The sequence below is a fragment of the Kitasatospora sp. NPDC058032 genome (assembly GCF_042885845.1).
Classification (GTDB): Bacteria; Actinomycetota; Actinomycetes; order Streptomycetales; family Streptomycetaceae; genus Kitasatospora.
This window is the reverse complement of record NZ_JBHVRK010000020.1, coordinates 20,414-74,236: the sequence shown is the minus strand read 5'-3', so window position 1 is coordinate 74,236 and position 53,823 is coordinate 20,414. Positions and strand designations below refer to the sequence as shown.

At 73.8% G+C, this 53,823-nt stretch carries 61 protein-coding genes (1 of these 61 running past the window's edge); 33 read left to right on the top strand and 28 right to left on the bottom strand.

All coding sequences use genetic code 11. From position 1 onward, the window contains the following. The 4 genes from ACFVUH_RS27630 to ACFVUH_RS27615 form a co-directional block, all read left to right on the top strand. On the top strand, positions 1–490 hold the 3' portion of the coding sequence (locus ACFVUH_RS27630; protein ID WP_387915960.1) for a putative cobaltochelatase. The gene continues 1,637 nt to the left of window position 1, outside the view; only the last 490 of its 2,127 coding nucleotides appear in the window; its start codon lies off the left edge, out of view; it ends in the stop codon at positions 488–490. 6 nt (positions 491–496) lie between these two features. Then, complete coding sequence (gene cobO, locus ACFVUH_RS27625) at positions 497–1,102, top strand: cob(I)yrinic acid a,c-diamide adenosyltransferase (RefSeq protein ID WP_387915958.1); 606 nt, start codon at positions 497–499, stop codon at positions 1,100–1,102. A 10-nt stretch (positions 1,103–1,112) separates the two neighbouring features. After that, positions 1,113–2,558: a cobyrinate a,c-diamide synthase gene (locus ACFVUH_RS27620; protein WP_387916041.1), complete on the top strand. Its 1,446-nt coding sequence runs from the start codon at positions 1,113–1,115 to the stop codon at positions 2,556–2,558. A 242-nt stretch (positions 2,559–2,800) separates the two neighbouring features. After that, positions 2,801–3,424, top strand: coding sequence for a chloramphenicol phosphotransferase CPT family protein (locus ACFVUH_RS27615; protein ID WP_387915957.1), 624 nt, complete (start codon positions 2,801–2,803; stop codon positions 3,422–3,424). A 38-nt stretch (positions 3,425–3,462) separates the two neighbouring features. Here ACFVUH_RS27615 and ACFVUH_RS27610 read toward each other — a convergent pair whose 3' ends face one another. Next, positions 3,463–4,407, bottom strand: coding sequence for an oxidoreductase (locus tag ACFVUH_RS27610; RefSeq protein ID WP_387915956.1), 945 nt, complete (start codon positions 4,405–4,407; stop codon positions 3,463–3,465). An 80-nt stretch (positions 4,408–4,487) separates the two neighbouring features. Here ACFVUH_RS27610 and ACFVUH_RS27605 point away from each other — a divergent pair, with 80 nt between their 5' ends. Beyond that, positions 4,488–5,099 carry a TetR family transcriptional regulator gene (locus ACFVUH_RS27605; protein ID WP_387915955.1) on the top strand — a complete coding sequence of 204 codons (612 nt, stop codon included), beginning with the start codon at positions 4,488–4,490 and terminating at the stop codon, positions 5,097–5,099. A 24-nt stretch (positions 5,100–5,123) separates the two neighbouring features. On the opposite strand, the gene ACFVUH_RS27600 is transcribed toward ACFVUH_RS27605, so the two are convergent. Then, positions 5,124–5,723 (bottom strand): TetR/AcrR family transcriptional regulator, encoded by a 600-nt coding sequence (locus ACFVUH_RS27600; RefSeq protein ID WP_355373633.1) that lies wholly within the window; start codon positions 5,721–5,723, stop codon positions 5,124–5,126. Between the two features lie 114 nt (positions 5,724–5,837). On the opposite strand from ACFVUH_RS27600, the gene ACFVUH_RS27595 reads away from it, so the two are divergent. Further along, on the top strand, positions 5,838–7,079 hold the full coding sequence (locus tag ACFVUH_RS27595) for an FAD-dependent monooxygenase (RefSeq protein ID WP_387915953.1): 1,242 nt from the start codon (positions 5,838–5,840) through the stop codon (positions 7,077–7,079). Positions 7,080–7,163: 84 nt separating this feature from the next. Here ACFVUH_RS27595 and ACFVUH_RS27590 read toward each other — a convergent pair whose 3' ends face one another. The 8 genes from ACFVUH_RS27590 to ACFVUH_RS27555 all read right to left on the bottom strand — a co-directional run bounded on the left by ACFVUH_RS27590 (position 7,164) and on the right by ACFVUH_RS27555 (position 15,120). Then, the gene (locus tag ACFVUH_RS27590) at positions 7,164–8,243 is read right to left on the bottom strand and encodes a hypothetical protein (protein ID WP_387915951.1); all 1,080 of its coding nucleotides are present in this window, start codon (positions 8,241–8,243) and stop codon (positions 7,164–7,166) included. 117 nt (positions 8,244–8,360) lie between these two features. Beyond that, positions 8,361–9,716, bottom strand: coding sequence for an LAETG motif-containing sortase-dependent surface protein (locus tag ACFVUH_RS27585; protein ID WP_387915949.1), 1,356 nt, complete (start codon positions 9,714–9,716; stop codon positions 8,361–8,363). A 309-nt stretch (positions 9,717–10,025) separates the two neighbouring features. Further along, a complete protein-coding gene (locus tag ACFVUH_RS27580) occupies positions 10,026–11,270 on the bottom strand; it encodes a sensor histidine kinase (protein ID WP_387915947.1) in 1,245 nt (414 codons plus the stop codon). Next, positions 11,267–12,046 (bottom strand): two-component system response regulator CseB, encoded by a 780-nt coding sequence (gene cseB / locus ACFVUH_RS27575; RefSeq protein ID WP_387915945.1) that lies wholly within the window; start codon positions 12,044–12,046, stop codon positions 11,267–11,269. Before cseB ends, ACFVUH_RS27580 begins: the two co-directional genes overlap by 4 nt. Further along, a complete protein-coding gene (locus ACFVUH_RS27570) occupies positions 12,043–12,987 on the bottom strand; it encodes a hypothetical protein (RefSeq protein ID WP_387915943.1) in 945 nt (314 codons plus the stop codon). The genes cseB and ACFVUH_RS27570 overlap by 4 nt, the downstream gene beginning before the upstream one ends. A gap of 117 nt (positions 12,988–13,104) precedes the next feature. After that, positions 13,105–13,779 carry a class F sortase gene (locus ACFVUH_RS27565; RefSeq protein ID WP_387915941.1) on the bottom strand — a complete coding sequence of 225 codons (675 nt, stop codon included), beginning with the start codon at positions 13,777–13,779 and terminating at the stop codon, positions 13,105–13,107. 88 nt (positions 13,780–13,867) lie between these two features. Then, positions 13,868–14,428, bottom strand: coding sequence for a hypothetical protein (locus tag ACFVUH_RS27560; protein ID WP_387915939.1), 561 nt, complete (start codon positions 14,426–14,428; stop codon positions 13,868–13,870). 170 nt (positions 14,429–14,598) lie between these two features. After that, complete coding sequence (locus tag ACFVUH_RS27555; RefSeq protein ID WP_387915938.1) at positions 14,599–15,120, bottom strand: DUF1453 domain-containing protein; 522 nt, start codon at positions 15,118–15,120, stop codon at positions 14,599–14,601. A 93-nt stretch (positions 15,121–15,213) separates the two neighbouring features. Between ACFVUH_RS27555 and ACFVUH_RS27550 the strand changes: the two genes are divergently transcribed. The 3 genes from ACFVUH_RS27550 to ACFVUH_RS27540 all read left to right on the top strand — a co-directional run bounded on the left by ACFVUH_RS27550 (position 15,214) and on the right by ACFVUH_RS27540 (position 17,006). Next, positions 15,214–15,864, top strand: coding sequence for a TetR/AcrR family transcriptional regulator (locus tag ACFVUH_RS27550; protein WP_355373656.1), 651 nt, complete (start codon positions 15,214–15,216; stop codon positions 15,862–15,864). A 66-nt stretch (positions 15,865–15,930) separates the two neighbouring features. Beyond that, complete coding sequence (locus ACFVUH_RS27545) at positions 15,931–16,095, top strand: hypothetical protein (RefSeq protein ID WP_387915936.1); 165 nt, start codon at positions 15,931–15,933, stop codon at positions 16,093–16,095. 71 nt (positions 16,096–16,166) lie between these two features. Further along, entirely contained in the window at positions 16,167–17,006 is an 840-nt protein-coding gene (locus ACFVUH_RS27540) for an arylamine N-acetyltransferase (protein ID WP_387915934.1), read from the top strand. On the opposite strand, the gene ACFVUH_RS27535 is transcribed toward ACFVUH_RS27540, so the two are convergent. After that, positions 17,003–17,674, bottom strand: a complete 672-nt coding sequence (locus ACFVUH_RS27535; RefSeq protein ID WP_387915932.1) for a TetR/AcrR family transcriptional regulator — start codon at positions 17,672–17,674, stop codon at positions 17,003–17,005. The two genes, ACFVUH_RS27540 and ACFVUH_RS27535, sit on opposite strands and share 4 nt — an antisense overlap. Before the next feature lie 130 nt (positions 17,675–17,804). On the opposite strand from ACFVUH_RS27535, the gene ACFVUH_RS27530 reads away from it, so the two are divergent. Further along, positions 17,805–18,641 carry an SDR family oxidoreductase gene (locus ACFVUH_RS27530; protein ID WP_355373668.1) on the top strand — a complete coding sequence of 279 codons (837 nt, stop codon included), beginning with the start codon at positions 17,805–17,807 and terminating at the stop codon, positions 18,639–18,641. 56 nt (positions 18,642–18,697) lie between these two features. Here the strand turns inward: ACFVUH_RS27530 and ACFVUH_RS27525 are convergent, their stop codons facing one another. Beyond that, positions 18,698–19,093 carry a hypothetical protein gene (locus ACFVUH_RS27525; RefSeq protein ID WP_387915930.1) on the bottom strand — a complete coding sequence of 132 codons (396 nt, stop codon included), beginning with the start codon at positions 19,091–19,093 and terminating at the stop codon, positions 18,698–18,700. A 109-nt stretch (positions 19,094–19,202) separates the two neighbouring features. On the opposite strand from ACFVUH_RS27525, the gene sigJ reads away from it, so the two are divergent. The 5 genes from sigJ (at position 19,203) to ACFVUH_RS27500 (ending at position 23,210) form a co-directional block, all read left to right on the top strand. Next, positions 19,203–20,180 carry an RNA polymerase sigma factor SigJ gene (gene sigJ, locus ACFVUH_RS27520; RefSeq protein ID WP_387915929.1) on the top strand — a complete coding sequence of 326 codons (978 nt, stop codon included), beginning with the start codon at positions 19,203–19,205 and terminating at the stop codon, positions 20,178–20,180. 230 nt (positions 20,181–20,410) lie between these two features. Further along, positions 20,411–21,406, top strand: a complete 996-nt coding sequence (locus ACFVUH_RS27515; RefSeq protein ID WP_387915928.1) for a serine hydrolase domain-containing protein — start codon at positions 20,411–20,413, stop codon at positions 21,404–21,406. 254 nt (positions 21,407–21,660) lie between these two features. Further along, the gene (locus ACFVUH_RS27510) at positions 21,661–21,870 is read left to right on the top strand and encodes a hypothetical protein (RefSeq protein ID WP_387915927.1); all 210 of its coding nucleotides are present in this window, start codon (positions 21,661–21,663) and stop codon (positions 21,868–21,870) included. A 275-nt stretch (positions 21,871–22,145) separates the two neighbouring features. After that, positions 22,146–22,538: a hypothetical protein gene (locus ACFVUH_RS27505; protein WP_387915926.1), complete on the top strand. Its 393-nt coding sequence runs from the start codon at positions 22,146–22,148 to the stop codon at positions 22,536–22,538. 39 nt (positions 22,539–22,577) lie between these two features. Continuing rightward, positions 22,578–23,210 (top strand): TetR family transcriptional regulator, encoded by a 633-nt coding sequence (locus ACFVUH_RS27500; RefSeq protein ID WP_387915925.1) that lies wholly within the window; start codon positions 22,578–22,580, stop codon positions 23,208–23,210. Positions 23,211–23,590: 380 nt separating this feature from the next. Here the strand turns inward: ACFVUH_RS27500 and ACFVUH_RS27495 are convergent, their stop codons facing one another. After that, positions 23,591–24,079 carry an NUDIX domain-containing protein gene (locus ACFVUH_RS27495; protein WP_387915195.1) on the bottom strand — a complete coding sequence of 163 codons (489 nt, stop codon included), beginning with the start codon at positions 24,077–24,079 and terminating at the stop codon, positions 23,591–23,593. 184 nt (positions 24,080–24,263) lie between these two features. After that, positions 24,264–24,500 carry a hypothetical protein gene (locus ACFVUH_RS27490; protein WP_387915924.1) on the bottom strand — a complete coding sequence of 79 codons (237 nt, stop codon included), beginning with the start codon at positions 24,498–24,500 and terminating at the stop codon, positions 24,264–24,266. On the opposite strand from ACFVUH_RS27490, the gene ACFVUH_RS27485 reads away from it, so the two are divergent. The 3 genes from ACFVUH_RS27485 (at position 24,493) to ACFVUH_RS27475 (ending at position 26,425) form a co-directional block, all read left to right on the top strand. Further along, a complete protein-coding gene (locus ACFVUH_RS27485; RefSeq protein ID WP_387915923.1) occupies positions 24,493–25,473 on the top strand; it encodes a helix-turn-helix domain-containing protein in 981 nt (326 codons plus the stop codon). The two genes, ACFVUH_RS27490 and ACFVUH_RS27485, sit on opposite strands and share 8 nt — an antisense overlap. After that, positions 25,463–25,669 (top strand): DUF397 domain-containing protein, encoded by a 207-nt coding sequence (locus tag ACFVUH_RS27480; RefSeq protein WP_387915921.1) that lies wholly within the window; start codon positions 25,463–25,465, stop codon positions 25,667–25,669. The genes ACFVUH_RS27485 and ACFVUH_RS27480 overlap by 11 nt, the downstream gene beginning before the upstream one ends. A gap of 312 nt (positions 25,670–25,981) precedes the next feature. Then, positions 25,982–26,425 (top strand): hypothetical protein, encoded by a 444-nt coding sequence (locus ACFVUH_RS27475; RefSeq protein ID WP_387915920.1) that lies wholly within the window; start codon positions 25,982–25,984, stop codon positions 26,423–26,425. A 123-nt stretch (positions 26,426–26,548) separates the two neighbouring features. Here ACFVUH_RS27475 and ACFVUH_RS27470 read toward each other — a convergent pair whose 3' ends face one another. After that, positions 26,549–27,061, bottom strand: coding sequence for a DinB family protein (locus ACFVUH_RS27470; RefSeq protein WP_387915918.1), 513 nt, complete (start codon positions 27,059–27,061; stop codon positions 26,549–26,551). Between the two features lie 189 nt (positions 27,062–27,250). Here ACFVUH_RS27470 and ACFVUH_RS27465 point away from each other — a divergent pair, with 189 nt between their 5' ends. Beyond that, complete coding sequence (locus tag ACFVUH_RS27465; RefSeq protein ID WP_387916039.1) at positions 27,251–28,495, top strand: sensor histidine kinase; 1,245 nt, start codon at positions 27,251–27,253, stop codon at positions 28,493–28,495. Then, a complete protein-coding gene (locus ACFVUH_RS27460) occupies positions 28,483–29,133 on the top strand; it encodes a response regulator (RefSeq protein WP_387915916.1) in 651 nt (216 codons plus the stop codon). The genes ACFVUH_RS27465 and ACFVUH_RS27460 overlap by 13 nt, the downstream gene beginning before the upstream one ends. A 49-nt stretch (positions 29,134–29,182) precedes the next feature. Here ACFVUH_RS27460 and ACFVUH_RS27455 read toward each other — a convergent pair whose 3' ends face one another. Then, a complete protein-coding gene (locus tag ACFVUH_RS27455; RefSeq protein ID WP_387915914.1) occupies positions 29,183–29,857 on the bottom strand; it encodes a hypothetical protein in 675 nt (224 codons plus the stop codon). A gap of 135 nt (positions 29,858–29,992) precedes the next feature. Here ACFVUH_RS27455 and ACFVUH_RS27450 point away from each other — a divergent pair, with 135 nt between their 5' ends. The 3 genes from ACFVUH_RS27450 to ACFVUH_RS27440 all read left to right on the top strand — a co-directional run bounded on the left by ACFVUH_RS27450 (position 29,993) and on the right by ACFVUH_RS27440 (position 32,758). After that, positions 29,993–30,577 carry a hypothetical protein gene (locus tag ACFVUH_RS27450; protein ID WP_387915912.1) on the top strand — a complete coding sequence of 195 codons (585 nt, stop codon included), beginning with the start codon at positions 29,993–29,995 and terminating at the stop codon, positions 30,575–30,577. 31 nt (positions 30,578–30,608) lie between these two features. Next, a complete protein-coding gene (locus ACFVUH_RS27445; RefSeq protein ID WP_387915910.1) occupies positions 30,609–31,352 on the top strand; it encodes an NUDIX hydrolase in 744 nt (247 codons plus the stop codon). A gap of 323 nt (positions 31,353–31,675) precedes the next feature. After that, on the top strand, positions 31,676–32,758 hold the full coding sequence (locus tag ACFVUH_RS27440; protein WP_387915908.1) for a trypsin-like serine peptidase: 1,083 nt from the start codon (positions 31,676–31,678) through the stop codon (positions 32,756–32,758). 53 nt (positions 32,759–32,811) lie between these two features. Here the strand turns inward: ACFVUH_RS27440 and ACFVUH_RS27435 are convergent, their stop codons facing one another. After that, positions 32,812–33,045: a hypothetical protein gene (locus tag ACFVUH_RS27435; protein ID WP_355370494.1), complete on the bottom strand. Its 234-nt coding sequence runs from the start codon at positions 33,043–33,045 to the stop codon at positions 32,812–32,814. A gap of 261 nt (positions 33,046–33,306) precedes the next feature. Here ACFVUH_RS27435 and ACFVUH_RS27430 point away from each other — a divergent pair, with 261 nt between their 5' ends. After that, positions 33,307–34,353, top strand: a complete 1,047-nt coding sequence (locus tag ACFVUH_RS27430) for a protein kinase family protein (RefSeq protein WP_387915905.1) — start codon at positions 33,307–33,309, stop codon at positions 34,351–34,353. A gap of 31 nt (positions 34,354–34,384) precedes the next feature. Further along, positions 34,385–35,425 (top strand): hypothetical protein, encoded by a 1,041-nt coding sequence (locus ACFVUH_RS27425; protein ID WP_387915904.1) that lies wholly within the window; start codon positions 34,385–34,387, stop codon positions 35,423–35,425. A 48-nt stretch (positions 35,426–35,473) separates the two neighbouring features. On the opposite strand, the gene ACFVUH_RS27420 is transcribed toward ACFVUH_RS27425, so the two are convergent. Continuing rightward, positions 35,474–36,652, bottom strand: coding sequence for a serine hydrolase domain-containing protein (locus ACFVUH_RS27420; RefSeq protein ID WP_387915902.1), 1,179 nt, complete (start codon positions 36,650–36,652; stop codon positions 35,474–35,476). Positions 36,653–36,831: 179 nt separating this feature from the next. Here ACFVUH_RS27420 and ACFVUH_RS27415 point away from each other — a divergent pair, with 179 nt between their 5' ends. Genes ACFVUH_RS27415 through ACFVUH_RS27400 form a run of 4 tightly spaced genes read left to right on the top strand, consistent with a single transcriptional unit; the run spans position 36,832 to position 39,740 of the window. After that, the gene (locus ACFVUH_RS27415) at positions 36,832–37,989 is read left to right on the top strand and encodes a sensor histidine kinase (RefSeq protein ID WP_387915900.1); all 1,158 of its coding nucleotides are present in this window, start codon (positions 36,832–36,834) and stop codon (positions 37,987–37,989) included. Continuing rightward, positions 37,977–38,621, top strand: a complete 645-nt coding sequence (locus ACFVUH_RS27410) for a response regulator (RefSeq protein ID WP_380686153.1) — start codon at positions 37,977–37,979, stop codon at positions 38,619–38,621. The genes ACFVUH_RS27415 and ACFVUH_RS27410 overlap by 13 nt, the downstream gene beginning before the upstream one ends. A gap of 20 nt (positions 38,622–38,641) precedes the next feature. Continuing rightward, entirely contained in the window at positions 38,642–39,067 is a 426-nt protein-coding gene (locus ACFVUH_RS27405; RefSeq protein WP_387915898.1) for a hypothetical protein, read from the top strand. A 55-nt stretch (positions 39,068–39,122) separates the two neighbouring features. Beyond that, positions 39,123–39,740, top strand: coding sequence for a TOPRIM nucleotidyl transferase/hydrolase domain-containing protein (locus ACFVUH_RS27400; RefSeq protein WP_387915897.1), 618 nt, complete (start codon positions 39,123–39,125; stop codon positions 39,738–39,740). A gap of 7 nt (positions 39,741–39,747) precedes the next feature. On the opposite strand, the gene ACFVUH_RS27395 is transcribed toward ACFVUH_RS27400, so the two are convergent. The 5 genes from ACFVUH_RS27395 to ACFVUH_RS27375 all read right to left on the bottom strand — a co-directional run bounded on the left by ACFVUH_RS27395 (position 39,748) and on the right by ACFVUH_RS27375 (position 44,941). After that, positions 39,748–40,266 (bottom strand): hypothetical protein, encoded by a 519-nt coding sequence (locus ACFVUH_RS27395; protein ID WP_387915895.1) that lies wholly within the window; start codon positions 40,264–40,266, stop codon positions 39,748–39,750. 285 nt (positions 40,267–40,551) lie between these two features. Continuing rightward, positions 40,552–41,382: a hypothetical protein gene (locus tag ACFVUH_RS27390; RefSeq protein ID WP_387915893.1), complete on the bottom strand. Its 831-nt coding sequence runs from the start codon at positions 41,380–41,382 to the stop codon at positions 40,552–40,554. A gap of 180 nt (positions 41,383–41,562) precedes the next feature. Next, positions 41,563–42,600, bottom strand: a complete 1,038-nt coding sequence (locus ACFVUH_RS27385) for a TolB family protein (protein WP_387915891.1) — start codon at positions 42,598–42,600, stop codon at positions 41,563–41,565. Then, entirely contained in the window at positions 42,597–44,024 is a 1,428-nt protein-coding gene (locus ACFVUH_RS27380; protein WP_387915889.1) for an MFS transporter, read from the bottom strand. The genes ACFVUH_RS27385 and ACFVUH_RS27380 overlap by 4 nt, the downstream gene beginning before the upstream one ends. A 5-nt stretch (positions 44,025–44,029) precedes the next feature. Then, complete coding sequence (locus tag ACFVUH_RS27375; protein WP_387915887.1) at positions 44,030–44,941, bottom strand: alkaline phosphatase family protein; 912 nt, start codon at positions 44,939–44,941, stop codon at positions 44,030–44,032. A gap of 571 nt (positions 44,942–45,512) precedes the next feature. Here ACFVUH_RS27375 and ACFVUH_RS27370 point away from each other — a divergent pair. Both ACFVUH_RS27370 and cobC read left to right on the top strand, forming a co-directional pair. Further along, entirely contained in the window at positions 45,513–45,929 is a 417-nt protein-coding gene (locus ACFVUH_RS27370; RefSeq protein ID WP_387915885.1) for a cobalamin biosynthesis protein, read from the top strand. Continuing rightward, the gene (cobC, locus tag ACFVUH_RS27365) at positions 45,926–47,014 is read left to right on the top strand and encodes an Rv2231c family pyridoxal phosphate-dependent protein CobC (RefSeq protein WP_387915883.1); all 1,089 of its coding nucleotides are present in this window, start codon (positions 45,926–45,928) and stop codon (positions 47,012–47,014) included. The genes ACFVUH_RS27370 and cobC overlap by 4 nt, the downstream gene beginning before the upstream one ends. A gap of 16 nt (positions 47,015–47,030) precedes the next feature. Here cobC and ACFVUH_RS27360 read toward each other — a convergent pair whose 3' ends face one another. Both ACFVUH_RS27360 and ACFVUH_RS27355 read right to left on the bottom strand, forming a co-directional pair. Then, positions 47,031–47,840, bottom strand: a complete 810-nt coding sequence (locus ACFVUH_RS27360) for an MOSC domain-containing protein (RefSeq protein WP_355370458.1) — start codon at positions 47,838–47,840, stop codon at positions 47,031–47,033. Continuing rightward, positions 47,837–48,385: a hypothetical protein gene (locus ACFVUH_RS27355; RefSeq protein WP_387915881.1), complete on the bottom strand. Its 549-nt coding sequence runs from the start codon at positions 48,383–48,385 to the stop codon at positions 47,837–47,839. The genes ACFVUH_RS27360 and ACFVUH_RS27355 overlap by 4 nt, the downstream gene beginning before the upstream one ends. Before the next feature lie 164 nt (positions 48,386–48,549). Here ACFVUH_RS27355 and ACFVUH_RS27350 point away from each other — a divergent pair, with 164 nt between their 5' ends. Both ACFVUH_RS27350 and ACFVUH_RS27345 read left to right on the top strand, forming a co-directional pair. Continuing rightward, the gene (locus ACFVUH_RS27350) at positions 48,550–49,209 is read left to right on the top strand and encodes a hypothetical protein (RefSeq protein ID WP_387915879.1); all 660 of its coding nucleotides are present in this window, start codon (positions 48,550–48,552) and stop codon (positions 49,207–49,209) included. Between the two features lie 44 nt (positions 49,210–49,253). Then, the gene (locus tag ACFVUH_RS27345; RefSeq protein ID WP_387915878.1) at positions 49,254–49,691 is read left to right on the top strand and encodes a GNAT family N-acetyltransferase; all 438 of its coding nucleotides are present in this window, start codon (positions 49,254–49,256) and stop codon (positions 49,689–49,691) included. A gap of 18 nt (positions 49,692–49,709) precedes the next feature. Here ACFVUH_RS27345 and ACFVUH_RS27340 read toward each other — a convergent pair whose 3' ends face one another. From ACFVUH_RS27340 to ACFVUH_RS27330, 3 genes are all read right to left on the bottom strand, one after another. Further along, positions 49,710–50,813: an LLM class flavin-dependent oxidoreductase gene (locus tag ACFVUH_RS27340; protein ID WP_355370446.1), complete on the bottom strand. Its 1,104-nt coding sequence runs from the start codon at positions 50,811–50,813 to the stop codon at positions 49,710–49,712. A 411-nt stretch (positions 50,814–51,224) separates the two neighbouring features. Next, positions 51,225–52,247: a glutamine synthetase GlnII gene (gene glnII / locus ACFVUH_RS27335; protein WP_355370443.1), complete on the bottom strand. Its 1,023-nt coding sequence runs from the start codon at positions 52,245–52,247 to the stop codon at positions 51,225–51,227. 195 nt (positions 52,248–52,442) lie between these two features. After that, positions 52,443–53,528, bottom strand: coding sequence for an LAETG motif-containing sortase-dependent surface protein (locus ACFVUH_RS27330; protein WP_387915876.1), 1,086 nt, complete (start codon positions 53,526–53,528; stop codon positions 52,443–52,445). Positions 53,529–53,823: the final 295 nt, after the last annotated feature.

Below are 53,823 nucleotides of genomic sequence, written 5' to 3'. Positions count from 1 at the left end.
GCTGATGGACGCCTACCAGCGCCGCGACAAGATCGGCATGATCACCTTCCGGGGCGCCTCGGCCGAGCTGGCGCTGCCGCCCACCTCCTCGGTGGAGGTCGGCGCGGCCCGGCTGGAGTCGCTGCCCACCGGCGGGCGCACCCCGCTGGCGGCCGGCCTGCTGCGGGCCCACGAGGTGCTGCGGGTCGAGCGGCTGCGCGACCCGGACCGCCGCCCGCTGCTGGTCGTGGTGACCGACGGCCGGGCCACCGGTGGCGGCCGGGACGCCGTCAAGCAGTCCCACCGGGCGGCCGGGCTGCTGGCCGCGCAGGGCGTGGCGAGCGTGGTGCTGGACTGCGAGTCCGGCCCGGTCCGGCTCGGCCTGGCCGGCGTCCTGGCGGCCCGGCTGCGCGCCACCTCCGTGACCCTGGACGAGCTGCGCGCCGACGGCGTCGCCTCGCTCGTCCGCGAGAACCGTCCGACCACCACCGCAGCGCGAAAGGCGGCCTGAGCCGACATGCCCAAGGGTGTCCCCGAGAGTGTCCCCGACGACGGCCTGACGACCCGTCAGCGCCGTACCCTGCCGATCACCGCCGTGCACACCGGCCCCGGCAAGGGCAAGTCCACCGCCGCGTTCGGCATGGCGCTGCGCGCCTGGAACCAGGGCTGGCCGGTCGGGGTGTTCCAGTTCGTGAAGTCCGCCAAGTGGAAGGTCGGCGAGGAGAACGCGCTGCGGGTGCTCGGCGCCTCCGGCGAGGGCGGCACCGTCGACTGGCACAAGATGGGCTCCGGCTGGTCCTGGATCCAGCGTTCCGGCGCGATGGAGCTGGACAGCGAGGCGGCGGCCAAGGAGGGCTGGGAGCAGGTCAAGCGCGACCTGGCCGCCGAGACCTACCGGTTCTACGTGCTGGACGAGTTCACCTACCCGATGCACTGGGGCTGGGTCGACCCGGAGGAGGTGGTGGCCGTGCTGAAGGACCGTCCGGGCAGCCAGCACGTCGTCATCACCGGCCGGTACGCGCCGCAGGCCCTGACCGAATTCGCCGACCTGGTCACCGAGATGACCAAGGTCAAGCACCCGATGGACGCCGGCCGCAAGGGCCAGCGCGGCATCGAGTGGTAGCCGGGAAGATCTGAGCACCGTGAACATCCCCCGTCTCGTCGTCGCGGCGCCCTCCTCGGGCGCCGGGAAGACCACCGTCGCCACCGGCCTGATCGCCGCGCTCGCCGCGCGCGGGCTGGCCGTCTCGCCGCACAAGGTCGGCCCGGACTACATCGACCCCGGCTACCACGGGCTGGCCGCCGGGCGGCCGGGCCGCAACCTGGACGCGTTCATGTGCGGGCCGGAGCGGATCGCCCCGCTCTTCCTGCACGGCGCGGCCGGGGCGGACGTGGCGGTGGTCGAGGGCGTGATGGGCCTGTTCGACGGCGCCTCCGGGCGCGGCGAGCTGGCGTCCACCGCGCACGTGGCCAAGCTGCTGCGGGCGCCGGTGGTGCTGGTGGTGGACGCCTCCTCGCAGTCCCGGTCGGTGGCGGCGCTGGTGCACGGCTTCGCCTCCTGGGACCCGGAGGTGCGGCTGGCCGGGGTGATCCTCAACCGGGTCGCCTCCGACCGGCACGAGCTGCTGCTGCGGGAGGCCCTGGAGGAGGGGTCGGGGGTGCCGGTGCTGGGCGCGGTACGGCGCTCGGCGGCGGTCGCCACGCCCTCCCGGCACCTGGGGCTGATCCCGGCCGTGGAACGCTCGGCGGAGGCGCTGCGGGCGGTGGCCGACATGGGCGAACTGGTCGCCGCCTCGGTGGACCTGGACGCGGTGCTGGCGCTGGCCCGGACGGCGCCGCCGCTGGCCGGCGCCGAGCCGTGGGACCCGGCGGTGGAGGTGGGCGCGTCCGGTGCGCTGCTCGACGGTGTGCCGCTCGGGGACGCGCCGGTCGGCGGTGTGCCGCTCGGCGACGCGCCGCGGATCGCGGTGGCCGGGGGTGCGGCGTTCTCCTTCTCGTACGCCGAGAACGCCGAGCTGCTGACCGCCGCCGGCGCCGAGGTGGTGCCGTTCGACCCGCTGCACGCCGACGCCCTGCCGGAGGGCACGGCGGGCCTGGTGATCGGCGGCGGGTTCCCCGAGCTGTACGTCCGGGAACTCAGCGCGAACGGTCAACTGCGGTCCGCGATCGCCGCGTTCGCGGCCTCCGGCGGCCCGGTCGCGGCCGAGTGCGCCGGACTGCTGTACCTCGGGCGCGCGTTGGACGGTCTGCCGATGTGCGGCGTGCTGGACGCCTCGGCCCGGATGACCGAGCGGCTGACCCTCGGCTACCGGGAGGCGGTCGCGCTGCACGACTCGCCGCTGGCCCCGGCCGGCGCCAGGCTGCGCGGGCACGAGTTCCACCGGACGGTCTGCGAGCCGGGGTCCGGCGAACGGCCCGCCTGGGGCTGGCGGTTGCCGACCGGCCCGTACACCGAGGGATTCGCGGGCGCGGCCGGCGCGGAGAATGTTCACGCTTCGTATCTGCATCTGCACTGGGCGGGATACCCGCAGCTCGCCGCCTCCTTCGCGGCGGCGGCCGCGGCGTACCGGGCGGGCTGAGGCGTCCTCGGCGGAAACCGGCGGGGTCCTGGGTCTGGCGCCGGGACCGCACCGGGCGTCAAAATAGGACATACACCTCACATCGCCCCGTTTGCCGTCGATACCGGTACCGGACGAGCCCGACAGCATCTGGAGCGGCGTCACCACCGACGCCGCCGGCACACCGGGGGCGGACCGGACGGAGGTGGGTGTGACCGTCGAGTGACCCGGCCGCTCCTGGGCCGCCGCTTTAGAGTGGTCGGATGACCGATTGTCAGGTGATCGTCCTCAACGGGGGCTCCAGTTCAGGGAAGTCCAGCATCGCCCGCCGACTGCAGGAGGTGCTGCCGGATCCCTGGCTGACCCTCGGGGTGGACACGCTGATCGCCGCCCTGCCCGCCGCGCTGCGCGGCTCCGGCGGTGGCTCCGCCGCAGCCGCGCCCGGCGCGGCTGGTGAGGCCGGACCGGGCAGTGGCGGCGGTCCCGGCGGGCCGCCCGGCATCGGCGGCCTGGAGGACGGCGACGGCACGGTGAGCGTCGGACCGGCGTTCGCCGCCCTGGACGCCGCGTGGACGCTGGGCGTCGCGGCGATGGCCCGGGCCGGCGCGCGGATCGTCGTCGACGAGGTGTTCCTCGGCACCACCGCCTCCCAGCGGCGCTGGGACGAGGCGCTGGACGGCCTGGACGTGCTCTGGGTCGGCGTGCGCTGCGCCCCCGAGGTGGCCGCCGCCCGCGAACGGGCCCGCGGCGACCGCGTCGTCGGCATGGCCGCGGCCCAGGCCGAGGCGGTGCACCGGGGCGTGCGCTACGACCTGGAGGTGGACACCGCCGTGCAGGATGCGGCGGCCTGCGCCCGGCTGATCGCCGAGCGGGTGCTCGGGCGCTGAGGGCCGGGTCGGCTCGCGTCCCGGGTCGGCGGCCCGCGTCAGCTCCGGGCCTCCGCCAGGCCGAACCGCACACCGGTCAGCTCCTCCGACAGCTCCCAGAGCCGGCGGGCGGCCTCGGCGTCCTCGGCCGAGGGCGCGAGCCGGACCCGGGTCGGCGCGCCGCGCAGTTCGCCGCGGCCGTCCGGGCCGATGAACTCCCCGCCGCGCACGGACGGATCGGTCGCGGCGTGGAGCTGGGGCAGCGCTCCCTCCTCCGGGCGCTGGGCGAGCGGGCGCAGCAGCCGCCCGAAGAGCAGCCGGGTGAGGCCGGTCGGCCCACTGGTCTGCAGATTGGTGGCGGTGTAGCCGGGGTGGGCGAGCACGCTGCGCACCGGGCTGCCCGACGCGGCCAGCCGGCGGTGGAGTTCACGGCCGAAGAGCGCGTTGGCGAGCTTCGACTGGTCGTAGAACCCCATCGGCGTGTAGCCGTGCGCCCCGGTGAGGTCGTCGAAGCGGATCCGCCCCTTGCGGTGGTTGAGCGAGCTGACGGTCACCACGCGCGGGTCGCGGCCGACGGCGAGGGCGTCCAGCAGCCGACCGGTGAGGGCGAAGTGGCCGAGGTGGTTGACGGCGAACTGCAGCTCGTGGCCCTGCGGGCTGAGCGCGCGGGGCGGGGCGAACACGCCCGCGTTGTTGACCAGGACGTCCAGCCGGGGGCGGTCGGCGCGCAGCCGCTCGGCGAAGGTCCGGACGCTGTCGAGATCGGCCAGGTCGAGACGGCGGACCTCGAGGCGGTCGGGCACACCGGGGTCGGGCAGGGAGGCGGCGATCCGGGCGGCGGCGGCACGCCCCCGCTCCTCGTCGCGGACCGCGAGGACCACCTGCCCGCCCCGCTCGGCCAGCGTCCGGGCGGTGGCCAGTCCCAGCCCGCTGCTCGCACCGGTGACGACGAACACCCGCCCGTGCCGGCCCGCACTGCCGCCTGTTGGCTCCAAAGGCTTCATACGGCAGATGCTGCCGTTCGTGTCACTTGGTGTCAAGGCGCTACTGGGTGACATGTGCGCCATGGCGTTACCATCGTCGGGTGACCTCCCGACCCGCCGTCAGCCTGGCCGAGCGCAAGCGTCAACTCGTCGTGGACGAGCTGACCGAAGCCGCCTTCGGGCTGCTCACCACCCAGGGGTTCGACGCCGTCACCGTGGACGAGATCGCGGCCGGCGCCGGCGTGTCCAAGCGGACGTTCTTCCGCTACTTCGCGTCCAAGGAGGACGTGATCGTCCGGTTCCTGGCCGAACTGGGCGCCGGCATCCGCGCCGAACTGGCCGCCCGCCCCGCCTCCGAGCCGCCCTCGGCCGCCCTGCGGCACGCCGTCTCGGTGCCGCTGGCCGCCTGCGGCGAGCACGGCGACCGCGCGCTGCGCGCCGTCCAGTTGATCCTGCGCACCCCGGCGCTGCACGCCCGCTTCCTGGAGCGGCAGGCCGAGTGGCACGAGGAGCTGACCGCCGAGCTGGCCCACCGGCTGGACCGCGACCCCGCCGCCGACCTCTACCCCCGGCTCGCCGCCGGGATGGCGCTCACCGCCTTCGGCACCGTCCTGGAGCGGTGGAGCGACAGCGACGGCGCCGCCGACCCGACCGCGCTCACCGCCCGGGCCTTCGCCGTCCTCGCCCCGGCCCTGGACGCGCCCGCGGCCTGACCGCCGGGTACCAGCCGCCGGGTCCTAGCCGTCGAGCAGCGCCGCGAGGTAGCGGGCGACCTCGGCGCCGAGTTCGGCCGGATCGGGGACGCGGCCGGCGCCGCTGCCGGCGGTGACGTTGAAGAGCACGCCGTCCACCCAGCGCACCAGCCGGCGGGCGTCCGCCTCGGGCGCGCGGGAGCCGCACTGGATCAGCAGGGTGACCGCGAGGCCGAGGAGGCCCGCGCCCAGGCGGTCGTAGACGGCGCGCAGTTCGGGGCGCCGAGTGGCTTCGAGCGCCAGCTCGAAACGGGCCACGGTGAGCGCGCGGCCGACGGTGAGCGCCTGGTGGACGGCGTCGGCGGCGAGCTGGGCGAGCAGTTCCCGGGCGTGCTCCACCGTGGGTGGCCGCAGGTCCATCGCATAGGCCGGTGACTCCAGCTCCGCGATCCGGGTGATCGCCAGCTCCAGCAGCGCCGCCCGGGTGCGGGCGAGGTTGGAGGTGGAGCCGGTGGGCAGGCCGGCCGCCTCGTCGACGGCGCGGTGGGTGAGCCCGCGCAGGCCGCGCTCGGCGATCAGCGCGACGGCGGTGTCGGCGATCAGGGTCTGGCGCTGAGGTCCGGCGGGCGCGGCGCTGCTGGTCATGGGTCCGATCATCGCCCTTCCCGGGACCGGCGCCCAACTCACACTACAGCTGTAGTACGGTCGACCCATGCGATCGGAACTACAGGTGTAGTTCCGCGTCCGAGAGGAGTCCCCATGGACCACCGCGACCTGGGCCACCGTGACCCGGACCACCGCGACCTGCCGGAGCCGGCACCGGGCGCCGTCGTCATCGGCGGCGGGATCGGCGGCCTCACCGCCGCGCTCGCGCTCCACCGCCAGGGCGTCCCGGTCACCGTCCACGAACGCGCCGCCTCACTGGAACCCGTCGGCGCCGGCCTCGTGCTCGCCCCGAACGCCCTGCGTGCCCTCGACCTGCTCGGCGTCGGCGACCGGCTGCGCGCCCTCGCCGCCCCGCACCCCGCCATCGGCGTCCGCCACCCCTCCGGCCGCTGGCTCGCCCGCACCGGCACCGGGGCCGTCGAGGCCCACTTCGGCGAGAAGCTGGTCGCCGTCGCCCGCGCCGACGTCATCGACGCCCTGGTCGACGCGCTGCCCGCCGGCACCGTCCGCACCGGCTCGCGGGCCGAACTCGTCGAACCCGGCGACGACCGCGCCCCCGCCCTCGTCCGCACCGCCGACGGCGAGCGGCCCGCCGAACTGGTCGTCGCCGCCGACGGCATCCGCTCCGCGACCCGGAGCCTGCTCTTCCCGCACCACCCCGGCCCCCGCTACTCCGGCTTCACCACCTGGCGCTCGGTGATCGCCCGCCCGCCCCGCCCGCCGTTCGCCGCCGGCGAGGTCTGGGGCCGCGGCCGGCTCGCCGGCGTCGTCCCGCTCGCCGACGGCCGGGTGTACGTCTACGGCGCCGCCCTCGCCCCGGCCGGTGCCCGCGCCGCCGACGGCGACGAACGCGCCGAACTCCTGCGCCGCTACGGCAACTGGTGCGCGCCCGTCCCCGAACTGTTCGCCTCCACCGACCCGGCGGGGGTGCTGCGCCACGACGTCTGGGAGATCGCCGACCCGCTGCCCGCCTACCACCGCGGCCGGGTCGCCCTGCTCGGCGACGCCGCCCACGCGATGTGCCCCTTCCAGGGCCAGGGCGCCTGCCAGGCCGTCGAGGACGCGGTCGTACTGGCCGCCGGCGTCCGGCCCGGCGAGGACCCGGCCGCCGCCCTGCCCGGCTACACCGCCGCCCGGCTCCCCCGCGCCACCGCGATCGTCAACGGCTCCCGCGCCGTCGGCGCCCTGGTCGCCCGCCGCTCCCCCCTCACCGCCCTCGCCCGCGACCTCGCCCTCACCGCGGCCGGCCTCCTCCCCGACCGCGTCCTCCTCAACCGCGCCGCCCCCGTCTACGACTGGCACCCGCCGGTGCTCGACGGCCCCCGGGCCGCCTGACCGGGCGGGACGGCATGCCGCGGGGGCGGCCCCGGCGAGTGCCGGAACCGCCCCCTGAGGACCGCCGTCAGGCCCGGTCGCCGCTCACTTGCCGGCCGAGGTGCCCTTGGTGGTGCCCTTGGTGCTGGGCGCCGGCTTCACCGGCGACTGGCCCTTGGCGCCCTTGGTGCCCGGCGCGACGATCTGCACGGTGGCGCCCTGAACGCAGGTCGTCGTCCCCCGGAACGGCAGGGTCGGCCTCTCGTTGACGTAGACGCACCGCCCGATGTCGGTCGGGCCGAGCGGGGTGCCGGCGTCGTACGACACCCGGACCCGGATGGTGGTGGTCGAGTTGGCGCGGATGCTGGAGTCACGCCCCTGCAGGTACACGCCCGGGCCGTCGTCGGCGCTGTTGTAGACCTTCTTCAGGGTGGTCCAGGTGCCGTTCGGCTTGCGGACCTGGACGGTGGCGTGCGGGTCGACGCCCAGGACGTTGGCGACGTTGATGTAGTTCGAGGGCGTGGGGTTCCTGAGGACGGCGTCGAACTCGATGGGCGCGCCGCCCGCGACCGCGGTGGCCGGGACGCGGCCGAGCGAGGGCGAGATGTTCTGGACCTTGATCGTCTTGGTCGCGATGTCCGCCGCGGCCCCGCGGGCGCCGATACCCAAGCGAGACTCGAGGGCCACCGACCGGAGCCAGCCGTTGCTGGCGCCGTCGTGCGGCAGGCCCATCGGGACGCCGATCCGCAGACGGAGCGTCACACTGCTGTGCGCCGGGATCTCGAAGGCGCGGGGCACCTCCCCGTCGTAGGCGAGGCTCCCCGTGCGGTCGACGTTCAGCGGAACGGACTTCCACGTGCCCTTGGCCGGGTCGCGGTAGTCGATGACGATGGCGTGCTCGCCCGGCACCTGTCCGTCGCCGGTGACCCTCAGGTGAAGGTGGTAGTCGGCCTTCTGGGAACCGGTGTTGGTGATGGTCTCGGTGAACTCGACCGGCTGCCCGGCGCCTCCGACCGAGGCCGGGGCGTTCACCTTGAGCTTCCCGGTCGGCATGGGGCTCGCGGAGGCGGTGGGCGCCGCGAGCAGGACGGTCCCGCCCGCCAGCGCGGTCGCCAGCACGGTGGCGGCGGCCCGCCCGACCGAGCGGCGCGAGCGGCCCTGGCGGCCGAAAACAGTGGTACGCATGGGAAGTTCCCCCCAGTTTCCGCTGCCGGCCCTTGCCGGCAGCAAACGGTGATTTCGCAATGGACGTACTGCACGCCGGGGGGCTCCGGCGGCACCGGAGCCCCCCGGCCGCTGCCGTCAGGCGCGGCGGCGGCGGGCGACCCAGTAGGCGGCGCCACCGCCGACGGCGAGCAGGGCAACGCCGGCCGCCGCGTACGACGGGGTCTGCTCGGACGAGCCGGTCGAGGCCAGCTCGACCGTGGCCGGGGCCGCCCCCACCGGCGCGGGGGCCGCGGCCGCCACGGTCGCCTCAGCGGTCGCGGCGGGGGCGGCGGGTGCTGCGGCCGGGGCGGGCGCGTCGGCCTTCCCGGCCGGCGCCTCCTTGCCCGTGGACGCGCCCTTCACGGCGGGGACGGCCTGCACGGCGGGCGCGCCCTTGCCGGTGGACGCCTCCTTCACGGGCGCCTCCTTCACGGGCAGCTGCTCCTTGGGCGCCGGCGCGTCCGGCGCGACGATCTTCACGGTCGCCCGCTGGGCGCACATCGTCGTCCCCGAGAACGGTTGCTCCGGGTTCTCGTTGACGAAGACGCACGGGTTCACCGTCACCGGCCCGAGCGGAGTCGCCGCGTCGAACGACATCCGAACCCGCAGGGTGGTCGTCGAGTTGGCGCCGATGGAGGAGTCGCGGCCCTCCAGGTAGACCCCGGGACCGTCGTCGACACCGCCGCCCTGGACCGGCTTCAGCGCGGTCCAGGCGCCGTTCCCCTTGCGGACCTGGACAGTGGCGTGCGGGTCGATGCCCAGGACGTTGGCGACGTTGACGTAGTTCGAGGCCGTGGGGTTCTTCAGGACGGCGTCGAACTCGATGGGCGCGCCGCCCGCGACCGCGGTGGCCGGGACGCGGGACAGCCCGGTCGTGAGGCCGTCGACCTTGATCGTGTCGGTCACCTTGTCCGCCGGCGCCCCGTGGGCACCGATGGCCACGGACGACTCCAGGGCCAGCGACTGGATCCCCCCGTTGCCGGCGCCGTGGTGCGGCCGGCCCATCGGCAGCCCGATCCGCAGCTGCACCTTCGCACTGCGGTGCGCCGGGATCTCCAGGGTGTAGGGCAGCGCGCCATGGAAAGCGGTCCCCTCGACGCCGGTCAGCGGAAGGGACTTCCAGGCGCCGTCGGCCGGGTCGCGGTAGTCGATGGCGATGCCGTCCGTCGGCGGCAGGCCGGCGCCGGTGATGGCGTTCAGGAAGAGGTGGAACCCGGAATCCATGGCGCTGGTGTTGGTGACGGTCTCGGTGAACTCGACCGGCCGGCCGGCGAGTCCGATCACGGCCGGGGCGTCGGCCTTGATCTTCACCGTCGGCACGTCCGGCACGGCGTCCTCCGCGAGGGCGGCGGGTGCCGCGAGCAGGACGGTCCCGCCCGCGAGCACGGTCGCGAGGACGGTGGCGGCGGCGCGACGCGTGCGGTTCCGACGGCCGTAAGCAGTAGTGCGCATAAGAACTTCCCCCCCATTCTGCTGCGGGCAGGAGCCATCAGCAGACGGTCGATCGAATGAATTTCCCACGGGCGGACGGACATCGTTCCGACCGGCCCGGGAGTGATGGTGCGCCGGACCGTGAACCCCTCCTCGGCCCCTGCGCTCAAGGCGTGTTCGCACCTTGTGGTCTGTCAGACATCATGCGGGCCGGAACGGTTGCACACCGACGGAAAGAATTTTTCCCGGGCCTCGAAAGAACCCCGAACCGTCCCGAACGGCCGTGCCGAACCGGGTGATTCGCCGTCGAACTCCGTGCAGAGGGAAGGGTCAGAGCGCGGACGCCGGGTCGTCGGCGTCCTCGTCGGCAGGCGGGAGGACGAGGGTGGCGAGGGCGCCGCCGTCGGGGTGGTTGGTGAAGGTGAGGGTGGCGCCGATGACGCGGGTGTGGCCCTGGGCGATGGTGAGGCCGAGGCCGTGGCCCTTGCCGCGTTCGCGGACGCTGGTGCGGAAGCGCTGGGGGCCGTCGCGCAGGAGTTCGTCGGGGAAGCCGGGGCCGTGGTCGCGGACGGTGATGCGGTGGCCGTCGACGCAGAGGTGGATGGTGCCGCCGCCGTGGCGGTCGGCGTTCAGGAGGAGGTTGCCGAGGATGCGGTCGAGCCGGCGCAGGTCGGTGCGCACCGACGCGTCGGCCGCCACCTCGACCGTCACGTCCAGGCCGGTCAGCGCGACCGTGCGGCGCACCGCGCGTTCCAGCGGCACCGCCGAGAGGTCGGGCAGTTCGGCGTCGGCGTCCAGCCGGGAGACCTCCAGGAGGTCCTCGACCAGCCCGCGCAGCGCCTGCACCCGGTTCTGCACCAGCTGGGTGGGGCGCCCCGGGGGCAGCAGTTCGGCGGCGGTGACCAACCCGGTCAGCGGGGTGCGCAGTTCGTGGGCGACGTCGGCGGTGAACCGCTGCTCGTCCTCCAGCCGCCGGTGCAGCTCCCGGGACATGAGGTCGACGGCCGCCGCGAGGTCGGCGACCTCGTCCCGGCCGTCGACGAGTTCGCCGATCCGGGTGTCGGTGCGCCCGGCGGCGATGCCCCGGGCCGCCGTCGCCGCCGTCCGCAGCCGCCGGCTGATCCGGTCCGCGACCAGCACTCCGACCAGCACGGTGGTGAAGACGGAGGCGGTGACGGTGATCAGGATGATCCGGTCCAGGTCGGCGATCGACTGGCGGTCCTGGGTGAAGTCGAGCCGGACGGAGAGCACGCCGTCGCGGGTGGCGCCCGCCGCCCACATCGACTCGCCCTCCGGCCCCTGCGCGAGCAGCGACCCGCGCCGCCCCTCGGCCGCGAGGGTGCGCAGCCTGGTCGGCAGCACCGGGTCGTCCAGTGCGGCGTGCCGGCCGCCGCCCATCACCTCCTCGCCGCGGCCGTAGGCGCCGAGCGCCGCGTCCAGCGCGGTGAGCGCGGATCCGCGCGCCTGGTCGACGTGCTGACGGACCATCGCCTGGTGGACGAGCAGCCCGACCGCCACCGCGACCAGGACGGAGATGGCGGCGACGGCGGTGGCGATCTGGCGGCGCAGCGTCATTCGGAGCGCCGGAGCTTGTAGCCGAAGCCGCGGACGGTCTCGATCCGTCCGCCGCCGATCTTGGCGCGCAGCCGCTGCACGTGGACGTCGACCACACGGGTGTCGGCGCCCCACTCGTAGTCCCAGACCCGCTCCAGCAGGACGGCGCGCTCCAGCACGATGCCGGGCGCGGCGGTGAACTCCAGGAGCAGGCGCAGTTCGGTGGGGGTGAGCGGGACGAGCCGGCCGTGCACCCGGACCTCCATGGAGTCGGTGTCCACCTCCAGGCCGTCGAAGCTGCGTACGGGCGTACGGGGTTCGGGGGCGGTGGGTTCGGGGGCGGTGGGTTCCGGCGCGGCCGGTTCCGGCGCGGCCGGTTCCGGCGCGGGTGAAGGCGCGGGCGCGGCCGGGACGACGCGGATGCGGCGCAGCACGGTGCGGATCCGGGCGACCAGCACCGCGCTCTCGAAGGGCTTGACGACGTAGTCGTCCGCGCCCGCCTCCAGGCCGGACACCACGTCGACCGGATCGGTGCGCGCCGACATCATCAGGATCGGCAGCTGGCTCTCCTCGCGGATCCGCCGGCAGAGGCCGACCCCGTCGAGTAGCGGCAGCATCACGTCGAGCAGCACCAGGTCGGGCCGCTCGGCGTGGAACATCTCCAGCCCCTCCAGCCCGTCGGCGGCCGTGGAGACCGGGAAGCCGTAGCGTTCCAGGGCCATCCGGGTGGCCTCCCGGATCACCTCGTCGTCCTCGACGATGAGGATGCGGGGGTGGCTGGGCGCCGTGGGGTTCATGGCGTGGTCTCCGAGCGGGCGGGCGGCTGCGCGGCGGGCGGCTGCGGGGCGGGCGGCTGCGGGGCGGGCGGCTGCGGGGTGGGCCCAACCGTGGGCACGATCGGACGGGGCTGGCCGGGCTGCGGCACCTTGGGCACGGGCACGGGCGTGGCCGTCGGGACACCCGCGCCCGATCCCGGGTCGGAGCCGTCGGGCCGGCGGACGACGGGCAGGCTCGGCATGGGCGCGGGCGAGGCGCCTCCGCCCGGGCGGAGGCTGCTCGGCCGCTCCCCGGGGCCGGCGGTCGGCGTCGGCTCGGGCTCGGCGGTCGGCCCGGTGCCCTCGACCTTCTGATCGGTCAGGACCAGCCGCGCGCCGTCCCAGCCGTAGCGACGGATGGTCCGGGACCGGATGGTGGTGGGCTCGTAGAGCCAGAGCTCGGTGCCGAGCGTCTCGGCGCCGAACCGTTTCAGCAGCTGCACCCGCAGGACGGGCAGCAGCCGGTCGGCGGACGCGGTGTAGACGTGCAGCACGTCCGTGTCGGCGAGACCGACGACGACCAGCAGCTCGGGCCGTCCGTCGCCGGTCAGGTCGCGGTACTCGGCGTTGCGGACCTCGCAGCCGGCGCAGGGGTCCAGGGCCCGCCGCTCGTCCTGGCTCACTCCGGGGTCCTTGGTCAGCAGCGTGCGGACGTCCACCGCGGTGACGTCCTGGCCGGGGACGGTCACGTCCGGGACCGGCTGCGGGGCCGGCTCCGGGGTGCGGCCCGCCGCGAGGTCCGGCGGCGGGGCGGTGGCCTGGCCCGGCCAGAGCGGGATCCGGGCGGGCGGGCGGGCGACGGCGTCGGCGGCGCCGTGGTCGCGCAGCTCGCCGGGGGCGCCGCAGCCGACCGTCAGGGCGAGCGGCGCGGCGGCGAGCAGGGCGAGGAGGAGGGCGGGTGAACGACGGACGGCGGTGCTCATCCTCCGGTGCCCTCCTGGTCTGCGGTGATGTCGGTTCGTGTCCGGTCGGCAGATCACCCGGACGGCACCCGCCGGTTTCCCGGCGGGTGCCGTCCGGGCAGCGTAGCCCGGGCCCGATCAGCCGGCGGAGGCGGCCGGGTCGCCCGGACCGACCAGGTCGGCCAGGACGATGATGTTGTCCGTCCAGTGGCCGTCGGACCCGATCCGACCTCCACAGGTGATCAGGCGCAGCTCGGGCGCCGTCGTGTTCCCGTACACCGTGTCGGTGGGGAACGCGTCCTTGGCGGCCTGGACCAGCTGACGGACCCGGAAGTCCACCGTGCCGCCGTCCTCGCGCCGCACCTGGATCCGGTCCCCCGCCCGCAGCTTCGGCAGTCCCCGGAAGACCGCCGGGCCGTGCGCGGTGTCGTAGTGCCCGATCAGGACGGCGGGCCCGGTCTCGCCCGGGGTCGGACCGTTGCGGTACCAGCCGGCCTCATCGGCCCGCTCGGCGGACGGCACCTCGACGGTGCCGTCGGCGTTCAGGCCGAGGCCGGTCACCGGGGCGTCGACCCCGGCCGCCGGGACGAGCAGACGGGTCGGCGGCGAGGCCGCGAACGGGCGCGGCGCGGTGGTTCCGGTGCCCGTCCCCGTGGCGGCCGGGGCGGCGGCCGGGGCGGCGGTCCCAGTGCCCGTCGACGGCGTGTCCCCCGCGCCCTGCCGGGCCGAGGTCTCCACCCGGACCACCGGGGGCTCCCGGTGGTCCGAGAGCGCCACGGTCGCGCCGAGCGCCAGGCAGAGCAGCCCGGCCACCCCGAAGACGCTCCGGTTCAGCCCGCCCGGCCGCGGCCCGCCGTGCCGGGCTCGCGCCCCGCGGCGACGCCCGCCCCGGTGGCCGTCGTCAGCCGCGCGCACCGGAGCGGCGGCGCAGCACGGCGAAGCCGAGCGCCCCGGCGCCGATGGCGGCGACCGCGCCGCCACCGACCAGCTTCAGGCCGGAGGAGTCACCGGCGGTGGACCCGTCACCGGCCTGGGCGGCGCCCTTGGGCACCTCACGGACCTGCGGCTGGCCGGAGGCCGGGGCGGGGGCGGGCACGGGCGCGCCGTTGGCGTCGCGGGTGAGCGACGGCAGCGGGACGGCCGGGCGCGTGGCGTCCTTCGGCGCCGGGGAGACCGTCGGCACCGCGGAGACGAACGGCGACGGGACGGCGGTCGGCGGCGCAGCGGTCGGCGGCGCCGGGGCAACGGTCGGCGGCGCCGGGGCCGGCTGGGCGCCGCCGCCGGTGCTGCCCGCCGCGGCCGGGGCCTTGACGGACGGGGTGGCGGTCGGGGTGGCGGCACCGGCGCCGCCGTCGGCCCAGGCCTGCCCGCCCGTGACGACGGTCAGCAGCGCGGCGCCGGTCAGGGCGCAGACGGCCGACATCCGCAGAACGGCGCGGTTCCTGGTCGTACGCGTGGCCATGCGAACTCTCCATTCATCCTCGGTGACGCGGGTCCCGGCCGGGTGTGGCCGGTGCGTCGAGAGCGACGGTAGAAAGCCCGTGTCGCGGTCCCCGGCCGGTCGTGTCACAGCGGCTCATCGGCTGCGTAACGACGTCGGGACGACGTCGGGACGACGTCGGGATGGCACGCTCAGCGGCGGGTGAGCCGGTCGATCCGCTCGCCGTACCGGTCCAGGAGGCCCGGCTTCTCCGGGGCGAACGGCGTCCCGGCGCGCAGCCCGCGGTAGCCGATGACGAGCGCCTCACCGAGGAAGCCGACGCCGATGGAGAGGTTGAGCGGGCGGGCGTCCCCGTGCATGCCGAGCTCGCGGGCGAGCAGTCCGTAGAGCGCCGAGGCCAGGAAGGCGACGACGATCACGAGGAAGGTCCTCCCGGTGTAGCGCTGGTGGAGGACGCCGTTCCGGGTGGACAGCGCGACCGTCCTGCCGCGCAGCGCGCCGAGGCCCAGGCCGATCAGGCAGCCGCCGACCACCCAGCCGACGTCGGCGCCGTTCAGGTCCTCGGCCTCCAGCAGCGACCAGACGCCGAGGGCGGTGAGCACCACCGGCGGGCCGAACAGATCGCGGACGTTGACCGGTTCGCCGATCAACCGCTTGACGACGACGGCCACGGCGGCCACGGCGATGATCGTCACGAGCAGCCAGGTGTTCACGGCCCGCACCCCCCTTGTGCTTCCGGGCAGCCTGCCGCCCGGTCTCCGAATCTACGGCGGCTCAATTTAGCTCGACCGTGCTATAACAACAACATGCCCAAGATCGTCATCCCCGAGACCCGCCGCCAGGACGTGGCGCGGGCCGTCCTGCGCATCGTGGCCAGGGACGGACTCGAACACGCCTCGCTGCGCACCATCGCCGACGAGGCGGGCCTGGCGATCGGCTCGGTGCGCCACTACTTCGACGGCCAGGCCGAGGTGGTGATCTTCGCCATGGAGGAGCTGTGCCGGCGCATCGGCGACCGCGTGCGCGGCCACGCCGAGCGGCTGCTCGACCCGACCGCCGCGGCCGACCCGACCGCGCCGCTCGACCGGCGCGCCGCCGTCGAGGCCCTGCTGGCCGAGCTGCTCCCGCTGGACGGGCCCCGCCACGAGGAGGCGGTGCTCTGGCTGGCCTTCACCACCGCCGCCCGCACCCGCCCCGAACTGCGGCCCGGCGCGGCCCTGTTGCACGAGTCGACCCGCCGCCTCGTCGCCCGCGTCCTGGACGAGGCCCGCCGCTCCGGCGGAGTCCCCGCCGACCTCGACCTCCCCCTGGAAACCGAACGACTGGCGGCCCTCCTGGACGGCCTCGCCCTCGGCATGGTCCTCCACCCGGACGGCGTCGACGCCGGCACCGCCCTGCTGATCCTCCGCCGCCACCTCCACGACCTGGCCGAACGGCGAGGTGACGACGCGCGATGAAGGGCTCGCTCCACAGAGCCGGATTTGCCGTCGCTCTGTACGGACACCCGTAGTACGGTTGGGGCCATGGACGCCGCCTTCAGTCATTCACACGAGACCGCGGGGCGCCGAGTCAAAGATCAGAGATTCGAGATGCGCCTGTCGAAGGAGGACGACGCCCTGATCACCGAGGCTGCGGCCCTCGCAGGTGTCAGCCGGTCCGAACTGGGGACGGCTGCGGACACGCCCTAGGTCGCAGGGTCCACGGCGGAACCGAACCGCAGCCCGAGGCCGGGGCGCTGCCGGGTCCGTACGGTGGTGGTATGAGCGTCGACCTCGACAAGTACTTCGCGCGGGTCGGGTGGGACGGCGGGCGGGCGCCCACCCTGGCCACGCTGCGGGCGCTGCAGTACGCGCACGTGCTGGCCGTCCCGTTCGAGAACATCGACGTGGTGATGGGCACCGTGCCGTCGCTGGACGTCGCCGACCTGGAGGCCAAGATCGTCACGGGCTCGCGCGGCGGCTACTGCTTCGAACAGAACACGCTGTTCGCCGCCGTGCTGGAGCAGCTGGGCTACGGCGTCGCCCGGCACACCGGCCGAGTGCGGGTGAACGCGCGGCCCGGGGAGATACGGCCGCGCACCCACCTGGTGCTGGTCGTCCGGGTGCCCGGGGCGGACGGCACGGACGGCACGGGCGGGGTGCCCGGGGCGGACTACCTCGCGGACGTCGGCTTCGGGTCGGCGGACGGGCTGCTGGAGCCGCTGCCGATGATCCCCGGCCTGGTCCGGGAGGGCCGGGGCCGTCGGCACCGGCTGGTGCTGGAGGAGGCGGACGCCCCCGTGCCGGTCTGGGTGCTGGAGGCCCGGCACGGCGACGAGTGGCGGGAGCTGGTGTCGTTCACCCTCGACCCGGCGCCGGCGCCCGACATCAACATCGCCAACTGGTACGTCGCCACCCACCCGCGCTCGCCGTTCCGCCGCCTCTTCGCACAGCGGACGCTTCCCGCCGGACACCTGTCGCTGGACGGCACCAGGCTCACCCGCACCGCGAACGACGGCACCGTGACGGTGGAGGAGCTCGACGGCGCGGAGGGGGTCCGGGCGGCCCTGGAGTCCGAGTTCGGCATCACCCCTCCCCCCGGCCTCCACCTCGGCCACTAGCCCGCCGCTCTCCCCTCCGCCCCGGGCGCGGTCAGACCGGCGGTCAGGAACGCGACCACGGTGGAGAGTTCGGGGAACGACGGCTCGGCGGTGGAGTCCACCTCGGCGGCGAGCGGGCGCCCGTAGGCCTCCAGGAGGGTGGTGAACGCGAGCCGCCAGCGGTCGGTGATCTCGCGGACGGTCAGGTCGGGCAGGGCCCGGCCGAGGACGACCTCGAACGGGGCGGTGCCCGCCCAGGGCGAGCCGCTGAGCGGCCGGTCGGCGGTGAGCATGGTCTGGGCCAGCAGGCGGCACAGCATCCGGCCGCGCTCGGTCTGCACCAGTTCGTCGAACGGTGCGGCGACGGCCGCCACGAGGGTCCGCACCTGCGCGGGCCCCGTCGCCCCGGGGTTCAGGGTGGCCGTCTCCAGCCGCCCCTGCCAGAGCGGCATCAGCTCGCGTCCGAGCAGCGCCGCGACCAGGCCCTCGCGGGAGCCGAAGTGGTAGTGCACCGCGCCCGGGTTGAGGCCGGCCTCCGCGTTGATCGCGCGGACCGAGACCTGGCCCACACCGCGCCGGAGGAAGAGCCGCTCGGCAGCCGCGAGCAGCCGGCCCCGGGTCGAGGCGGCGTCCGGGGCCGGGGCGGCGTCCGGGGTCGGGTTCTGATCCTGAGCTGTTCCATCCGGCATGCCGCCATTGCACCACAGGAACCCGAGTTACTATCCAATCAGTGATTGAATCCTGATTGGCAGGAGCCCGGAAGGGCGCACCGCCAGTCCCGTGCGCCCCCACGCGCACAGTGATCGAGAGGCTCGCACCATGGGTATCCACGCCGTCACCGGCTCCGCTTCGGGAATGGGCGCCGCCAGCGCCGCCGTCCTCCGGGAGGCCGGCCACACCGTCATCGGCGTCGACCTCCGCGACGCCGACATCACCGCCGACCTCGGCACCGTCGAGGGCCGCCGCGCCGCCGTCCAGGGGATCCTGGAGGCCTCCGGCGGAGTGCTCGACGGCGTGGCGGCGGTGGCCGGCGTCGGCCCCGCGATGAAGGACCCCGCCGCCGTGGCCTCCATCAACTACTTCGGCCCGGTCGACCTGCTGGAGGGGCTGCGCCCGGCGCTCGCCCGCTCCTCGGCGGGGCGCGCCGTGGTGATCGGCTCCAACTCCTCGACCACCGTCCCGATGATCGACGAGAAGCTCGTCGATCTGCTGCTCTCGGGCGACGAGGACGCGGCCCGCGAGCACGCCCGCGCGGCCCTGGCGGCGCTCCCCGCCGAGGCGGCGCGGGCGACCCGGGGTGCGCCGAGCATCTCCGCGTACGCGACCTCCAAGTTCGCCCTGGCCCGCTGGGCGCGCCGGACGGCCGTCACCCCGGCGTGGGCCCGCGAGGGCGTGCTGCTCAACGTCATCGCGCCCGGCGCGGTGATCACCCCGCTGATGCTCGGGTCCACCGGCGCGGGCGAGGAGCCGGACGCCGACGACTTCCCCACCCCCATGCCGCTGGGCCTCTTCGGCCGGCCCGAGGACATCGCCTTCTGGGTGCACCAGTTCCTGCGGCCCGAGGCCCGCTTCACCACCGGGGCCACCCTGTTCGTGGACGGCGGCACCGACGCCGCGATGCGCCCCGACGCCCAGCCCACCGCGCTGACCTTCTGAGAAGCCCCGACCGGTGGCCGGGCCGGGAGCGCTCCCGGCCCGGCCACCGGTCACCGTCACCGGCCGTGGCGCGTGCCGGCGGACAGGCTCCGGCCCAGGTCGAGCAGGCTCAGGCCGAACATCAGCACGCCCAGCGGCACGTGCGGCCCAGGCTCGTGGGCGACGCCGAGCACCACCTGGGCCGAGGCGAGCACGAGGAACCCGGTGGCGTACAGGACCGGCCGGGCCGGACCGCCGCCGGGCCGCCACGCCAGGACCGCGGCCAGCAGGTAGAGCATCGAGGCGCCGTACATCACCCGCGCCCCGACGCTGTGCAGCGTCTCGCCGTAGGAGGTGGAGAGCAGCAGCCCGGCGGTGGTCGCCTGGAAGAGGATCGCCAGGGTCTGCAGGGCGAGCGCGACCTGCGGGAAGGTGAAGCTGCGGCGCTCGACGGCGTTGCTCGGGATGGCCATGGTGCGGTCCCTCTTCCTGCCTCGCGGCGGTGGATCGATAGTGTCCCGGTGATTCGACGAAACGGGCCCGCGAAGTGTGAGGCGGGCGGGCACGAGCAGGGGGACCGGCATGGACACCGGGGACGGACGGCCCACGGACACGGTCCTCGGTGAACGGCGCCACCTGATCAACCTCGCCTACCGGCTGCTCGGCTCACCGGCCGAGGCCGAGGACGCCGTGCAGGAGGCCTACGCCCGCTGGTACGCGATGGCGCCGGAGCGGCGGCAGGCGGTCGAGGTGCCCGGCGCCTGGCTGACGACCGTGGTCAGCCGGATCTGCCTGGACGTGCTCGGCTCGGCGCGGGTCCGGCGCGAGCGGTACGTCGGCGAGTGGCTGCCCGAGCCGCTGCCCGACCGCGCCGAGTGGCCCGGCGCCGCCGGGGGCGCGTCCGCCGACCCGGCCGACCGGATCACCCTGGACGAGTCGGTGGGCATGGCCTTCCTCGTCGTCCTGGAGTCGATGACGCCGGCCGAGCGCGTGGTGTTCGTCCTGCACGACGTCTTCCGGTACCCGTTCCCCGAGATCGCCGTGATCCTCGACCGGACGGCCGCGGCCTGCCGCCAGCTGGCCTCCTCGGCCCGCCGACGGGTCCGCGCCGCACGGGCCCCGTCTCCCGGGCAGGCCCCGTCCGCCGGGCAGGCCCCGACTGCCGCACAGGCTCCGGCCTCCGGGCAGGACCGGCAGGCGGAGGTGGTGCGGAAGTTCCGCAAGGCCTGGGAGTCCCAGGACATCGAGGCGCTGGTCGGCCTCCTGGACCCCGCCGCCACCCTGGTCGCCGACGGCGGCGGCCTGGTCAGCGCCGTGGTCCGGCCGGTCGAGGGCGGCCCGCGCATCGCGCAGTACCTGGTCCTGATGGCCGGGATGGTGCCGGGGCTGACCCTCCTGGAGCGCACCGTCAACGGCCTGCCCGGCCTGGTCGCCCAGCGCGACGGCGTCACCGCGACGGTGGCCGCCCTCGATGTCGTCGACGGCCGGATCACCCGCATCTGGGCGGTCCGCAACCCGGCGAAGCTGACCCGCTGGACGGCGGCCGGCGACGTGGCGTGATGCGACGCCAGTCGGGAACCACCGTGGGGCGAACGGGCGTTGATCCCATCACGGGGGACGGGCGATTCGGACCTATGGAGGTCGGTATGGCTCGGCAGGGGGCGCTTCGGCGCGGCTTCGGCGCGGTGGCGGTGGCCGCCGCGATGACAGCGGGAACGGTGACGGCGGCCAGTGCGGCCGGCGCCGACGGAGGACACGGTGACGGCCCACACGCCGCGACGCGGGCGGCGATGGCGGAGCTCATACGGACCGAGGGCCTGCCCGGCACGATAGCCGGTGTCCGGGAGGGCGACCGCAGCTGGTCGGCGGCCGTCGGAGTGGCCGACACCGCGACCGGGCAGCCCCGGTCGCCCCGGGAGCGGTTCAGGATCGGCAGCGTGACGAAGACGTTCACCGCCACCGTGGTGCTCCAACTCCGGGCCGAAGGGCGGCTCTCCCTGGACGACACGGTGGAGAAGTGGCTGCCGGGCGTGGTGCGGGGCAACGGGAACGACGGGTCGAGGATCACGGTCCGGCAGCTCCTGGCGCACACCAGCGGGCTGTTCTCCTACGACGAGGATCCGACGATGATCCAGCGGCTGGCCGGTCCGGACTTCCTGGTCCACCGCTTCGACACCTACCGGCCCGAGGACCTGGTCCGCACGGCGGTCTCCCACCCCCCGCTGTTCGCACCGGGAACGTCCCGCTCGTACTCCAACACCAACTTCGTCCTGGCCGGGATGATCATCGGCAAAGTGACCGGCCGCCCGTACGCCGAGGAGATCGAGAAGCGGATCATCCGGCCGCTGGGCCTCTCCGCGACGACCCTGCCCGGCACCGCCGTCGGGCTTCCGAAGCCGCACGCGCTCGGCTACTCCAAGCTGTTCGGCGGCTCGCCGACGCCGCTGGAGGCCACCGAGCTCAACCCGTCGTGGGGCGGATCGGCCGGGGAGATGATCTCCACGACCGCCGACCTGACGCGCTTCTACTCCGCCCTGATGCGCGGACAGTTGCTGCCGCAGGCCGAGCTGGACGAGATGGTCCCGGCCGCCGGCGGTCCCGGACTGGGCATCGGCAGCGTCAAGCTCTCCTGCGGGGTGACCGTCTGGGGCCACACGGGCGGCATCCACGGCTCCTCGACCGTCGCGCTCACGACGCGCGACGGGCGCCATGCGGCGGTGTTCAACACCAACGCCGACTGGGTCGAGAACGAACGCAGCCTTGGCGAGGCCGAGTTCTGCCGCTGAGCGGCACCGGCCCGAACAACCTCCCGGCCCCTCGCGCCCATCCGCGCGAGGGGCCGCACCCTGTCCCGGCACTGGAGTTCGACGGGGGCGACTTCCTGCTCCCGGCGCGCGCAACGGCATAGGGGCGTACACCTAGGGGCGCGCGGGCAGGAGCAACGCGCCGGTGCGGGGAACTCCGGGCGGCGCGGTCCGACGGCGGCGAATCCGCTGGTCGCGCGGGGCCTCGGAGGCGTCAGCGCCACCCCCGGGGCGCTGTGGTCCGGTACACCTCCAACGGCCTCCTCGACACCTCCTGGGGGGCGTCGGGCATCGTCACCACCTCGTTCGGCACCGGCGGCGCCTCCGCTCGCGGCACCGCCCTCGACTCCAGCAACCGCCTGGTCACCGCCAGCACCGCCACCGTGACCAAGCCCGACCTGACCCCGGGCTTCGACTTCACCGTCGCGCGCTACCAGACCAACTGACCCCGCGGAGTCAGAAGCGAAAGGCGGCGGCCTGCACCCCGTGGTGCAGGCCGCCGCCCCCGCGCACAACTACCCGAACCACGGCTCAGCGATCGCCCGGATGGCAACCCCGGCCCCTCGCGCGGATCGGATGGTGCAGGACACCTCGCCCGCGATCACGCCGTGGGCCAGGAGATGGTGATCCGACTGTTGCGCTTGTTCACGACCCGCTCGCCGATCGCACATCACAACCAGTCCAGATTGACATTGACCGTTCGGTCAATAATATTGGCCGCATGGTCAATAGTGATGGGACTCACGCACCTCATCAGCTCGGTGCCGTCAGCGTGCTGGTCGGGGTCTACGCCGCCGCCATGGTCGGAACGGTCGTGGCACTGGCGGTCATGGCGTCCACGGCCCCGGAACAGGCGACCGATGAAGCGTGGGGGCACGCCCTGCTCGTCACGTTCTTCGCAATCCTCCTTCTGATGCGACTCCGGTCCGCCCGGTCGGGCAGCACGAGGGCAGTCCGGGCACTCGGCATCGTTACCACGGCGATGCTCGTCGTGAACCTGGTGGAAGCCGCCCTGCCGGGTGTCTTCCCGGGGTGGATGCGGGTCGAGATGGTGGCGATAGCCCTGTGGATGTCGGTACTGCTCATCCTGGTCCGTCGTTCGGCAAGCCGCTGACCGGTGTCTCTCACAAACCCGCCCGCTAGGAATGATGGTGTGAACACGCCCCGCCAAGAGCCTCGCCCACGTCCGAGCAATCGTCAGCGCCTCAGCGAGGAGGTACGTCGGACACAGATCATCAAGGCCACTGTCGCGGTGGTTGCCAAACTCGGCTACGAGGGTGCCTCCCTGGCCCGGATCGCCGAGCAGGCGGATGTGTCCAAAGGCCTGCTCTCGCACTACTTCACAGACAAGGATCGCCTCATGGAAACAGTCGCCAGGACGACTCTGGCGACCCTCAGGCAGACCATTGCCGACTCTCTCGTCCTGACCGACCCGGTTCCCGAGGTCATCCGCGCGGCGATTCGCCGTGTGGCCCGCCTGAGCGCGACGCACCAAGCCGAGCTGACCGCGATGCGACAGATCAGCGCCAACCTGCGCGAGGCCGACGGGACCCTACGTCTCGGCCTCACCGACTACGAAGAGACCTACCAAGGCCAGGAAGCCCTGTTCCGTCGCGGCCAGGAGGAGGGCAGCCTCCGCGACTTCGACACCCGGGTCATGTCGATCACCTACCAGGGCGCCATCGACACGATGGTCACCTACCTCCATGAGCATCCCGAGGCCGATGCCCACCACTACGCGGACGCCCTCGCCGACCTCATCGTCGCCGCCATCAGGCGCCACTGACGAGATGCCACGGAACTGAGACACGGGCGCCTGGACACGGGCTGAGACAACTCCGAAACCCGCTGATCAGGGCGGTGTCCTAACAGCGTGTCCCGTGTGGTGATCGGGGCGTTGGATCGGTCATGGGGAGGGTGGACCAGCCTACGGGCTCCACCCTCCGCGCCGTGCCCGACTCCAGCAACCGCTCGGCGACCGACGAGGACCGCCGGCGTCCCTTGCCCGCGGACCAGTGGCGGCCTGCACCGCGCAGTACAGGCCGCCGCCCGTACTCGCAACTGCCCCGCAGATCAGGTGAACCCACTGCTCGGACATCGCGCGGATGGTGACCCCGGGCCGCTCGCGCGGGTGGGCGCGAGGGGCCCGGGGTTTCGGTGGGTCGGCTATTCGGCGGGGGTGCCGCGGAGGAGGAAGGGGAGGTGGGTGCCGTTGGTGAGGGCGGTGAGGGCTTGGGTGGTGCGGCGGTGCTGGTCGGGGGCCATGGCGTCGGGGAGTTGGTGGGGGTGGAGCCAGTGGACGGCGGTGATGGTGGCGGGGGGCCGGTGGCGGGCGACGATCGTTTCCTGGGCACCGGTGAGGCGTCCGCCCCAGTAGACGAAGTTGATGCCCTCGGGGAGGAGTTGGGCGTCGACGTAGTCGGTGGCGAGGATGTGGCGCAGGGGGAGGACGAGGCCGGTTTCGGTTTCGGTGTGGCGGCGGGCGGCGAGGTGGGGGAGTTCGTTGGCCTCGGCGCTGCCGCCGGGGAGCATGAGGCCGGACTTGTAGGCGGTTCCGATCAGGAGGACGGCGCCGTCGCGGTTGAGGATGAGGGCCTGGTGGCCGAGGCGTCGGCGGGGCGGGTTGGTGAGGATGGCGGGGAGGTGGTGCAGCATGGGGTGCTCCTGTTGGGCGAGAGCCAGGTGAAGCAGGCGGGCAGTCCGGCGCAGATGCCGGCGGTGAGGATCAGCCCGAATATCAGCAACTGCGGTGCGAGCGGCCCGTTGCGGATGGGCCAGCAGACGGCCGCGGCGGTGAGGGTGGAGAGGGTGGCGACGCCGAGGACGGTGGCGAGCAGCTTCACGCCACGTCGGCGACGCGGGGCCGGCTGGGGTGCTGGACGCTGATGAAGCGGGGCTCGGCGAGGGCCTGGACGTGTTCGGGCTTGGTGGTCCACTCGCAGCCCCCGGCTTCGGGGCGGAGGTAGACGAGCCCGGCGAGGGTGTCCATGTACACGGCCTCGATGGGCTTGCCGGAGAAGTCCCGGTGCCCGAGGTCCTGGACGACCTCGCCGACGGTGGGGGTGTAAATGGGCATGCGGGGGCGACTGGGCATGGGGGCTCCTGGTTGCGCTGTGCATAGGGATCACTACGACCCGTATCCATGGTGGGGCTGGAGAGGCTACGATCGAAAGGTCTTCAACTCTCTAGTTCGCATTGCTTTAAGTGGAGCGACCTTGAAGCGCATCGCACTTGACCCCACGTCATCTCCTCTTGCGGCTTTCGCCGTTCAACTTCGCAGGTTGAGGGAGGCGCGCGGCATGACTCAGGTCGAACTCGGCACGCAGGTTCGATATTCCAGTGTCTACATCTCGAACGTGGAGACGGCGAAGCAGGCTCCGAGCTTAAAGTTCGTACAGCGGGCCGACGAGGTGCTGGAAGCCGGTGGCGCGCTGGAACTGCTGTGGTGGAGCTGGAAGAACGGGGCACTGATCCCGGGTTTCCCCGAGTACGCCACCAAGGAACGAGAGGCGATCGGCATACGGCTCTTCGAGACGGGCATGGTGCCGGGCGTCCTGCAGCATCATGACTACTCGGCTGCCTACGAAGCCGCCATCGTGCACCGAGGGGAGGCCACTCGCGCCCAGGCGGACGAGCGACTCCGTGTTCTCGCTGTACGACAGAAGCTGCTGGACCGGACTCTGACGATCCATGCCGCACTTGATGAAGGTGTACTGCGACGGCCGATCGGAGGTACCGATGTCATGGCACAGCAGCTGACCCACTTGGCGGACCTGTCCGCCCGGCCGAACGTCGTCCTTCAGGTCGCGCCCTACCGCATGGGTGAGGAACGCCCCCTCTCCCATGCGGTCACCCTGCTCACTCTGCCCAACCGGACGATGGTCGGGTACACCGAGACGCTTCAGCGAGGCTACCTGGAGCAGGATGCGGAAACTGTCTCGGGCTGGGCGAGAAAGTACGATCGGCTACAGGTGGACGCACTCTCCCGGGCGGACAGCCTGGCCATGATTCATCAGGTACGGAAGGAACTTGAACACCATGCTCGTTGATCTGTCGGGCGCCAAGTGGCGCAAGAGCACACACAGCAACGGTGGCGGCGGGTGCATCGAGGTTGCCGACGGCTACACCGGTGTCATGCCCGTCCGCGACTCCAAGGACCCCCAGGGTCCTGCCCTCGTCTTCCCCTCCGACGCCTGGCGATCCTTCGTCACCGCCGTCCAGGCCGGCGAGTTCGGCACCATCTGATCACCACCGCCCAAGGGCCCTGGCCGCCACGCCGGTCAGGGCCCTCGTTGGCTGCACCCCGTGCGGCTCGACCCGGTCCTGAGAACCGCGAGGAGTCCTGGCAGGCGGCAGCACTGAGGCGCTGCCGTTCCGCTGAACGGCAGCGCCATCGCCAGCCCTCCGCGGCCCCCGACCGGGCTCTCCGGTCGGGGGCCACGGAACTCCTCGCGACTGCCGTGGAGATGCGCCGGAGGTCGGGAACGGCCGCGACGTACAATCGCAAGGCGAAGCGCCAGGCCGAGATTCCGGCACCGCCGTGAGGGAGGGGACAGGATGTTCGGCTCGCAGAAGAAGCTCAACGATCTGATGGCGCAGCTCAGGCCCGACCTGAGTCGGGAATCGCTCGGCGTCGGGCCCGACTTCCCGGGCATCGCCCCGAACCCCTTCCTGAGCAGTGATGCACGGAAGCGCAATGCGGAACTGCGTACGGGGGCGCTTGCGCTCGGCGTTCTCGTCGACTGGCGGGAGGTCAGCAGCGACGGCAGTCCACGCGTGGTCCTGATGTTCGACGTGGAGACCGCCGGCGGCGTCTCGTTCCGCGGTATCGCAGACGAAGACCTCACGATCACCGAGCTCACCCGACTCGCCCCAGGACAGACGTTGCCCGTGCGCTACCGGCCGGCCGTCATGGACCACTACGTCGCCCTTGCCCGGGACGCGGACCCCGCCCACGTGCGGCAGCTCTCCGACGAGATCGCGAGCCGCAAGCGGACCTGACCCGAAGCCATTGGCCGGATCTGCACATGTTCAGCCACCGAGCACTCTGACACGACGCGCCGCCCGGACCGGAGTCCGGCGGCGCGTCACCTCACGATAGGCCGGACCCCAACTGATCCGGTGTCATACACCAGTGGTGCCGTCGATGCGCTCCCGGAGCAGGTCGGCGTGGCCGTTGTGGCGGGCGTACTCCTCGATCATGTGGACGTAGATCCAGCGGAGGCTGACGTCCTGCTCCATGAAGCGGCCTGTGTCGGTCAGGGCACGGACGGCGCAGAGCTCGCGGCTGCGGGCGATCTCCGCGTGCCAGGTGGCCAGAGCGTCGTGCAGTGTGGCGCCCTCGGCCAGTTCGAAGCCGCCGTCGGGGGCAGACGGGTCGGCCTGCGGGTCGTAGATGGGCGGGGCCTGCTCTCCGGCGAACACTCGGCGGAACCAGTTCCGCTCCACCTCCGCCATGTGCTGGACGAGGCCGGTCAAGGTGAAGCCGGACGGTTGCACGGACGCGACGGCGGCCTGCCCATCGTCCAGGCCCTCGCACTTCCTGGCGAGGGTGACGCGGTGAAAGTCAAGCCAGCTTTCGAGCGTGGTGCGCTCGTCGGCGTTCAGGGGCGGCAAAGGCCGTTCGATCGAGCTCATCGGTCGATTATGTCGGCAACGGCCGAAGCCCTCCACCGGCAGGACCTCCGACAGGGCGAACGTTGCCTGCTGCGGCACCAGGACCTGACGTGACGGTGAGTCAGCCCCTTGGTGGTACTGGTTTCACCATCGGACCGGGTCCTGGGCGCATGGCACGCACCGGTCGTGGTGATCTAGGTTCGAGCCGTGATGATTCCTCCCGGGCTGCGGCGCTCGGTCCTTCGGGCGCGGCGGGACGCCGGTTTCCTGGCTGCCGGCGTCCTGCCGCACCTGGCGCTGGTGCCGGTGTGGAGCTGGGGCGTGGCGACCTCCGTCGAGGCCGGGAACTGGCCGCTCGGGCTGCCCGCCTCGGTCGCCGTGATCCTGCTCGGCGTGCCGGTGCTGACGGCTGTCCAGCGGGCCCGGCACCGGGCGCTGCTCGGCGTGTTCCTCCCCCGGCCGACGCCCGCGCCGGAGCGGCGGTGGCCGGGGGCGGCGGCCGCCCGTTGGCTCCGCGCGCCGCGCACCTGGGGGCAGCTCGGCTACCACCTCCTGCTGGGCCCGGTCCTGGCGGTGTCGGAACTGCTGGTGCTCATGGCGCTGCCCGTGGGCCTGGCGGGCGCCGGCTGCTCCGCCTGGGCGTGGGAGCTGCCGGTGGAGGTGCGCGAGAAGTGGTTCGGCGCCACGACGCAACTTCCGTGCTACACGCTGGGCGGACTCGTCCTGCTCTGCGCCGTACCGTGGGCGGCGGGGGCGGCGGCCCGCGGCGAGACGCGTGCGGCGATGGCTCTGCTCGGGCCCAGCCCGGCCCAGCAACTCCGCGAGCGGGTGGACGCGTTGGACCAGAGCCGCACCGGCCTGATCGAAGCCGTCGACGCCGAGCGCCGCCGCATCGAGCGCGATCTGCACGACGGCACCCAGCAGCGGTTGGTCTCGCTCGCGGTCAACCTGGGCCTGGCGATGGCCACCCAGCCCGACCTGCCGGCCGGAGCCCGCGAAGCGCTCGCCGGGGCACACCTGGAGGCCAAGCAGGCGATCGAGGAACTCAACGACCTGGTCCGGGGCCTGCATCCGGCCGTGCTCGAAGACCGGGGCCTGGACGCGGCGCTGTCCGGACTGGCTGCCCGGGCGCCCCTGCCGGTGCGCCTGCGGGTCGACCTGGCGGAGCGGGCGGCGCCCGCCGTGGAGTCGGTGGCGTACTTCGTGGTCTCGGAGGCGTTGAGCAACGTGACCAAGCACGCCCGCGCGACGCGTGCCGAAGTGACCGTCCGGCAGGTCGGTAAGGTGCTGCGGGTGAACATCACCGACGACGGGCTGGGCGGGGCCGACGCCCGCGCCGGCACGGGACTGAGCGGGCTGGCCAAGCGGGTCGGCTCCCTCGACGGCACCCTGCAGGTCAGCAGTCCCATCGGCGGACCGACCACGGTGACGGCGGAGTTGCCGTGCGAGCGGTGATCGCCGAGGACTCGGTGCTGTTGCGGGTCGGCCTGGTCAAGGTGCTGGAGATGGGCGGGTTCCAGGTCGCCACCGAAGCCGGGGACGGCGAGGCACTGTTGGCGGCGGTGGCGGAGCACCGGCCCGAACTCGCGCTGGTCGACGTCCGGATGCCGCCGGGCTTCACCGACGAGGGGGTGCGCGCCGCGGTGGAGATCCGTCGGCGCTGGCCGGGGACGGCGGTGGTGCTGCTGTCGCAGTACGTGGAGGAGCGGTACGCGGCCGAACTGCTCTCCACCAACACCGGCGGCGTCGGCTACCTGCTCAAGCAGCGCGTCGCCGATGTAGCGGAGTTCGTGGCGGCGGTGCGGCGGGTGGCGGAAGGCGGCACGGCACTGGATCCGCAGGTCGTCTCACAACTCCTGCTGCGCCGCGACCTGGACCCGCTGAAGCGGCTCACCCCGCGCGAACGCGACGTCCTCGGCGTCATGGCCGAGGGCCGCTCCAACGCCGGCATCGCGCAGGCACTGGTGGTCAGCGAGAGCGCGGTGGCCAAGCACATCAACAACATCTTCGCCAAACTCGACCTCCCCACCGCCGACGCGGACCACCGCCGCGTCCTCGCGGTGCTGAGGTTCCTGGCGGCGTCAGGAACCTGACCGGCCGGAACCCGGCCGATGCCGCAGGCGCGCGACCGCCGCCGGGCTCTCACGCCACCTTCCAGCCGTGGGCGTACTCGATGTGCATCATGCCCGGGCCGTGGCGCAGGGGGCGTCCGTGCCGGGCGCCGTCGTGCTCCAGGGTCACGCACTCGTGGGTCCCGGGGTAGTCCAGGGCGCGGGCCGGGCCGTCGGTCACCAGTGCGTGCACCAGTGCGCCGGTCGAGCGGAACGCCGTGGCGGTGCCGGTGAGGAACAGCGTCCCGGCGGCGTGGCCGAAGCGCAGCTCGTCGCGCCGATTGCCACGGCGCGCGGGCCGGTCGTCGTCCTCGCCGCCCCTCGGGAAGTCGGTTGCGGGGATCTCCATCGTGTGCGGCCTCCCGGCGCCCAGCCGGCCCCGCACCGCCTTCCAGCGCGAGGGCGGGAACCCCAACGCGGGCTGCACCAGCACCAGGTCCAGCACCACCGACGACCGCTGCCACTCGCCGATCCCCGCCGGCCCCTCGCGCCCCGCCTTCAGCGGCACGTACACCAGCGACCGCCGCGACCGTGCGGCCAGCCCCCACGCCACCGCCAGGCTCTCCGCCGCCTGCCGGTCCACGTACATGTCCAGCGACCAGCCGTTGTCGTACAGCACGGCCCGACCCGACCTCGGGCCGGCCTTCACCACCCGGTACTCCTCGCCGCCGTGCCGGACCTGGTGGACCGTGGTGCTCCACTTCACCGGACAATTCGTATCCCATCCGGACGCACCCTGTCCCCCGGGTTTCCGCCCCGCCGACCGGTCCACCCGCGTGTCGGTCTTCTGTGCTGTACTTCGCGCACCAACTCCCGCCGCTGCCCCAGGAGCCGACCGCTCGTGAGCGCCACCTGCCCGCAGTGCTCCGCCTCGGACCAGTCCGTCGCCGTCCCGCACGCCCTCGAACCCACCGCCGAGCCACCGCTCGACGAGCCGACCCGGGCCCTGCTCGCCCCGCCGCCCCCACCGCAGCCGGGCCGGCACCGGAGCGTCGTGGCGACCACCTTCTACGCCCTCGCGGGCGTGTTCGCCGTGTTCGGTCTCCTGGGCCTCGCCAAGGCCTTCAGGGAGGACCACGAAGGCGCCGAAACGGTCGCGCTGATCGCCTACTTCGTCGGCGCGCTCACCGTCCCCGGGCTCCTGCTCGCCGTCGGCCTGATCACCCACGTCGTCTCGCGCCGCCGCCACGAACGCGGCTTCGTCGAGAACTACGGCCCGCTGCACGCCGTCTGGCAGCGCAACCAGCACGTCTGGCAGGCCGCCCGGTTCTGCCACCGCTGCCGGGTCGTCTTCTTCCCCGACGCCGCGCTGCGCCCCGACTTCCCCGCCTCGCCGCCGATCCGGCCGGAGCAGTTCCCGCTCTGGGTGGTGACCGCCGCCGACCGCGCCTACGGCTTCCCGAACGCACCCGTCGCGCCGAGCTGACCGCGCGGCCCGTTCCTGCTTCCATGGGCGGATGCCCGAGACACCCTCGCCGTTCCTCCCGCCGCCCGCCGAGGTGCTCGGCGCCCGCCGCATCCGGCTCGTCGAAGTGCCCGCCGCCCGCCTGACCGCCGAGGAGCGGCGGGCCCGGGACCGCGTCTGGGCGGAGATGGTCCTGGCCAATCCCACACTCTTCGACGGCCCGGTGGTGGCGTGCGCGGGCACCTCGTGGCCCCGGCCGGGCGAACTCCACGTCTTCTGGACGCGCGTGACGTACCGGCACTACGCGCTCCGCCATGTCACCGCGTCCGCCGCCCCCACCGCCTCCCTCTCCGTGAGCGTCCTGCAGCCCACCGACGACGGCCGTCTGCTCGTCGGCCGGATGTCCCCGACCACCGCCGCCCCCGGACGCTGGCAACCGCCCGGCGGCGCCGTCGAACCCCCGCCCGACGGCGAGCGCCTGGACCTCGCCGCGCTGCGCCGCAACGCCGCCCGGGAACTGACCGAGGAGACCGGAGTGACCGCCGGGCCGGGCGAGTTGGCAATGTGGGCGGTCACCCGGGGCCGGTACGGCAGCGTCGGCGTGCTCTTCCTCGCCCCGCCGCAACCCGAAGCGGCACTGCGCGAGCGGTTCGGCGCCCTCGCGCCGCCCGAACGGGAGCTGGTCGAGCTGGCCTTCGTCCGCTCCCCCGCCGACCTGCCGGGCCTCCCCGGCCCGCACGCCGACTACCTCGCCCCGGTCGTCCGCCGCTTCGCCCGCCTCCGGCCGCCGGGCTAGAGATCGTCTTCGAAGATCAGGTCCAGAGCAGGGACGAGGCGTGGTGGCGGCGACTTGTGGGACTCACGGGTCTTGTGTGGCGCTCGGGCTGCCCGTCGATGACAGCTTCAGCCGGCAACCGACGTCGTCACATCCCGCCAATCATCCCGAGAAGGTGACATTCCCGCCATCGATACCGACGGCTTCCGGACGGTCCTGCACAGATTTCAGCCAGTGCTACCGTATTCAAATTTCGATCACCATCCGATCGTTACGGTTATCCAGCAAGCCGTGCACGCACGACGAATCAACCAGAAGGGCAACTGGACTTGATAGTTCGCCGCATGCTGGCAGTGGCCGCAGTTCTCGCTACCTCGACAGCTGGGGCTGGAATGGCGCAGGCCGCCCCCGAGTCCACCCAACTCTCCGCCGACGGTGTCACGACAATCGAGTTCCGCCAGTCGGCCGAATCCTTGCGTGAATTCTGGACACCCGAGCGTCTGCAGCGCGCAGCAGAGAACGAGCTGCCCGCTCCGGTCGTCACGTTCGAGTCCGCCAAGAGGGCTCACGAGAAGGCACAGAAGAATCAGAGGAAAGTGCGGGAGCATGGCCCCGTGGCGGCGAACGCCGCAGCCCCTACGGGCAGGGCCGCAGTCACGGCCTCGCCGCTCACCACCAACAGCGCAATCGCCGACCTCTCGCGCTCGGACCTGGCGTCGCCGCTCGGATGGCAGGTCAACATCGCGGGCAGGCTCTTCTTCTCGACGGGCGACGGCGGGTACAGTTCATGCACCGCCTCCGCCATCGTGTCAAACAACAAGAACTCGATCTGGACTGCAGGCCACTGCATCCACGGAGGAAAGAATGGGGGATTCTACTCGAACTTCGTTTTTGCCCCCGGATACGATGAAACCGCTCCGTGGGGATACTGGCCCCTTCAGAAAGGCATCGTCTCATCCGCCTGGGCGAACGACAGTGACTTCCACTGGGGCGATGTCGGCGGCGGGATCGTCGCCGCGCCGGAGGCTGGGTACGGAAATCTTCAAGATTGGACCGGAGCCTACGGCTACCGATTCAACAGTGACTCCGATATCGACGACGTCACTTCGCTCGGCTACCCCGTCGACGGGTACAACCGCACGAGCGCAGAGCTCTACAACGGAACCAAGCCGATGTACTGCCACGGCAACGCCGTAGACGCCGGCAACTGGAATCCGCTCGACAACCGCCTCAAGCTTGCCTGCGACATGGGTGGCGGAGCCAGCGGCGGCCCCATGATCATCAACTTCGGTGTCAACAGCCAGATCGTGGGAACGAACAGCCACCGCATCGCCGACGACCATAACCAGTGGGTCGAGAACTACCTCTACTCGTCCAACCACGGAGGAAACGCCGCCGGCGTGATCAACTGGCTCAACGCCAACTGATCAACCCGCAGGACCGTGGGTCCGTGACAGACGTCGCGGACCCACGTCCGCCTCTACTTCCCAGACGGGTGCACTCGTTCCATCAGCGGCGTGGGGGGACTCGTGCGCAGGAGTTCCTCGAATGCGGCCGGATCCTTCACGTATCGCTGCATCTCGGGCGAGAGCGGAAGATCCTCCTGTACGACCACGCCCGCAGAATCGCCGGCCACGGCCACTGCGGTGGCCGTGCCCGCTACGACCAGAACCCCGGCCGTGGCCGCCAGCACCAGGCGAGTCCGCTTCATCATCGCCGCTCCCTCTCCAGGACTCGGGCCAGCTCCGCCGGCCGGGGCGGCCTACGCGGCAACTTCGTTTCCCAACAGGAGAGTAGGCGCCATCAGGTACCTCCGTCGACCCGGTTCGCAGCGACACGCTGTGCCAGTCGACCAGTTGGCAACGGGAACGAGGCATCGCAGAACACCTACGAGTACGCCGCCCACCCGGAAGACGGTCGCCCCGGGCCGGCAGCGTCACCTATGTTGGCGTGATCACCGAGCGAGGAGCGGCAGTTGCGTCACGTCGAAGCCCCGGAGCCGGCCCGGCTCGCCGCCTACGGTTCCATCGCGACCCGCCTGTCGCTGCTCGGCGACCGGCGGCTCGGTGAGGTCGTGGCCGACGCCCGGCCCCTCGGGACCGGCGTCGGCGGCACCTCGGCGGCTCTGGAGGTCGACGGGACGCGGGTGTTCGTCAAGAAGGTGCCGCTGACGGACCTCGAACTCCGCCCGGAGAACGTCCGCTCCACGGCGAACCACTTCGGCCTGCCCACCTTCTACCAGTACGGGATCGGCTCGGCCGGGTTCGGCGCCTGGCGGGAGCTGGCCGCGCACACCATGGCCACCCACTGGGTCCTGGGCGGCGAGTACGACGGCTTCCCGCTGATGTACCACTGGCGCGTGCTGCCCGACACACCGCCCGAGGGCTTCATGGACTACCTCGGCGGCGTCGACGGCGCCGTCGCCCACTGGGACGGTTCCCCGGCCGTGCGCGAACGGCTGGAGGCGATCGGACGGGCCGGCCACAGCCTGGTGCTCTTCCTGGAGCACGTGCCGCAGACGCTCACCGCCTGGCTGCACGAGCAGCGGGACGCGGGCCGGTACGGGTGGGCGGCCGACGCCGTGGCGCGGGGCGCGGCCTTCATGCGCTCGCGCGGGCTCGTGCACTTCGACGCCCACTTCGAGAACCTCCTCACCGACGGCCGCCGCGTCTACTTCGCGGACTTCGGGCTCGCACTCAGCACGGACTTCGAACTCGCCCCGGAAGAACGGCAGTTCTTCGCCCACCACCGCGCCTACGACCGCGACCACACCGTGACCCACCTGCTCCGCCACCACCTCCTCACCCCCTACCGGGGCGACACCGAGCCGACCGCCTTCCTGGAGCAGTGGCTCGCCGGCCGGCGGCCCGACGGCGTCCCGACGGAGGTCGCGGCCATCGTCGACCGGCACGCCCGGACCGCCGTCGTCCTGGGCGGCTTCCAGCGCCGGCTGCTCACCGAGAGCAAGCGCACGCCGTACCCCGCCGCCGAACTCGACCGCGTCACGGCCGACGCCGGGTAGCCCGTTCCCGCGCCTCCGCTACCCTGCCCCGGTGGAGACCGACGATCACCCGGACGACGACGCCGTGTGGGCCCCGCTGTTCGCGCCGCCCGGACCGGGCGCGGAGCTCGTCGAGATATGGCTGGACTGCCTGGTCTTCAACGAGGCCGCCCCGACGGACGTCCACCTCGCCCTCCTCGACGCCGGACACACCGGCCTCCTCCGCCGCAGCAACCTCTCGCCCGCCCGGTGGGACCGTCTGCTCGCCGCCACCGCCGGGCGGGCCGACCACGAGCAGCTGCGGAAGGCGGCCGACGCGGCCCGTGAAGGCGAACCCGCCCCCGAACCCGGCCGCAGCCCGGATTCCGAGCCGCCCGCGACGCCGGAGGGAATCGCCGAACTGGCCGACGCCGTCCCCGACATCGACCCGAGCGACCGGACCTACGCCCTGCCCTGGGTCGCCGCCCTCCACCACGACCCGGCCGCCATGCGGCAGTTGGCCGCCTCGCCGAAGGCCTGGGTCCGCCGCAGCGTCGCCCGCGCCGGCCGGCTGCCCCCGGACGTCGTCGAACTGCTCGCCCAGGACGAGGACTTCGCCGTCCGCCTCTTCCTCACCGAGTCCTGCGACGACGCCCCCGCCGAGCTGCTGCTCGGCCTCTGGGAGGAGGGCTGGACCGGTAGCTTCTCCTTCCCCGGCCGCCCGCTCAACCATCCCCACTTCCCCCGTGACGGCCTGCTCCGCTTCCTCGACGACCCCCGCCCGCACATGCGCCGGCTCGCCCTGGACGACCCCGCGTCCACCGCCGCCGACGCCGAGCGCCTCGCCCGCGACCCGGACCCGATGGTCCGCCGGGAGGCCGCCCACGACCCCCGGCTCTCCCCCGCGACCGTCGCCGCGCTGGCCGCCGACGACGTCTCCTACCTCAACAGCTTCGCCCACCGGCACCCGGCCCTGCCCCCGGCGCTGCTGGCCGCCGCGCTCCGGGACCCGTTCACCGCCGAGGACGCCGCCGTCAACCCGAGCCTGCCGGTGGCCGTCATGCACCGCATGATCGCGGCGGCGGCGAGCGCACGGACCGCCGACGCGCGGTAGCGCGGAGTGGGAAGTCGGACCCGCCGACTTCCCACTCCGCCGACGCTTCTACGAGCGTGCGCCCGGCGCCGCGCACAGGGCGTCGTCGACCAGCTTGCTCATGGCCCGCTCCACGTCCAGCACCTCGTCCGCGGAGGCGGCGCGCACGCCCGACAGCGAGACCGTGACGGTGCGCCGGCCGTCGGCGGTGGCTCCGGTGGCGGTGACCCAGCCGGCGTCGCCGCCCTCGTGGCCCCAGTACCGCCCGCCGCAGGACAGCGGGCGGGAGAACAGCCCCAGGCCGTCGCGGGCGCGCGGCATGAGCTCGCGGAACTCCTGGCCGATCCGGACGGTCCGCTTCATCTGCGCCAGCTGCGCCGGCGGCAGCAGCCGGCCGCCGAGCAGGGCACCGAAGAACCGGTCGAGGTCGGCGGTGGTGGAGACCAGCCCCGCCTCCCCGTTGGTGCCCGAGCCGACCTGCTCGGTGACGTCCACCAGCGGCTCGCCGGGCCCGAAGCTCTGGTAGGTGCGGGCATGCGGCTGGGGCAGCGTGGGGGACGTCCCCGGCCGGAAGGTGTGGTCGAGGCCGAGCGGCCGGGAGATCCGCTCCCCGACCTCCACGTCCCAGGTCTTCCCGGTGACCCGCTCGATGATCATGCCGAGCAGGACGTAGCCGGTGTTGCCGTAGCGCCACTGCTCACCGGGCTCGGAGTCCGGGCGGTGGCCCATCGCCCGGGCGACGATCTGCTCGGGCGTCCAGCTGTCGTACCGGTACCGCTGGAAGTCCTCCGCCGAGGTGTAGTCCGGGTGGTCGTCGTGGAGGCCGCCGGTGTGCTGGAGCAGCTGACGGACGGTGATCGCGCGCCCGTCGTTGCCGTTGCCGGACACCACGCCGGGCAGCCACCGCTCGACCCGGTCGTCCAGCGAGAGCCGGCCCTCGCCGACGAGTTGCAGGACCACGGTGGCCACGAAGGTCTTGGTGACGCTGGCGATCCGGAAGTGGCCGTCGGCCGACACCGGCCGCCCGTCCGCCAGATCGCCGACGCCGCTGGTGACGGTCGCGTTGCCGCCGGCGGAGGTGGTCAGGCGGGCCTGCACGCCCGTCACGCCGAGTGCGGTGATCGCGTCGGCGTCGCGCTGCAGGCGTGCCTCCGGGCGCTCGGCGGCGGCCGTCGCGCCGGGCACGGTGGTGGCGAGGGTCGCCGTCACGACGGCGCCCAGCGCCAGGCTCCGTGCGAAGGATCGCATCGTCGATCGGGTCGTCGATCGGGTCGTCGATCGGGTTGTCTGTCGGATCATCGGTCGGGTCGTCATGGGCGTTGACGGTAGGTCCGGCCGAGGTGCGCCCGCGCTACCGCCCACGGGCGGGAAAACAGGGTGGTGGGCTGTAGTGCCGGGCCCGGTGATCATGCCTCAGACTTGGGCGGATGAAGCACCGGGGGACCGATCGGCTGTCGGCGACGTGGCGCGCGCTGGGCTATCTGCTGGGAAGCCTGGGCGCCGCCGCGCTCGCCCTGGCCGCGCTGCCCGTACTCCTCCTCGTCCCGAGGGCGGCGCGGGCCTGGGCGTCCTGGCACCGCCGCCGCGCCGGCCGGCTGCTGCGCGCACCGGACGACGGTCCCGTCCGGGTCGGGACGTGGCACGCACTCGGGTGGCTGGGCACCTCCGTGGTGAGCGGCCCGGCGTTCGGGCTCGTCGCGGTGGCGTGCGCGGGCAACACGCTGACGACGGCCGTCACCGTGCCCCTGTGGTGGGCGCTGCCCGCCGGCACCCGCGCGGGCGGCTTCGCCGCCGGCGTGCCGCTGACCGGCTGGGGCACCGCGCTGACGTGGGGGACGGCACAGTTCGTCGTACTCGCGGCGCTGACCCTCTGGCTCGTCCCGCTGCTGGCGCGTCTGCACGCCCGGAGCTGTGTGGCGCTGCTCTCCCCCACCGCCGCCGAGCAGCTGGCGCGGCGGGTGGAGACGCTGACCGAGACCCGGGCCGGGGCCATCAACGCGCACGGTCTGGAACTGCGCCGCATCGAACGCGATCTGCACGACGGCACCCAGGCCCGGCTGGTGGCCATCGCGATGCGCCTGGGCCTGGCGCGTGAGCTGCAGGACACCGACCCCCGGATGCTGGCCAGGCTCCTGGAGGAGGCGCACGAGAGCGCCGAGGAGGCCATGACGGAGCTGCGCGCGGTGATCCGGACGATCTACCCGCCGATCCTCGCCGACCGCGGCCTCACCGGGGCCCTGACCTCGCTGGGGAGCCGCTCGGCGATCGACACCACCCTGGAGATCGGCACCCTCGGCACCGTCCCCGCCGCGGTCGAGGCCGTCGCGTACTTCACGGTCGCCGAGGCGCTCACCAACGCCGCCAAGCACAGCCGGGCCACCCGGACCACCGTCCGCGTCGCCCGCGACGGCGACCGGCTGTCGATCGAGGCCTCCGACGACGGGGTCGGCGGCGCCGACGAGACGCGGGGCACCGGCATCGCCGGGATCCGGCACCGCGTCCTGGCGCTCGACGGCACCCTCCGCCTGCACAGCCCCGGCGGCGGCCCGACCACGATCACCGTGAGCCTGCCGTGCGGGTCGTGATCGCCGAGGACAACGTCCTCCTCTCCAACGGGCTGGAACTCCTGCTGACCGCCGCGGGCTTCCAGGTCGCCGCGATCGTCCAGGACGCCCCCGGCTTCCTCGCCGCCGTCGCCGAGCACCGGCCGGACGTCACCATCGTCGACGTCCGGCTGCCACCGGCCTTCCGCGACGAGGGCATCCACGCCGCCATCGAGGCCCGCCGCCGGCACCCCGGCCTGCCCGTGCTGGTCCTCTCCCAGTACGTCGAGCAGCAGTACGCCGGCGAACTGGTCTCCGACGGGCGCGGCGGCGTCGGCTACCTCCTCAAGGACCGGGTGAGCCGGGTGAGCGAGTTCATCGACGCGCTGCGCCGGGTCGCCGCAGGCGGCACCGTGATGGATCCCGAGGTGATCGCCCAGCTCCTCACCCGCCCCGCCCACGACCCGATCGCCGCCCTCACGCCGCGCGAACGCGAAGTCCTCGGCCTGATGGCCGAGGGGAAGGACAACGCCACGCTCGCGACCCGGCTCGTCATCACCGAGAACGCCGTCCACAAGCACATCGGCAACATCTTCGCCAAGCTCGGCCTCTCCCCCGCCGACAGCGGCCACCGCCGCGTCCTCGCCGTCCTCACCTACCTCAGCCGTCACTGACGGCGGCTAGGGTCCCGGTCATGACGACGATGGGAAGTGCGCGGATGCGGCTCGGCGGCGAGGGCGCGTGGGTGGAACTGGCACGGCTCGACGAGGGCAGGTGGCGCGTCGCCGCGGACTGGCACGCATGTCTGACGGCCGACTTCACCACGCACCTGAGCGCCGAGGAGGCCGCGGACTTCGCGGTGCGGGTGCTCGACCGGCTGCGTGCGCCCTCGTCGTCGGGTGGAGGGTTCACGGAACGGGTGACGCCCGGGCGCAACAACCCGCTGACCCTGCGCGCCGAACCCGCCGGGGGCCGGTTCGCGCTCCTCCTGCGGCTGACGCCCCACGGGGACGACGAGGTCTGCCGGTTGCAGCTCGAACTGAACCCGGTGGACACCGAGGAGCTCACCGAACTGTTCGAGGCGCTGCACGTCTCGCTCGGCGGCGGCGACGGCCGGTAGCGCTCCTGCGGAAAATGGCGGGACCGGTGGGCCCGGCGGGGGCAGAATCGGCCCCATGGCGGACATCGAAGCGTTCCGGGACGCGGTCACCGACTGGGCGGCCGGCGGCCCCGGCGGACCGGCGGGTGAGCTGGCCGAGCGCCTGGGCGTGCGGGCGGCCGTACTGGTGGAGGGGCCGAGCGACCTCGCGGCCGTCGAGACGCTGGCCTCCCGGCGGGGCCGGGACCTGGCCGCCGAAGGGGTGTGCGTCGTCTCCATGCGCGGGGCGATGAACGTCGCCCGCTTTGCCGCCCTGCTCGGGCCGCCGGGGCTGGGACTGCGGCTGGCCGGACTCTGCGACGAGAACGAACAGGGCTTCTACGAGCGCGGGTTGCACCGGGCCGGGGCGCCGGGCGAGGGCTTCTTCGTGTGCGTGGCGGACCTGGAGGAGGAGCTGATCCGCGCGCTGGGCGTGGCACGGGTGGCGGAGATCGTCGAGGCCGAGGGCGACCTCCCGGCCTGGCAGACCTTCGTCCGCCAGCCCGCGCACCAGGGCGGACGGCCGGAGGGGCAGTTGCGGCGGTTCCTGGGGACGAAGTCGGGCCGCAAGATCCGCTACGGGCACCTGCTGGTCGGGGCACTGGACGCCGGGCGGGAGCCGGCCCCGCTGCGCGAGCTGCTCGCGCACCTGTGAGACGGCGTCAGAGGTCGACGGCGTCCAGGTGGTAGGTGGTGTCGACCAGGAAACCGCCGGCGTCGGCCTTGACGGTGAGCACGTACTGGCCGGGCGCCAGCGGGTCGAGGGCGCACCACAGGCCCCAGGCGACCCGCGGGATGCCGGTGGCCAGGAAGCGCCTGGAGGCGAACTCGTGCACCTTCAGCGGGACTCCGTTGAGCGCCGCCTCGGCCTGGGAGGCCTCGACCCGCCACGGTGCGGAGGAGAGGCCGAGGGCGATCCGCTGGGTGTTGAAGACCGGGAAGAAGACCGGCTTCCCGGCAGCGATCGGACAGCGGCGCACGACCCGGCCGCCGTAGGTGCCGGCCAGGAACCAGACGTCCGAGGGCTGCCGCCAGCCGGCGAACTCGCCGGTGGTGTCGGCGACCGGGCTGCGCTCCATCGGGGCGGACAGCGCCCACTTCCACCAGCGCGCCGCGAGCTCCGCGCCCCGGCGGGGGTCCACGGTGTCGGCACCGGTCTCGGGGGAGGCGGCCTCGCCCACGTCAGCTCCTCGGGTCCACGCGCGCACCGCACATCGGCCCGCGTGGCGACCCTATCCGGTGGCGCCCGGGCCCTCCCGTGCGGGAGGGCCCGGGGCGGACGGGCTCGTTCGGCCTCGTTCGGCCTCGGACCTCCAGGCGGCGGACGGTGATCGCGCACCGGTCGACCGCGCCCTCCCGGACTCGAACGCCTCAAGGCTCATGTGCGGCCGGTCATGGGTGATCGCGGCGTCTCCCTCTCTGCAGGCTCCTTCGAGGTACAGCAGTCACCGTACGCCGGCGGGCGGTCAGCCGGTGGCGCGGACGTAGATGTCGGCGGCGCCGGGGAGGCCGGCGGGGTCGGGGGCGATGTAGATGCGGCGGGCGCGGGCGGGTGTCGGGGTGACGACGGGGGTGGGGGTGGGGTCGGCGGTGGGGGTCGGGGTGGGCGAGGGGGTGTCCTCCGGGGCCGGGAGGGGCTGCTCGGTGGCGGTGGCGGGGGCGGTGGCGGGGGCGGTTTCGGCTGCGGACCCGGCCTCGGCCTCGGCCTCGGATTCGGATTCGGTGGCCGGGGCGATGTGGCCGGTGGGTTCCGGGGTGGTGGGCTCGGGCTCCGCGGTGGGGGTTTCGTCCGGGAGCGCGGACGGGGCGGCGGACGCGGACGGCGTCGGCGTCGGCGCCGGCGAGGACGGGGAGGCGGACGGGTCGGGGACGCCGACCTCGCGCGCTTCGGCCGGCTCGTCGCCGCCGAGGGCCTCAGCGAGGTCGGCGGGCAGCGGGGTGAGCGCACCGGGGGCGGCCAGGTCGTAGGTGCGCAGGAAGTCGCCGACGCCGACCTCGTGCCCGCCGGCCAGCCGGTAGTGCAGGTAGGCGACGGGCAGGCCGTCCGCGGTGCGCGTGTAGACGGCGCCGACCGGCACGTAGTAGCGGCCGGCGCCCGGGTGCTGGGAGGGGTGGAGGCCGGCCAGCAGTTCGGCGCGGTCGCGGTCGGTCTCGATGGCGCCGCGGCCGACGGTGAGGGCGTTGACGCCCCGGACGGCCAGGGCGGCCAGCACCGATACGAAGATCACCAGGCCGATCGCGACCGTACGGCGCAGCACGGGTCTGCCGTGCAGCGCCGGCCACGAGTCGCTGGGCACGCGTTCCGGCGACAGCCCGCGGTCGGGCCCTCGTTGCCTCACTCTTCCTGCTCCCCCGGTCCGTCGTCGTGGCGGCCAGGCACGGCGCGACCACTCGTAGTGCTCGACGTGGACCCTACGCTCCGAGTTCCGCACCGGACCACCCGGCCCGACCGGCCCCACCGGCCTGTCCCGTACCCGTCAGCCCAGGTACGCCGGGGCGACCGCCGCGTCGAGCAGCCGCCGCGCGGAGCCGGTGCCGTCGGCGGGGACGGTCCACAGGTCGGCGCCGAAGTCGCCCGGCATGGCGTACAGCAGGGTGTGGTCGTCGGACCAGACGGCCTGGTCGTCGATGCTGCGCTGTTCGGCGGTGGGCGTCTCGGTCATGGTGGCGAGGTCCAGGACGTAGAGCCGCCAGGGGGCGTCCTCGGAGGCGCCGGGCACGCGCTTCTTGTAGGCGACCCGGGTGCCGTCCGGGGAGAGCGAGGGGCATTCGACGTTCTGGTGGAGGGTGGTGAGGGTGCGGGCACCCAGGGCGCCGCGGACCAGGTAGGTCTGGCCGCCGGTGGCGACGGTGGCGTAGAAGGCGTCGTCGTCGACGAAGGTCACGCCCCAGATGTTGACGTCGGGCGCGCGGTACGGCTTGCCGTCCTTGATCACGTCGAAGTCCTCCAGGTTCTCCCGGAGGTTCCAGTCCCGGACGTCGACGATCGAGGTGCGGGTGGAGAAGTCGGTGCCCGCGTAGGAGTCGCCGCTCACGAAGACGGTCCAGGCGGCGAGGTGGCCGGAGGGGGAGACCCGGGAGCGGGTGGGGATGCCGGCGACCGGGAAGGAGCGCCGTTCGCGCAGCCGGTCGTCGAGTACGACGGCGCGGTAGGTGTCCTGGAGGGCGCCGCGTTCGGCCTGCAGGCAGATGCCGGTACCGGCGGCGGCGTAGAAGCGCAGGCACTGGACGCCGGAGGAGGTGCGGGGGCCGTCGGGGCGGTCGGCGGGGACGGTGGCGATCTCGTCGCGGTGCGGGCCCCAGGCCATGTTGCGGAAGACCAGCTGCCGGGCGGTGGGGTCCTTGAGGGTGACCTCGCCGGGGGTGACGACGGGGCCGCCGGCCTGGACGCGGTCGCGTTCGGCGGAGCGGTCGGCGGCCCACAGCACGGCGCCGGTGCCGACCGCGCCGAGCAGGACGACGGCGACCAGCAGGATCAGCACCCGGGTGCGGTTGCGGAGGGGGGCGGTGGTCACTTGGGCACCTCGGGGTCGACGGGTCCTTCAACAACGGGGCCTTCGACGGCAGGGCCTTCAAAGGCGGGGTCTTCGACGACGGCGGGCTCGCGCAGCACGAAGGCCGCCCCGGTGACGCAGCCGGCCAGCGCCAGCGCCGACCAGGTCAGCGCGGTGGTACCGCCGACGACGCTCCACAGCGCGCCGAACGCCAGCGAGCAGGCGAACCGGGCGAGCGCCTGCCCGGTGCCGACCAGGGCGAGCCCGGCGCCGCGCTGCCCGGCGGGCACGGTGTCGGCCGCGGCGGCGGCGAGCACGCCGTCGGTGGCGGCGTAGAACGCGCCGTGCAGCAGCAGCACGCAGACCACCGCCGGCAGCCCGTCGAGCGGGGAGAGCAGCAGCCCGTAGGCGGTCAGCAGGACGCCGTGGCCGGCCAGGAACAGCCGGCGGCGCCCGATCCGGTCGGCGAGCGCGCCGAGCGGGACGGCGAGCAGCAGGAAGGCGCCGGCGGTGCCGAGCGGGAGCAGCGGGAAGTACTCGGTGGCGAGGCCGAGCCGGCGCTGCACGAGCAGGTACAGGAAGGAGTCGCTGACGGTGGTGAGGCCGAGCAGCACGGCGCAGACGGTGAGCCGGCGCAGGCCGGGGATGCGCAGCAGGGCGAGCCCGTCGCGCAGCCGGGGGTGGAGGGTCGACGGCTCGTCGGCCCGCAGCCGGTTCGGTACGAAGAGCAGCAGGACGAGCACGCCGAGCACCGCGACGCAGGCGCTGACCGCGAACACCGCGTGGTAGCCCTGCTGTTGGCCGCCGTCGGCGAGCAGCGGGCCGCCGGCCATCCGCAGCACCAGGAAGGCGGTGAGCGGTCCGAGCAGCGCACCGGCCGTGTCCATCGCCCGGTGGACGCCGAACGCCCTTCCGCGGTGGGCGGGTTCGGTGGCGAGCGAGATCATCGCGTCGCGCGGGGCGGTGCGCAGGCCCTTGCCGGTGCGGTCGACGGCGAGCACGGCGCCGATCAGCGGCACGGTGTGGACGAGCAGCAGCAGCGGCTTGCAGAGCGCCGACAGGCCGTAGCCGACGGCGGCGACGGCCTTGTGCCGGGGCGCGCCGTCGCGCCCGCGCCGGTCGGCGAGGTGGCCGCCGGCCAGCCGGACGACGGCGCTGAAGCCGTTCTGGATGCCGTCGAGCAGGCCGAAGCCGAGCGGGGACAGGCCGAGGCCGGTGAGCAGGTAGAGCGGCAGGACGGCGCTGACCATCTCGGACGAGACGTCGGTGACCAGGCTGACCACGCCCAGGACCAGGACGGTGCCGGGGACCGCCGCCCGGGCGGCCCGGCCGGCGGTGGCGCCGTCGGCCGCACGGGTGGCTCCCTCGGCGGCCTCCCGCCGCCCCGGCCGGGTGTCGGCCGGGGCGGCGGGGGCCTTGGAGCTGCGGGAGTCCGCGACGTACACGGGCGTCAGTTCCAGATGCCGGTGATGGTGGCGGCGGAGGCGGCGTTGCCCGCGTGGGTGGTCAGGCCCGCGAGGTCCTCCAGCGTGCGCAGCACGTTGTAGTGGTTGTAGGTGGTGGCGGTGGTGGAGCCCGGGGTGACGTGGGCGCCGTAGAAGACGGTGGGGATGCGGTTGCCGGACAGCTTGTTGTCCTCGTCGAAGGTCATGACGAGGATGCTGTTGTTGTTCTTGGCCCAGGCGGCGTAGGCGCCGAGCTTGTTCTGGATCCAGGTGTCGCCGGTGGAGACCGAGCAGTCGTGCATGTCGTTGCACAGGTCCGGGACGACGAAGGAGACCTTCGGCAGGCTCGCGAAGTTCGTCGGGAACTGCGTCATGGTGTACGCGGTGTTGGTCGGCACGTTGCCGAAGCCGAACCACGGGTTGTGCTTCTGCGCGTACTTGCCGCTGGAACAGGTGGTCGAACCCTGGCTCGGCAGGCCCTCGTTGTAGCTGCCCCAGCTCTGGCCGGCGGCGATCAGCTCGGAGGCGAGGTTGGGCTGGTTGATCGAACCGACCGGCACGCAGCTGTCGTCGGTGCGGCCCTGGTTGGAGCCGGAGAACAGCTGGTAGTAGTTGGGCTCGCTGGGGTGGGTGAGCCCGAACGACTGGGTGAGGGTGGCGCCGCCGGCCTTCAGGGTGTTGTTGATGTACGGCGCGCTGGAGCTGCCGATCACCTGGGTGTAGGCGTGGTTCTCCATGACGACGACGACCACGTGGTCCGGGGTCGGCAGCGCGGCGGCCTGCGCGGCGGTGCCGGTGGCGGCCCACAGGCCGAGCGAGCCGGCGACCAGGGCCAGGCCGGCGGCGGAGGCGGTGAGGGTGCGGCGGCGGGGGCGGCGCGGGGCGGCGCCCCCGGCGACGGGGGTCGTGGCGCTCATGTCAACAGTCTCCTGGTTCTCGGGCATGGTGTCCTCCGTACGTCGGGGGCGGCCGGGTGGGGAGGTGGCCCGGCCGCGCGGGAACTGCCGGGGTGGGAGAGGCCGCCGATCGGGGAACCGGCGGTTTCGGAGCGCCGCAAACAGTAGGAGCGGCGCGGTGGCGCGGGCCTCGGCGGCCACATGAAGAAACGGCGAACAGCGGTGGGTGGCCGAGGACCGCCGCCGGACGCGGGTCACAGGCGTCGCGATTGACCCGTCCGTCACGGGCGTGGTGGGATTTCGGCTGTCCGCGACTGCCGGTACCGGCCTGACCTGGGCATTCCGGGCAGCCGGGGGCGACGGGTTTCGGCCGCCCCGGACGGGCGGGCACCGGGGCCGGTCGGCGTGCGGCCCTCGGGCAGGTGTCGGGCGGGTGGCGTGGTGGAACGGGACGTGAGCAGGGCGTGAGCGTGGAGTGAGAGGACCGGACGGGAACGGTTCGGACGACATCGGTTCCGGCGCGTTGGGCGGTCCGGGTGACGGTGGCGGCGCGGGCGCGGCTCCACCCGGCCGCGGGCGGCTCGTCGTCGGGGTGGGTGTGCGCGGCTCGGCGACCGGGGCGGAGCTGCTGGACCTGATCCGGCGGACGCTCGCCGCAGCCGGGCTGCCGTCCGGCGCCGTCGGCGCGCTCGCCACCCTCGACGGCAAGGGCGGTCACCCCGCCGTCCGCTCGGCCGCGGCGGCGCTCGGTGTGCCGGTGGCCGAGTACCCGGCCGCGGCGCTGGCCGCCGTCCCCGTGCCCAACCCGTCCGGCGCCGTCGGCGACGCGGTCGGGACGGCCAGCGTGGCCGAGGCGGCGGCGCTGACGGGGGCCGGCGGCGGGCGGGCCGAGCTCGTCGTCCCCAAACGGAGGTCGGCCGCCGCGACGGTGGCCGTCGCCCGCGTCCCGCGGCCGTCGGTGGCCCACCGCCGTCCGCAGCCCCGGCAGAACCCAGGAGAGCAGCCGTGACCCCCCACTCCCCCGCCGAAGGCGCCCGCACCGAGGACGCCCCGGGCGAGCCCGACCTGCGCCACCACGGTGACGCCGAGGTGCGCGCCGACGGCGCCGGACTCGTCGACCTCGCCGTCAACGTCCGCACCGGCACGCCCCCGGACTGGCTGCGCGCACGCCTCGCCGCCACCCTCGCCGACCTCGCCGCCTACCCCGACGGCGCCGCCGCCCGGGCCGCGGTCGCCGAGCGGCACGGCCGGCCGGTGGCGGAGGTGCTGCTCACCTCGGGTGCCGCCGAGGCCTTCGTCCTGCTGGCGCGCGTGCTGACACCTCGTCACATCGTGGTCGTTCACCCGCAGTTCACCGAGCCGGAGGCCGCGCTGCGGGACGCCGGACACTCGGTGCGGCGGGTCCTGCTCTCCGCCGCGGAGGGCTTCCGGCTGACCGAGGGAGCGGTACCGGAGGAGGCCGACCTGGTCGTGCTCGGCAACCCCACCAACCCCACCTCCGTGCTCCACCCGGCCGCCACCGTCGCCGCCCTGGCCCGGCCGGGGCGCACCCTGGTGATCGACGAGGCGTTCATGGACACCGTGCCCGGGGAGCGCGCATCCCTCGCCGGCGCGAGGGACCTGCCGGGCCGGGTGGTCGTCCTGCGCAGCCTCACCAAGACCTGGGGGCTGGCCGGCCTGCGGATCGGCTATGTGCTCGGCCCGGCGCCGCTGATCGCCGAGCTGGCCGCGGCCCAGCCGCTCTGGCCGGTCTCCACCCCGGCGCTGGTGGCCGCCGAGGCCTGCTCGGCCCCGGCCGCACTCGCCGAGGCGGAGGAGGCCGCACAGGAACTCGCCCTGCGGCGCGACCACCTGCTGAAGGGCCTGGCCGCCTTCCCAGCCGTCCGGGTGCACGGCGAGCCGGCGGCGTCCTTCCTGCTGGTCGAACTGCCCGGCGCCGACGCCGTCCGCGCCCGGCTGCGCGCCCTGGGCTTCGCCGTCCGCCGGGGCGACACCTTCCCCGGCCTCGGCCCGGACTGGCTGCGCATCGCCGTCCGGGACGAGCCCACCACCGACCGTTTCCTGACCGCCCTGGCGCAGGCTCTCGACGGCTGACGCCCGGCCGCCGCGGTCAGCGCAGCAGCACCACCGGGTCGCCGACCGCGACCCGGCCCGGAGCCAGCACCCGGGCGTACACGCCGACGCAGGGCAGCGCGGGCATGCCCGGCAGCGGGACGCGGCGGTTGCGCTCGGCGAGCGTGCGCAGCGCCGCCGCCGAGCGCGGCAGCCCGGGGCCGTGCGCGAGGGTGGGGACGGCGCAGCGCGGCGTCGCCGTGACGACCCGCAGCCGCAGCCGCGGCCCGATCGCCAGCTCGCCCTCCACCCAGCCGTTCTCGACGAAGCCGGGGGCCGGGTCGAGGGTCCGGACCACCACGTTCGGACGGTACCGCTCGGCCGCGACGCCGTCCGCCGCGGCGAGCGCGGCGGTGGTGAGCAGGTGGAGCGGCGCGAAGTCGAAGAAGGTGCCGGGCGGCGCGCCGCGCCCCAGCTCACTGACGGTGAACCCGACCTCGGCGCGCGGACCGTGTTCCAGGACCTCCTCCGGGACGGACCGCTCGACGCTCGCGCCCGGCGGCGGCTCGTCCACCAGCCGGACCTTGCGCCCCAGCCGCTCCGACAGCCCGCGCTCGTCGACGACGGCGCCGTCCGGGCCGGTGACCACCACCTCACCGCCGGTCCCGGTCCGGGCGGTGAACCCGAGCACGCCCGCCCACAGACGCGGGTGCTTGGCGCTCACCACCCGCCCGGTGTCGACGTCCAGCAGCGCGTACGCGCGGTCGCCGCGAATGCCGCGCTCCGTCACGGACGCCTCGCGGAGCTCCTCGCCGAGCATCGACTTCACGGGGTGCCGCCGCAGCCGCTCCACCGTGCCGACCCTCACGCCCCGACCTCCAACTCGGCGTGCGCCCAGCCCCGCAGGGTGGCGAAGTCCTCGTCCCGCAGCCCGATCCTGGGGTCGATCCGCAGGGTCGCCGCGGGTCCGGGGTGGTGAGCCGCTATCCACTCGGTGTCCTGCGGCCCCAGCTCGTCGTCCACCCAGACGAACGGCCGCCCGGCCGCCCAGTCGACCAGCACACGGGTCTTCCAGTGCAGGCCGTCGGGCTCCTCCTGGTCGATCCGCGGCCAGGGCACGTACGGGAGTTCGGGCAGGCCGACCAGTGGGGCGATCAAGGTGTTGGCCTCGTGCTGCCAGGCGGTCGCCCAGACCAATGCGAAGGGCAGGTCCAGCAGTTCCGGCCCGTGCCCCGGGTTGAGCCAGAGCCGGAGCGGCTCGACCTCCTCGGCCGGCCGACCGGGGAACCGGTTCCGCCGGAAGTCGGGGCGGAGGTGGTGCGTCCGGTAGCCGGCGGGCTGTTCCTGCGGCACGGCGGCGTACGGGTTCAGCGGGCCGTCGACGTCGAGGAGGAGCAACGGGAGTTCGGTCATGGGGTCGATCGTCCCGCGTGACGGGGGCGTTGACCATCGCTTATCGGCGCATCGGTCTGGGACAGGATCGGGATGTTTCCCGCACCCGGCCGTGAACGATCCCGTCGTACGGTCGTGCTGCGCCGGTGAACGACACCGGTGGTCAGCACTCTGGGGGATCCCGCATGCGCTCGCGCCGACTCGCTCTCACCGCCCTCGCCGTCGCGGCGCTCGCCGTCACCGCCACCGCGTGCGGGCCGGAGAACAGCGACGCCGCCGCGCCCGCGTCGAGCCCGGCCGTGACCACCGTACCCTCCGCTCCCGCCACCCCCTCCGCGGCCGCGCCGACGGCCACCGCCGCGGCACCGTCCGCCACCACCAAGCCCTCGGCGACCGCCTCCACCGCCACCTCCGCGCCCTCCTCTCCCGCCGCCTCCGGCCAGGCCGCCGGCAGCTGCGGTGCCAAGGACCTCGTGCTCACCGCCAAGGCCGAGTCCCAGGCCGGCGGCTACATCCTGATCGCCGCCAAGGCCAAGCCCGGCGTGACCTGCACGCTCCCGGCCCGGCCCCCGGTCATCGCCTTCGGCTCACGCGGCATCGAGGCGTCCAAGGCCGAGCAGGGCGTCAGCCAGCCGATCAAGCTCAGCGGCTCGGACACCGCCTACGCGGGCGTCATGACGAAGACCACCAAGGACAACCAGGCGGTCCAGTTCACCGACATCATCGTGGGCATCGGCAACCCGGACCCCGACCCGGTCAGCCTGCCGATCGGCCCGACCAACGTCGACAAGCCGATCGTCACCAACTGGCACAACCTGCCCGAGAACGCCGTGCCCGTCCACTGAGAAATCCGCTGGTCGCGCGGCCGGATCCCTGCTTGGATCCGGCCATGACCAGTGACACCGGAGTGCCGGACGGCTACGAGATCTCCACCGACCCCGCGCGCCTCGACGCCGCCCTGATCCACCGGTGGCTGTCCCAGGACGCCTACTGGGCGATCGGCCGCAGCCGCGAGAAGCAGGACCGGGCGATCGACGCCTCGCTCAACTTCGGTCTCTACGAGCAGGCTTCGGGCAACCAGGTCGGCTACGCGCGGGTGGTCACCGACCGCGCCACCTTCGCCTGGCTGTGCGACGTCTACGTCGCCCCGGCCGCCCGCGGCCGCGGCCTCGGCACCGCCCTGGCCGCCGCCGTCCGCGACGGGCTCGCCGAGCACGGCCTGCGCCGCGTCCTGCTCGCCACCGCGGACGCCCACGGGGTCTACGCGAAGGTCGGCTTCGAGGCCATGGCCAAGCCCGAGAAGTGGATGGTCCTGGGCGAGCAGTAGGCGCCGGCCGGCCGGGCCCTACTGCCCCGGCCGGCTCCACAGACCCCGGGCGGCCAGCACCGGCAGCACACCCTCGCCGAACCAGTACGCCTCCTCCAGGTGCGGCATCCCGCTGAGCACGAACTCGTCGATGCCCAACTCGTGGTACTCGGTGACGAGGTCGGCCACCTCCCGGTGGCTGCCCACCAGCGCCGTCCCGGCCCCGCCGCGCAGCAGCCCGATGCCCGCCCACAGCCCGGGGTACACCTCCAGCCGCTCCGCCGAGCCCCCGTGCAGCGCCAGCATCCGGCGCTGCCCCACCGACTCGCTGCGGGCCAGCGCCCGTTGGGTCTCCCGGACGCGCTGCGGGTCCATCGCCGCCAGCAGCCGCTCGGTCTCCGCCCACGCCTGCGCCGAGGTGTCCCGGGTGATCACGTGCAGCCGGATCCCGAACCGCACCGTCCGCCCCTGCCGCTCGGCGAGTTCACGGATCCAGGCGATCTTCTCCCGCACCTGCGCGGGCGGCTCGCCCCAGGTGAGGTACACGTCCGCGTACCGGGCGGCGACCTCGCCCGCCGCCGGGGACGACCCGCCGAAGTACACCGGCGGCACCGGATCCGGCAGCCGGTTCAACTCGGCCCGCTCCACCCGCAGGTGGACACCGTCGTGGTCGACGCTCTCCCCCGCCCAGAGCCGCCGCACGACCGACAGGAACTCCCCGGTGCGGGCGTAGCGCGCGTCCTTGTCCAGGAAGTCCCCGTACGCGCGCTGCTCCGCCGACTCCCCGCCGGTCACCACGTTCAGCAACAGCCGCCCGCCGGAGTGCCGTTGGTACGTCGCCGCCATCTGCGCCGCCAGTGTCGGCGCGATCTGCCCGGGCCGGAACGCCACCAGGTACTTGAGCCGCTCGGTCACCTGGGTGAGCATCGCCGTCGTCAGCCAGGCGTCCTCGCACCACGCCCCGGCCGGCGTCAGCGCCCCCTCGAACCCCAACTGCTCGGCGCTGCGGGCGATCTGCCCCAGATACCCGAGGGACGGCGGCCGGTCGCCCCCGGCGGCACCGGGCGTCGACCCGTGCCCGCCGCCGACGACGTGCCGGCTGTCACCGTTGGTGGGCAGGAACCAGTGGAACGTCATGGTCATGAACACACACTCCGCTGCGGGAAGAGCCGTCTGAAAGGACCAACACCGGGACGCTCACCGACGACAGGCGGCCGCCCACACTCTCCCCAGGTCCACGTGCAATCGACGCACGAGCCCCCCGGGCACCCCAGCAGCAGAAACGTTCACGTCCGCCATTCTCCGCCCGGCCCCACCCCTCGATCAAGAGAGCCGACCGACCCCGCCCCTGTCATCGGACCGGTGACGACGGGTTGGAGCTCGGGGTCGAGCGGGACTTCCGGCTTCCCGAGGGGGCGGGCCACGACGCGGTGGTGCGGGCGCCGGCCGGGCACCTGGCGGAGGATCCGGACGCGCCATGACGGCCGCAGGGCCTCCCCGGTGAGGTGGGGAGGCCCTGCGGACGTGCGGGGTGGTGCTACCGGCGGAGCGGGATCAGACCAGGCCGGCCTTCTCCAGGGCGGCGCAGCAGGTGTTGATCAGCAGGCGGGTGACGACGTAGGGGTCGACGTTGGCGTTCGGGCGGCGGTCCTCGATGTAGCCCTTCTGGTCCACCTCGACCTGCCACGGGATGCGGACCGACGCGCCGCGGTTGGAGACGCCGTAGGAGTAGACGTTCCACGGGGCGGTCTCGTGCTTGCCGGTCAGGCGGGACTCGATGTCGGCGCCGTACTGGGTGACGTGCTCCAGGACCTTCTCCTGGGAGGTGCCGAGCGACTCGCAGGCGGTGATGATCGCGTCGTAGTTCTCGCGCATCGCCTTGGTGGAGAAGTTGGTGTGCGCGCCGGCGCCGTTCCAGTCGCCGCGGACCGGCTTCGGGTCGAGGGTGGCGTCGATGCCGAACTCCTCGGCGGTGCGGTAGAGCAGGTAGCGGGCGATCCACATGTCGTCGGAGACGGTCAGGGCGTCGACCGGGCCGATCTGGAACTCCCACTGGCCGGGCATGACCTCGGCGTTGATGCCGCAGATGGCCAGGCCGGCGTCGATGCAGCGGTCGAGGTGCAGCTCGACGATCTCGCGGCCGAAGACCTCCTCGGCGCCGACGCCGCAGTAGTAGCCGCCCTGCGGGGCCGGGTAGCCGCCCTCGGGGAAGCCGAGCGGGCGGGAGCCCTTGAAGAAGGTGTACTCCTGCTCGATGCCGAAGATCGACTCCTGCGCCTCGTACTGCTCGGCGACGGCGCGCAGCAGGGCGCGGCTGTTGGACTCGTGCGGGGTGCCGTCGGTCTCGTGGACCTCGCAGAGGACGAGGATGTGGTCGCCGCCGCGGATCGGGTCCGGGGTGACGCGCACCGGCGTCAGCACCCGGTCCGAGGCGTGGCCCTCGGCCTGGCTGGTGGAGGAACCGTCGAAGCCCCAGGTGGGGATCTTGTCCGCGTTCGGCAGGACACGAGTCTTGGAGCGGAGCTTGGCGGTCGGCTTGGTGCCGTCGATCCAGATGTACTCGGCCTTGATTGCCACGGCGGTGTACCTCGCAAACTGAGTGGTGGGTGCCCGCGTAGCGTTGCAAGCCGCCGTTTCCCGGTTGTTCCTCTTGTGTAACGCGCATGTGAACCAACCGTCCGCATTGGCACGGTCACGGTGCGGGAGTGCCGCGGGTGGCACTCCCGCATCCGTGGGGGTCCGGGGGTGGGCTCCGGGGCGAGCCCGGGGGCCTCAGTGCCGGCGGGCGTGGGCCGGGGCGGCGGCCCGGCGGCGGCGGGTGGCCCAGAGGGCGCAGCCGCCTCCGGCGACCAGGGCGGCGGCCCCGGCGGCGAGCCGGCCGGTGGCGTCGTTGCCGCCGGTGGAGGCGAGGCTGTCGGGCGCGGCGGGGTTGGCGGAGCCGGAAGCGGAGGCGGCGGGGGCCGCGGTCCGGCGGGCGGTGGCGGAGGAGGAGCCAGAGGCAGAGGCAGGGGCGGTGGCAGCGGCGGCAGTAGCGGTGGCGGACGGGGTGGTGTCCGCGACGGGCTGCGCGGCCGGGGTCTGCGTGACCGCGGTCGCGGGGGTGGCCGACGCGGTGGCGGTGGGCGTCGGGGCGGCCGGCACGGGCTTCTCGCAGCTCACCGAGGCGACCTTGACGGTGCCGGTGACCTTGGCGACGTTGAGGTTGAGCGGGTCCACCGCCACCTGGACCTCCAGGGCGGAGGCGGCGGCCGTCGTCGAGGTGGTGGTCTTCTTGGAGAACTCCACCGACACGCTGCCGACCAGCGGCACGTCCACCTTGGTCGGCCCGTACAGGCTGAGCGTGACCGGCTTGCCGAGGACGGTGAGCCCGACGGGTGCGACCACGTCGGCGGTGGGCTGCCCGTCGACGGGGCAGGTGGCGGTGGCGCTGAGCGCCTTCAGGCCGAGCAGGGTGGTCCCGGGCAGGCCGGGCGCGTGCACATCGGCGTCGGCGAGCGTGACGGAGGCGGTGGCGCCCTTGGCGTCGACCTTGGTCACCGACTTGCCGACGTCGGCCTTGACCAGGGTGACCGGGCCGGACTGGTCGACGCCGTCGACCGTGGCGGTGAGGACGGTGCCCTCGCGCTGCGCCGGGGACTCGACCTTGTTGAGCGAGACGTCCACCGGGACGTCCACGGCGTTGCTCAACAACCGGACGTCCAGGTCGAGTTCGGCGGTCACGGCGCGTGCCCTGCCCGGCGCGGAGGCCGGGGCGGACGGCGAGGACTCGGCGGCCCCGGCGGGCGGCACGGTGAGAACGGTGAGAGCGGTGCAGGCCAGCACGGCGGCGGCTGCGGAAACGATTCGTCGAGAAGACATGGTGGTACCCCCCACGGCTGAATGGATGAGCCGCCAGTCTTCTCAAACGATCCGTCACATGAGTCGCACAGAGCGTCATTTCACCCGTTGGGGTGAAGTTGATGCTCTGCGCTGACCCGCTTCTGCTAGGGCGCGCGAGGCACGCCCCGGCCGGGGAGTCGCTCACCCACATCCGGTCGAGCGGACGCTCGGGCTCCTCCACAGCATCCGCACGACGGGACCCCGCCCCGGGGGGGGCGGGGGGTCCAGTGGGGCGGGGGCGGGGGGGCGGGAGGGCGACAACGTGGCGTGGGGC

Coding starts and splice junctions, on each gene's coding strand:
- cseB (WP_387915945.1), bottom strand. CDS start 12,046: ATGAACCCCACGGCGCCCAGCCACCCCCGCATCCTCATCGTCGAGGAC.
- ACFVUH_RS27545 (WP_387915936.1), top strand. CDS start 15,931: ATGGACGCCGCCTTCAGTCATTCACACGAGACCGCGGGGCGCCGAGTC.
- ACFVUH_RS27415 (WP_387915900.1), top strand. CDS start 36,832: ATGAAGCACCGGGGGACCGATCGGCTGTCGGCGACGTGGCGCGCGCTG.
- ACFVUH_RS27540 (WP_387915934.1), top strand. CDS start 16,167: ATGAGCGTCGACCTCGACAAGTACTTCGCGCGGGTCGGGTGGGACGGC.
- ACFVUH_RS27535 (WP_387915932.1), bottom strand. CDS start 17,674: ATGCCGGATGGAACAGCTCAGGATCAGAACCCGACCCCGGACGCCGCC.
- ACFVUH_RS27350 (WP_387915879.1), top strand. CDS start 48,550: ATGCGCTCGCGCCGACTCGCTCTCACCGCCCTCGCCGTCGCGGCGCTC.
- ACFVUH_RS27340 (WP_355370446.1), bottom strand. CDS start 50,813: ATGACCATGACGTTCCACTGGTTCCTGCCCACCAACGGTGACAGCCGG.
- ACFVUH_RS27465 (WP_387916039.1), top strand. CDS start 27,251: ATGATTCCTCCCGGGCTGCGGCGCTCGGTCCTTCGGGCGCGGCGGGAC.
- ACFVUH_RS27470 (WP_387915918.1), bottom strand. CDS start 27,061: ATGAGCTCGATCGAACGGCCTTTGCCGCCCCTGAACGCCGACGAGCGC.
- sigJ (WP_387915929.1), top strand. CDS start 19,203: ATGGACACCGGGGACGGACGGCCCACGGACACGGTCCTCGGTGAACGG.
- ACFVUH_RS27405 (WP_387915898.1), top strand. CDS start 38,642: ATGACGACGATGGGAAGTGCGCGGATGCGGCTCGGCGGCGAGGGCGCG.
- ACFVUH_RS27610 (WP_387915956.1), bottom strand. CDS start 4,407: ATGAAGCCTTTGGAGCCAACAGGCGGCAGTGCGGGCCGGCACGGGCGG.
- ACFVUH_RS27570 (WP_387915943.1), bottom strand. CDS start 12,987: ATGAGCACCGCCGTCCGTCGTTCACCCGCCCTCCTCCTCGCCCTGCTC.
- ACFVUH_RS27530 (WP_355373668.1), top strand. CDS start 17,805: ATGGGTATCCACGCCGTCACCGGCTCCGCTTCGGGAATGGGCGCCGCC.
- ACFVUH_RS27525 (WP_387915930.1), bottom strand. CDS start 19,093: ATGGCCATCCCGAGCAACGCCGTCGAGCGCCGCAGCTTCACCTTCCCG.
- ACFVUH_RS27515 (WP_387915928.1), top strand. CDS start 20,411: ATGGCGGAGCTCATACGGACCGAGGGCCTGCCCGGCACGATAGCCGGT.
- ACFVUH_RS27490 (WP_387915924.1), bottom strand. CDS start 24,500: ATGCCCATTTACACCCCCACCGTCGGCGAGGTCGTCCAGGACCTCGGG.
- ACFVUH_RS27550 (WP_355373656.1), top strand. CDS start 15,214: ATGCCCAAGATCGTCATCCCCGAGACCCGCCGCCAGGACGTGGCGCGG.
- ACFVUH_RS27435 (WP_355370494.1), bottom strand. CDS start 33,045: ATGATGAAGCGGACTCGCCTGGTGCTGGCGGCCACGGCCGGGGTTCTG.
- ACFVUH_RS27495 (WP_387915195.1), bottom strand. CDS start 24,079: ATGCTGCACCACCTCCCCGCCATCCTCACCAACCCGCCCCGCCGACGC.
- ACFVUH_RS27420 (WP_387915902.1), bottom strand. CDS start 36,652: ATGCGATCCTTCGCACGGAGCCTGGCGCTGGGCGCCGTCGTGACGGCG.
- ACFVUH_RS27580 (WP_387915947.1), bottom strand. CDS start 11,270: ATGACGCTGCGCCGCCAGATCGCCACCGCCGTCGCCGCCATCTCCGTC.
- ACFVUH_RS27485 (WP_387915923.1), top strand. CDS start 24,493: ATGGGCATGCGGGGGCGACTGGGCATGGGGGCTCCTGGTTGCGCTGTG.
- ACFVUH_RS27600 (WP_355373633.1), bottom strand. CDS start 5,723: ATGACCAGCAGCGCCGCGCCCGCCGGACCTCAGCGCCAGACCCTGATC.
- ACFVUH_RS27475 (WP_387915920.1), top strand. CDS start 25,982: ATGTTCGGCTCGCAGAAGAAGCTCAACGATCTGATGGCGCAGCTCAGG.
- ACFVUH_RS27440 (WP_387915908.1), top strand. CDS start 31,676: ATGCTGGCAGTGGCCGCAGTTCTCGCTACCTCGACAGCTGGGGCTGGA.
- ACFVUH_RS27330 (WP_387915876.1), bottom strand. CDS start 53,528: ATGTCTTCTCGACGAATCGTTTCCGCAGCCGCCGCCGTGCTGGCCTGC.
- ACFVUH_RS27615 (WP_387915957.1), top strand. CDS start 2,801: ATGACCGATTGTCAGGTGATCGTCCTCAACGGGGGCTCCAGTTCAGGG.
- cobO (WP_387915958.1), top strand. CDS start 497: ATGCCCAAGGGTGTCCCCGAGAGTGTCCCCGACGACGGCCTGACGACC.
- ACFVUH_RS27595 (WP_387915953.1), top strand. CDS start 5,838: ATGGACCACCGCGACCTGGGCCACCGTGACCCGGACCACCGCGACCTG.
- ACFVUH_RS27585 (WP_387915949.1), bottom strand. CDS start 9,716: ATGCGCACTACTGCTTACGGCCGTCGGAACCGCACGCGTCGCGCCGCC.
- ACFVUH_RS27480 (WP_387915921.1), top strand. CDS start 25,463: ATGCTCGTTGATCTGTCGGGCGCCAAGTGGCGCAAGAGCACACACAGC.
- ACFVUH_RS27400 (WP_387915897.1), top strand. CDS start 39,123: ATGGCGGACATCGAAGCGTTCCGGGACGCGGTCACCGACTGGGCGGCC.
- ACFVUH_RS27375 (WP_387915887.1), bottom strand. CDS start 44,941: ATGAGCGCCACGACCCCCGTCGCCGGGGGCGCCGCCCCGCGCCGCCCC.
- ACFVUH_RS27560 (WP_387915939.1), bottom strand. CDS start 14,428: ATGGCCACGCGTACGACCAGGAACCGCGCCGTTCTGCGGATGTCGGCC.
- ACFVUH_RS27590 (WP_387915951.1), bottom strand. CDS start 8,243: ATGCGTACCACTGTTTTCGGCCGCCAGGGCCGCTCGCGCCGCTCGGTC.
- ACFVUH_RS27505 (WP_387915926.1), top strand. CDS start 22,146: ATGGTCAATAGTGATGGGACTCACGCACCTCATCAGCTCGGTGCCGTC.
- ACFVUH_RS27355 (WP_387915881.1), bottom strand. CDS start 48,385: ATGACCGAACTCCCGTTGCTCCTCCTCGACGTCGACGGCCCGCTGAAC.
- ACFVUH_RS27345 (WP_387915878.1), top strand. CDS start 49,254: ATGACCAGTGACACCGGAGTGCCGGACGGCTACGAGATCTCCACCGAC.
- ACFVUH_RS27445 (WP_387915910.1), top strand. CDS start 30,609: ATGCCCGAGACACCCTCGCCGTTCCTCCCGCCGCCCGCCGAGGTGCTC.